The sequence below is a fragment of the Enterobacter cloacae complex sp. IR5401 genome, from assembly GCF_049238425.1.
In the GTDB taxonomy this organism is placed as follows: domain Bacteria; phylum Pseudomonadota; class Gammaproteobacteria; order Enterobacterales; family Enterobacteriaceae; genus Enterobacter; species Enterobacter hormaechei_C.
This window is the reverse complement of record NZ_JBMKHN010000014.1, coordinates 1-52,856: the sequence shown is the minus strand read 5'-3', so window position 1 is coordinate 52,856 and position 52,856 is coordinate 1. Positions and strand designations below refer to the sequence as shown.

At 52.9% G+C, this 52,856-nt stretch carries 73 protein-coding genes, 1 tRNA gene and 1 pseudogene; 17 read left to right on the top strand and 58 right to left on the bottom strand.

Going from position 1 to position 52,856, the window contains the following annotated elements; all coding sequences use genetic code 11:
* The first annotated feature begins 320 nt into the window (after positions 1 to 320).
* From iraM to tus, 3 genes are all read left to right on the top strand, one after another.
* On the top strand, positions 321 to 740 hold the full coding sequence (gene iraM, locus ACOTX1_RS18500; protein WP_058659747.1) for an anti-adapter protein IraM: 420 nt from the start codon (positions 321 to 323) through the stop codon (positions 738 to 740).
* Positions 741 to 1,064: 324 nt separating this feature from the next.
* Entirely contained in the window at positions 1,065 to 2,363 is a 1,299-nt protein-coding gene (gene rstB, locus ACOTX1_RS18495) for a two-component system sensor histidine kinase RstB (protein ID WP_003857557.1), read from the top strand.
* A gap of 74 nt (positions 2,364 to 2,437) precedes the next feature.
* Entirely contained in the window at positions 2,438 to 3,367 is a 930-nt protein-coding gene (tus, locus tag ACOTX1_RS18490; protein ID WP_023314048.1) for a DNA replication terminus site-binding protein, read from the top strand.
* Here the strand turns inward: tus and fumC are convergent, their stop codons facing one another.
* Together fumC and fumA are read right to left on the bottom strand one after the other, a co-directional pair.
* The gene (gene fumC, locus ACOTX1_RS18485) at positions 3,368 to 4,762 is read right to left on the bottom strand and encodes a class II fumarate hydratase (RefSeq protein WP_023314047.1); all 1,395 of its coding nucleotides are present in this window, start codon (positions 4,760 to 4,762) and stop codon (positions 3,368 to 3,370) included.
* 182 nt (positions 4,763 to 4,944) lie between these two features.
* Positions 4,945 to 6,591: a class I fumarate hydratase FumA gene (fumA, locus tag ACOTX1_RS18480; protein ID WP_023314046.1), complete on the bottom strand. Its 1,647-nt coding sequence runs from the start codon at positions 6,589 to 6,591 to the stop codon at positions 4,945 to 4,947.
* Positions 6,592 to 6,790: 199 nt separating this feature from the next.
* Here fumA and manA point away from each other — a divergent pair, with 199 nt between their 5' ends.
* Positions 6,791 to 7,966, top strand: coding sequence for a mannose-6-phosphate isomerase (gene manA, locus ACOTX1_RS18475; protein ID WP_032634157.1), 1,176 nt, complete (start codon positions 6,791 to 6,793; stop codon positions 7,964 to 7,966).
* A 99-nt stretch (positions 7,967 to 8,065) separates the two neighbouring features.
* Positions 8,066 to 9,592, top strand: a complete 1,527-nt coding sequence (locus ACOTX1_RS18470) for a YdgA family protein (protein WP_023314044.1) — start codon at positions 8,066 to 8,068, stop codon at positions 9,590 to 9,592.
* 101 nt (positions 9,593 to 9,693) lie between these two features.
* Here ACOTX1_RS18470 and ACOTX1_RS18465 read toward each other — a convergent pair whose 3' ends face one another.
* On the bottom strand, positions 9,694 to 10,722 hold the full coding sequence (locus ACOTX1_RS18465; protein WP_023314043.1) for a Mal regulon transcriptional regulator MalI: 1,029 nt from the start codon (positions 10,720 to 10,722) through the stop codon (positions 9,694 to 9,696).
* A 179-nt stretch (positions 10,723 to 10,901) separates the two neighbouring features.
* Between ACOTX1_RS18465 and ACOTX1_RS18460 the strand changes: the two are divergent.
* A pseudogene (locus ACOTX1_RS18460) lies at positions 10,902 to 11,096 on the top strand (PTS sugar transporter subunit IIBC); the annotation flags it as partial.
* A 139-nt stretch (positions 11,097 to 11,235) separates the two neighbouring features.
* On the opposite strand, the gene ACOTX1_RS18455 reads toward ACOTX1_RS18460, so the two are convergent.
* From ACOTX1_RS18455 to ACOTX1_RS18410, 10 genes are all read right to left on the bottom strand, one after another.
* Complete coding sequence (locus tag ACOTX1_RS18455; RefSeq protein WP_023306078.1) at positions 11,236 to 11,553, bottom strand: hypothetical protein; 318 nt, start codon at positions 11,551 to 11,553, stop codon at positions 11,236 to 11,238.
* A complete protein-coding gene (locus ACOTX1_RS18450; protein WP_421766860.1) occupies positions 11,553 to 11,786 on the bottom strand; it encodes a hypothetical protein in 234 nt (77 codons plus the stop codon). Before ACOTX1_RS18450 ends, ACOTX1_RS18455 begins: the two co-directional genes overlap by 1 nt.
* Positions 11,787 to 11,918: 132 nt before the next feature.
* Entirely contained in the window at positions 11,919 to 13,094 is a 1,176-nt protein-coding gene (locus tag ACOTX1_RS18445; RefSeq protein ID WP_421766859.1) for a tail fiber domain-containing protein, read from the bottom strand.
* A gap of 58 nt (positions 13,095 to 13,152) precedes the next feature.
* A complete protein-coding gene (gene cor, locus ACOTX1_RS18440; protein ID WP_017382566.1) occupies positions 13,153 to 13,386 on the bottom strand; it encodes a phage exclusion lipoprotein Cor in 234 nt (77 codons plus the stop codon).
* A 107-nt stretch (positions 13,387 to 13,493) separates the two neighbouring features.
* Positions 13,494 to 14,165, bottom strand: coding sequence for a hypothetical protein (locus tag ACOTX1_RS18435; protein WP_017382567.1), 672 nt, complete (start codon positions 14,163 to 14,165; stop codon positions 13,494 to 13,496).
* Entirely contained in the window at positions 14,166 to 14,480 is a 315-nt protein-coding gene (locus ACOTX1_RS18430) for a hypothetical protein (protein ID WP_017382568.1), read from the bottom strand.
* 42 nt (positions 14,481 to 14,522) lie between these two features.
* Entirely contained in the window at positions 14,523 to 18,314 is a 3,792-nt protein-coding gene (locus ACOTX1_RS18425) for a phage tail protein (RefSeq protein WP_421766858.1), read from the bottom strand.
* Between the two features lie 9 nt (positions 18,315 to 18,323).
* Entirely contained in the window at positions 18,324 to 18,857 is a 534-nt protein-coding gene (locus ACOTX1_RS18420) for a tail assembly protein (RefSeq protein WP_023296453.1), read from the bottom strand.
* Positions 18,800 to 19,519 carry a C40 family peptidase gene (locus tag ACOTX1_RS18415; protein ID WP_421766863.1) on the bottom strand — a complete coding sequence of 240 codons (720 nt, stop codon included), beginning with the start codon at positions 19,517 to 19,519 and terminating at the stop codon, positions 18,800 to 18,802. The genes ACOTX1_RS18420 and ACOTX1_RS18415 overlap by 58 nt, the downstream gene beginning before the upstream one ends.
* Positions 19,519 to 20,223, bottom strand: a complete 705-nt coding sequence (locus tag ACOTX1_RS18410; protein WP_421766857.1) for a phage minor tail protein L — start codon at positions 20,221 to 20,223, stop codon at positions 19,519 to 19,521. The genes ACOTX1_RS18415 and ACOTX1_RS18410 overlap by 1 nt, the downstream gene beginning before the upstream one ends.
* Positions 20,224 to 20,388: 165 nt before the next feature.
* On the opposite strand from ACOTX1_RS18410, the gene ACOTX1_RS18405 reads away from it, so the two are divergent.
* Positions 20,389 to 20,586: a hypothetical protein gene (locus ACOTX1_RS18405; RefSeq protein WP_421766856.1), complete on the top strand. Its 198-nt coding sequence runs from the start codon at positions 20,389 to 20,391 to the stop codon at positions 20,584 to 20,586.
* On the opposite strand, the gene ACOTX1_RS18400 is transcribed toward ACOTX1_RS18405, so the two are convergent.
* A complete protein-coding gene (locus tag ACOTX1_RS18400) occupies positions 20,565 to 20,720 on the bottom strand; it encodes a hypothetical protein (RefSeq protein ID WP_022651023.1) in 156 nt (51 codons plus the stop codon). The genes ACOTX1_RS18405 and ACOTX1_RS18400 overlap by 22 nt on opposite strands.
* A gap of 21 nt (positions 20,721 to 20,741) precedes the next feature.
* Positions 20,742 to 21,089 carry a phage tail protein gene (locus tag ACOTX1_RS18395; RefSeq protein WP_421766855.1) on the bottom strand — a complete coding sequence of 116 codons (348 nt, stop codon included), beginning with the start codon at positions 21,087 to 21,089 and terminating at the stop codon, positions 20,742 to 20,744.
* Between the two features lie 57 nt (positions 21,090 to 21,146).
* On the opposite strand from ACOTX1_RS18395, the gene ACOTX1_RS18390 reads away from it, so the two are divergent.
* Entirely contained in the window at positions 21,147 to 21,371 is a 225-nt protein-coding gene (locus tag ACOTX1_RS18390) for a hypothetical protein (RefSeq protein WP_045892289.1), read from the top strand.
* 22 nt (positions 21,372 to 21,393) lie between these two features.
* Here the strand turns inward: ACOTX1_RS18390 and ACOTX1_RS18385 are convergent, their stop codons facing one another.
* From ACOTX1_RS18385 to ACOTX1_RS18175, 43 genes are all read right to left on the bottom strand, one after another.
* Positions 21,394 to 24,609, bottom strand: a complete 3,216-nt coding sequence (locus tag ACOTX1_RS18385; RefSeq protein ID WP_421766862.1) for a tape measure protein — start codon at positions 24,607 to 24,609, stop codon at positions 21,394 to 21,396.
* A 59-nt stretch (positions 24,610 to 24,668) separates the two neighbouring features.
* Complete coding sequence (locus ACOTX1_RS18380; RefSeq protein ID WP_058679060.1) at positions 24,669 to 24,983, bottom strand: hypothetical protein; 315 nt, start codon at positions 24,981 to 24,983, stop codon at positions 24,669 to 24,671.
* A gap of 100 nt (positions 24,984 to 25,083) precedes the next feature.
* Positions 25,084 to 25,596, bottom strand: coding sequence for a KilA-N domain-containing protein (locus ACOTX1_RS18375; protein ID WP_421766854.1), 513 nt, complete (start codon positions 25,594 to 25,596; stop codon positions 25,084 to 25,086).
* Positions 25,597 to 25,779: 183 nt separating this feature from the next.
* Entirely contained in the window at positions 25,780 to 26,433 is a 654-nt protein-coding gene (locus ACOTX1_RS18370; RefSeq protein WP_421766853.1) for a DUF6246 family protein, read from the bottom strand.
* A gap of 36 nt (positions 26,434 to 26,469) precedes the next feature.
* Positions 26,470 to 27,204, bottom strand: coding sequence for a phage tail tube protein (locus tag ACOTX1_RS18365; protein WP_421766852.1), 735 nt, complete (start codon positions 27,202 to 27,204; stop codon positions 26,470 to 26,472).
* Between the two features lie 17 nt (positions 27,205 to 27,221).
* Positions 27,222 to 27,608, bottom strand: coding sequence for a phage tail termination protein (locus tag ACOTX1_RS18360; protein ID WP_023306061.1), 387 nt, complete (start codon positions 27,606 to 27,608; stop codon positions 27,222 to 27,224).
* A complete protein-coding gene (locus tag ACOTX1_RS18355) occupies positions 27,605 to 28,042 on the bottom strand; it encodes a hypothetical protein (protein WP_045265488.1) in 438 nt (145 codons plus the stop codon). The genes ACOTX1_RS18360 and ACOTX1_RS18355 overlap by 4 nt, the downstream gene beginning before the upstream one ends.
* 7 nt (positions 28,043 to 28,049) lie before the next feature.
* Positions 28,050 to 28,412: a hypothetical protein gene (locus tag ACOTX1_RS18350; protein ID WP_047653440.1), complete on the bottom strand. Its 363-nt coding sequence runs from the start codon at positions 28,410 to 28,412 to the stop codon at positions 28,050 to 28,052.
* On the bottom strand, positions 28,405 to 28,584 hold the full coding sequence (locus ACOTX1_RS18345; protein WP_421766851.1) for a DUF551 domain-containing protein: 180 nt from the start codon (positions 28,582 to 28,584) through the stop codon (positions 28,405 to 28,407). Before ACOTX1_RS18345 ends, ACOTX1_RS18350 begins: the two co-directional genes overlap by 8 nt.
* Positions 28,584 to 28,985: a DUF7370 family protein gene (locus ACOTX1_RS18340; RefSeq protein WP_112777871.1), complete on the bottom strand. Its 402-nt coding sequence runs from the start codon at positions 28,983 to 28,985 to the stop codon at positions 28,584 to 28,586. The genes ACOTX1_RS18345 and ACOTX1_RS18340 overlap by 1 nt, the downstream gene beginning before the upstream one ends.
* Before the next feature lie 62 nt (positions 28,986 to 29,047).
* Entirely contained in the window at positions 29,048 to 29,332 is a 285-nt protein-coding gene (locus ACOTX1_RS18335; protein WP_421766850.1) for a hypothetical protein, read from the bottom strand.
* A 10-nt stretch (positions 29,333 to 29,342) separates the two neighbouring features.
* On the bottom strand, positions 29,343 to 30,440 hold the full coding sequence (locus ACOTX1_RS18330) for a major capsid protein (protein ID WP_188512183.1): 1,098 nt from the start codon (positions 30,438 to 30,440) through the stop codon (positions 29,343 to 29,345).
* A 2-nt stretch (positions 30,441 to 30,442) separates the two neighbouring features.
* Positions 30,443 to 30,904 (bottom strand): phage cement protein, encoded by a 462-nt coding sequence (locus ACOTX1_RS18325; protein ID WP_129741529.1) that lies wholly within the window; start codon positions 30,902 to 30,904, stop codon positions 30,443 to 30,445.
* A gap of 12 nt (positions 30,905 to 30,916) precedes the next feature.
* The gene (locus tag ACOTX1_RS18320) at positions 30,917 to 32,179 is read right to left on the bottom strand and encodes a hypothetical protein (RefSeq protein WP_421766849.1); all 1,263 of its coding nucleotides are present in this window, start codon (positions 32,177 to 32,179) and stop codon (positions 30,917 to 30,919) included.
* 3 nt (positions 32,180 to 32,182) lie between these two features.
* Entirely contained in the window at positions 32,183 to 33,112 is a 930-nt protein-coding gene (locus tag ACOTX1_RS18315) for a phage minor head protein (protein WP_421766861.1), read from the bottom strand.
* Positions 33,066 to 34,418, bottom strand: coding sequence for an anti-CBASS protein Acb1 family protein (locus tag ACOTX1_RS18310; protein WP_421766848.1), 1,353 nt, complete (start codon positions 34,416 to 34,418; stop codon positions 33,066 to 33,068). Before ACOTX1_RS18310 ends, ACOTX1_RS18315 begins: the two co-directional genes overlap by 47 nt.
* A gap of 15 nt (positions 34,419 to 34,433) precedes the next feature.
* Complete coding sequence (locus ACOTX1_RS18305) at positions 34,434 to 35,912, bottom strand: DNA-packaging protein (protein WP_252055727.1); 1,479 nt, start codon at positions 35,910 to 35,912, stop codon at positions 34,434 to 34,436.
* Positions 35,899 to 36,378, bottom strand: a complete 480-nt coding sequence (locus ACOTX1_RS18300) for a DUF2280 domain-containing protein (protein WP_421766847.1) — start codon at positions 36,376 to 36,378, stop codon at positions 35,899 to 35,901. The genes ACOTX1_RS18305 and ACOTX1_RS18300 overlap by 14 nt, the downstream gene beginning before the upstream one ends.
* 31 nt (positions 36,379 to 36,409) lie before the next feature.
* Complete coding sequence (locus ACOTX1_RS18295) at positions 36,410 to 37,048, bottom strand: putative metallopeptidase (protein WP_317577819.1); 639 nt, start codon at positions 37,046 to 37,048, stop codon at positions 36,410 to 36,412.
* Positions 37,049 to 37,051: 3 nt separating this feature from the next.
* A complete protein-coding gene (locus ACOTX1_RS18290) occupies positions 37,052 to 37,258 on the bottom strand; it encodes a hypothetical protein (protein WP_421766846.1) in 207 nt (68 codons plus the stop codon).
* 306 nt (positions 37,259 to 37,564) lie between these two features.
* Positions 37,565 to 38,083 (bottom strand): Rha family transcriptional regulator, encoded by a 519-nt coding sequence (locus ACOTX1_RS18285; protein WP_057059036.1) that lies wholly within the window; start codon positions 38,081 to 38,083, stop codon positions 37,565 to 37,567.
* Positions 38,084 to 38,407: 324 nt separating this feature from the next.
* Positions 38,408 to 38,602: a hypothetical protein gene (locus tag ACOTX1_RS18280; RefSeq protein ID WP_044489031.1), complete on the bottom strand. Its 195-nt coding sequence runs from the start codon at positions 38,600 to 38,602 to the stop codon at positions 38,408 to 38,410.
* Positions 38,553 to 38,831 (bottom strand): hypothetical protein, encoded by a 279-nt coding sequence (locus ACOTX1_RS18275; protein ID WP_057059034.1) that lies wholly within the window; start codon positions 38,829 to 38,831, stop codon positions 38,553 to 38,555. The genes ACOTX1_RS18280 and ACOTX1_RS18275 overlap by 50 nt, the downstream gene beginning before the upstream one ends.
* Positions 38,828 to 39,370, bottom strand: coding sequence for a glycoside hydrolase family 108 protein (locus tag ACOTX1_RS18270; protein ID WP_421766845.1), 543 nt, complete (start codon positions 39,368 to 39,370; stop codon positions 38,828 to 38,830). The genes ACOTX1_RS18275 and ACOTX1_RS18270 overlap by 4 nt, the downstream gene beginning before the upstream one ends.
* A gap of 2 nt (positions 39,371 to 39,372) precedes the next feature.
* Positions 39,373 to 39,648, bottom strand: coding sequence for a phage holin family protein (locus ACOTX1_RS18265; protein ID WP_001514184.1), 276 nt, complete (start codon positions 39,646 to 39,648; stop codon positions 39,373 to 39,375).
* Positions 39,645 to 40,046, bottom strand: coding sequence for a putative holin (locus tag ACOTX1_RS18260; protein ID WP_001514183.1), 402 nt, complete (start codon positions 40,044 to 40,046; stop codon positions 39,645 to 39,647). The genes ACOTX1_RS18265 and ACOTX1_RS18260 overlap by 4 nt, the downstream gene beginning before the upstream one ends.
* A gap of 164 nt (positions 40,047 to 40,210) precedes the next feature.
* Positions 40,211 to 40,285: transfer RNA gene (locus tag ACOTX1_RS18255), tRNA-Thr, on the bottom strand.
* Between the two features lie 15 nt (positions 40,286 to 40,300).
* Positions 40,301 to 40,627: a hypothetical protein gene (locus tag ACOTX1_RS18250; RefSeq protein WP_032104831.1), complete on the bottom strand. Its 327-nt coding sequence runs from the start codon at positions 40,625 to 40,627 to the stop codon at positions 40,301 to 40,303.
* A 106-nt stretch (positions 40,628 to 40,733) separates the two neighbouring features.
* The gene (locus ACOTX1_RS18245; protein ID WP_032104832.1) at positions 40,734 to 41,423 is read right to left on the bottom strand and encodes a bacteriophage antitermination protein Q; all 690 of its coding nucleotides are present in this window, start codon (positions 41,421 to 41,423) and stop codon (positions 40,734 to 40,736) included.
* A complete protein-coding gene (locus tag ACOTX1_RS18240; RefSeq protein ID WP_123277428.1) occupies positions 41,420 to 41,536 on the bottom strand; it encodes a hypothetical protein in 117 nt (38 codons plus the stop codon). Before ACOTX1_RS18240 ends, ACOTX1_RS18245 begins: the two co-directional genes overlap by 4 nt.
* Positions 41,533 to 42,159, bottom strand: coding sequence for a recombination protein NinG (locus tag ACOTX1_RS18235; protein ID WP_032104833.1), 627 nt, complete (start codon positions 42,157 to 42,159; stop codon positions 41,533 to 41,535). The genes ACOTX1_RS18240 and ACOTX1_RS18235 overlap by 4 nt, the downstream gene beginning before the upstream one ends.
* On the bottom strand, positions 42,152 to 42,451 hold the full coding sequence (locus ACOTX1_RS18230; protein ID WP_032104834.1) for a hypothetical protein: 300 nt from the start codon (positions 42,449 to 42,451) through the stop codon (positions 42,152 to 42,154). The genes ACOTX1_RS18235 and ACOTX1_RS18230 overlap by 8 nt, the downstream gene beginning before the upstream one ends.
* Complete coding sequence (locus tag ACOTX1_RS18225; RefSeq protein WP_032104835.1) at positions 42,444 to 42,614, bottom strand: NinE family protein; 171 nt, start codon at positions 42,612 to 42,614, stop codon at positions 42,444 to 42,446. The genes ACOTX1_RS18230 and ACOTX1_RS18225 overlap by 8 nt, the downstream gene beginning before the upstream one ends.
* Entirely contained in the window at positions 42,614 to 43,069 is a 456-nt protein-coding gene (locus tag ACOTX1_RS18220; protein WP_032104836.1) for a YbcN family protein, read from the bottom strand. The genes ACOTX1_RS18225 and ACOTX1_RS18220 overlap by 1 nt, the downstream gene beginning before the upstream one ends.
* A gap of 186 nt (positions 43,070 to 43,255) precedes the next feature.
* Positions 43,256 to 43,909 carry a hypothetical protein gene (locus ACOTX1_RS18215; RefSeq protein ID WP_421766844.1) on the bottom strand — a complete coding sequence of 218 codons (654 nt, stop codon included), beginning with the start codon at positions 43,907 to 43,909 and terminating at the stop codon, positions 43,256 to 43,258.
* On the bottom strand, positions 43,906 to 44,250 hold the full coding sequence (locus ACOTX1_RS18210; protein ID WP_421766843.1) for a hypothetical protein: 345 nt from the start codon (positions 44,248 to 44,250) through the stop codon (positions 43,906 to 43,908). The genes ACOTX1_RS18215 and ACOTX1_RS18210 overlap by 4 nt, the downstream gene beginning before the upstream one ends.
* The gene (locus ACOTX1_RS18205; RefSeq protein WP_252091531.1) at positions 44,247 to 44,507 is read right to left on the bottom strand and encodes a DUF4752 family protein; all 261 of its coding nucleotides are present in this window, start codon (positions 44,505 to 44,507) and stop codon (positions 44,247 to 44,249) included. Before ACOTX1_RS18205 ends, ACOTX1_RS18210 begins: the two co-directional genes overlap by 4 nt.
* Positions 44,504 to 45,058 (bottom strand): hypothetical protein, encoded by a 555-nt coding sequence (locus ACOTX1_RS18200; protein WP_421766842.1) that lies wholly within the window; start codon positions 45,056 to 45,058, stop codon positions 44,504 to 44,506. Before ACOTX1_RS18200 ends, ACOTX1_RS18205 begins: the two co-directional genes overlap by 4 nt.
* Complete coding sequence (locus ACOTX1_RS18195; RefSeq protein WP_048702388.1) at positions 45,055 to 45,399, bottom strand: ArsR/SmtB family transcription factor; 345 nt, start codon at positions 45,397 to 45,399, stop codon at positions 45,055 to 45,057. The genes ACOTX1_RS18200 and ACOTX1_RS18195 overlap by 4 nt, the downstream gene beginning before the upstream one ends.
* Entirely contained in the window at positions 45,396 to 46,268 is an 873-nt protein-coding gene (locus ACOTX1_RS18190) for an ATP-binding protein (RefSeq protein ID WP_003859816.1), read from the bottom strand. The genes ACOTX1_RS18195 and ACOTX1_RS18190 overlap by 4 nt, the downstream gene beginning before the upstream one ends.
* Complete coding sequence (locus ACOTX1_RS18185) at positions 46,253 to 47,122, bottom strand: replication protein (protein ID WP_063851991.1); 870 nt, start codon at positions 47,120 to 47,122, stop codon at positions 46,253 to 46,255. The genes ACOTX1_RS18190 and ACOTX1_RS18185 overlap by 16 nt, the downstream gene beginning before the upstream one ends.
* A gap of 89 nt (positions 47,123 to 47,211) precedes the next feature.
* Entirely contained in the window at positions 47,212 to 47,778 is a 567-nt protein-coding gene (locus ACOTX1_RS18180) for a hypothetical protein (RefSeq protein WP_421766841.1), read from the bottom strand.
* A gap of 29 nt (positions 47,779 to 47,807) precedes the next feature.
* A complete protein-coding gene (locus ACOTX1_RS18175) occupies positions 47,808 to 48,029 on the bottom strand; it encodes a helix-turn-helix domain-containing protein (protein WP_017693164.1) in 222 nt (73 codons plus the stop codon).
* Between the two features lie 98 nt (positions 48,030 to 48,127).
* Here ACOTX1_RS18175 and ACOTX1_RS18170 point away from each other — a divergent pair, with 98 nt between their 5' ends.
* From ACOTX1_RS18170 to ACOTX1_RS18130, 9 genes are all read left to right on the top strand, one after another.
* A complete protein-coding gene (locus tag ACOTX1_RS18170; RefSeq protein WP_023296411.1) occupies positions 48,128 to 48,760 on the top strand; it encodes a LexA family protein in 633 nt (210 codons plus the stop codon).
* A 436-nt stretch (positions 48,761 to 49,196) separates the two neighbouring features.
* Positions 49,197 to 49,739, top strand: a complete 543-nt coding sequence (locus ACOTX1_RS18165) for an HNH endonuclease (protein WP_050499242.1) — start codon at positions 49,197 to 49,199, stop codon at positions 49,737 to 49,739.
* A gap of 41 nt (positions 49,740 to 49,780) precedes the next feature.
* Positions 49,781 to 50,386, top strand: coding sequence for a hypothetical protein (locus ACOTX1_RS18160; RefSeq protein WP_421766840.1), 606 nt, complete (start codon positions 49,781 to 49,783; stop codon positions 50,384 to 50,386).
* A 145-nt stretch (positions 50,387 to 50,531) separates the two neighbouring features.
* Positions 50,532 to 50,780 carry a DUF7446 family protein gene (locus ACOTX1_RS18155; RefSeq protein WP_022651079.1) on the top strand — a complete coding sequence of 83 codons (249 nt, stop codon included), beginning with the start codon at positions 50,532 to 50,534 and terminating at the stop codon, positions 50,778 to 50,780.
* On the top strand, positions 50,777 to 50,935 hold the full coding sequence (locus ACOTX1_RS18150; RefSeq protein ID WP_421766839.1) for a hypothetical protein: 159 nt from the start codon (positions 50,777 to 50,779) through the stop codon (positions 50,933 to 50,935). Before ACOTX1_RS18155 ends, ACOTX1_RS18150 begins: the two co-directional genes overlap by 4 nt.
* On the top strand, positions 50,932 to 51,138 hold the full coding sequence (locus ACOTX1_RS18145) for a cell division protein FtsZ (protein ID WP_421766838.1): 207 nt from the start codon (positions 50,932 to 50,934) through the stop codon (positions 51,136 to 51,138). Before ACOTX1_RS18150 ends, ACOTX1_RS18145 begins: the two co-directional genes overlap by 4 nt.
* Positions 51,139 to 51,190: 52 nt before the next feature.
* Positions 51,191 to 51,700: an HNH endonuclease gene (locus tag ACOTX1_RS18140; protein WP_058659112.1), complete on the top strand. Its 510-nt coding sequence runs from the start codon at positions 51,191 to 51,193 to the stop codon at positions 51,698 to 51,700.
* On the top strand, positions 51,697 to 51,981 hold the full coding sequence (gene gamL, locus ACOTX1_RS18135) for a host nuclease inhibitor GamL (RefSeq protein ID WP_045350985.1): 285 nt from the start codon (positions 51,697 to 51,699) through the stop codon (positions 51,979 to 51,981). The genes ACOTX1_RS18140 and gamL overlap by 4 nt, the downstream gene beginning before the upstream one ends.
* Before the next feature lie 9 nt (positions 51,982 to 51,990).
* Positions 51,991 to 52,856 (top strand): recombinase RecT (locus ACOTX1_RS18130; protein WP_421766837.1); only part of this gene is annotated, 866 nt, incomplete at its 3' end.

Below are 52,856 nucleotides of genomic sequence, written 5' to 3'. Positions count from 1 at the left end.
AGTTATCGATTATATGCATCGTCAGTTATAAAATATCCCTTGTTCTCATTCCTTCCTTGTATGCTATTTCGCTGGGCATTTTTCGCCTAAACAAAAGTATTCCTAATGTATTTCAGTGCTGTAGTACAATATATATTCAGCAGTGCAGGCGCCATCATCGATCAAAAATCCGTCACTTAAAAGCACATTGGTCTAAAAATAATCTTTACAATTGCTTTAATCATTATCTTATCCTTTTGAAAACAAAGGGGATAGTTGCAACCGTATAAATAATATCGATCTTTTTCAATAGCTTACGTGTTTGCAGATATCTAATTCTCATGCTAAACCTTATACTCTCTCAATTATTTAATGAAAGAGGTATAGCAATGTCATGGAGAGTCATTAGCTCGGTAATTTGTCCTAACACGGGAATCGTTTATTCAAGCATCTTGGGCCTCAAGTTCTTGAAACTCATTATTTGGTATGAAAGCGATGTCTATTTGTACCCCGGTGACAGAATATATCCGACAAAAAATGGCGTCTTCATTAATGGTGTGTTCAAGCCTATATCGATATATAACATATCACCTTATAACGAGATGTTGTGGAGTGAAATTAAAAACAAGATGGCATGCCCATACAACCGAAACCAGCAAGAAGAGATATGCACATACGCGGTGCATTGCAACGCGCGGAAATGCCCGCATGGGTTTACCACGAATCCACTGATTGTCAGCACAGCTAAATCCAGACATTAACGAAGATCGATAATGCTCAGGTTACAACGCTAATTATTTCTGTCGCACCGTTTGTGCCGGATCCCTCTCGCTGGTTAACGCCATTAAATAAAGCCACCCGCAGGTGGCCTTTGTCATTGTTATTACGGATCAATAATACGCAATCGTAAATAAACTCGTTTAACTGAAACGTAAACGGATTTTCCGGGCATTGATGGAATAAAGCGATGCCGCGCTGAAATACCTCTCGACAATTACCCTTTTCAACTCATCATGCCTGACTTGCGCCCATGGCGACCCTGCTGGTAAAAGACGTGTAGTGAAGCCCCTGTTTCGGTGAGATTAATGAAAAAGCTGTTTGTGCAGTTTTACCTTCTGCTGTTTGTCTGCTTTCTGGTGATGACCATGCTGGTCGGGCTGGTCTACAAATTCACCGCAGAGCGCGCGGGCAGACAATCCCTCGACGATCTGATGAAAAGCTCGCTCTACCTGATGCGTAGCGAGTTGCGAGAAATACCACCTCATGACTGGGCGCGCACGTTAAAAGAGCTGGATCTGAATCTGTCGTTTGATCTGCGTATCGAACCCATGAAGGATTTTGACTTAGCGCCGCCTGCGATGCAGCGTCTGCGCGATGGAGACATCGTCGCGCTGGACGAGAAATATACCTTCATTCAGCGTATTCCGCGCAGCCATTATGTCCTGGCCGTCGGGCCGGTGCCCTATCTCTATTACCTGCACCAGATGCGCCTGCTGGATCTCGCCCTGCTGGGCTTTATTGCCATCTCGCTCGCTTTCCCTGTATTCATCTGGATGCGACCGCACTGGCAGGACATGCTGAAACTGGAATCCGCCGCACAGCGTTTTGGGGAGGGTCATTTAACTGAACGCATACATTTCGACAGTGGTTCCAGTTTTGACCGGCTCGGTATTGCCTTTAACCAGATGGCCGATAACATCAACGCCCTGATTGCCAGCAAGAAGCAGCTGATCGATGGCATTGCGCATGAACTGCGCACTCCGCTGGTACGCCTGCGTTATCGCCTGGAGATGAGCGAGAACCTCACCGGGGCGGAATCGCAGGCGCTCAATCGGGATATTGGCCAGCTTGAAGCGCTAATTGAAGAGCTGCTGACCTATGCCCGCCTCGATCGGCCTCAGACGGAGTTGCACCTCAGTACACCGGATCTCCCCGTCTGGCTACAGACGCATATTAACGATGTGCAGAGCGTTAACCCTCAGCGAAAACTGCTGACAGCCATTACCCCCGGCGCGTACGGCGCACTGGACATGCGCCTGATGGAACGCGTGCTGGATAATCTGATGAACAACGCCATGCGCTACAGCGAAACGACGCTGCGCATAGGTTTAGATTTGCAGGGAAGCCAGGCGATTCTGTGTGTGGAAGACGATGGCCCCGGCATTGAGCCGGCGGAGCGTGAAAAAGTTTTTGAGCCGTTTGTGCGCCTCGATCCCAGCCGCGACAGGGCTACCGGCGGCTGTGGTCTGGGGCTGGCTATTGTCCGTTCTATTGCCCAGGCGATGGGCGGTTCGGTTCGCTGCGAAGCGAGCGAGCTGGGTGGGGCCCGGTTCGTCTTTAGCTGGCCGATCTATCACAACATTCCCCTTCCCGTACCTGCCTGACCTAAACCGCACGCTGGCCTGACCCGGCGTGTTGTGCTATATCAATAGTATGTTGTAACTAATTAAGGGCTGCCATGACAACTTACGATCTCATCGAAAGGCTTAACACCACGTTTCGGGAAATAGAGCAGGCGTTACTGACCCTCACGGGGCAACTTCAGGACTGCCGCCTGCTGGCCGCCCGCGTCTTTTCCCTGCCCGAGGTGGCAAAAGGCGCAGAGCACGACCCGCTGAACACCATTGAGGTGACGCAGCATGTTGGCAAGGCGGCGCTGGAAATGACGTTGCAGCACTATCGTCGCCTTTTCATCCAGCAGCAGTCCGAAAATCGCAGCAGTAAGGCCGCCGTTCGCCTGCCCGGCGTCATCTGCTTGCAAACGGATGCCGCAACGCGTGAAGGAATTGAGGCGCAGATTACGCATATCAATACGCTAAAAGCCGCCTTTGAGAAGATTGTAACCGTTGAGTCCGGGCTGGCACCGGCTGCCCGTTTTGAATGGGTGCATCGCCAGCTTCCGGGGCTGATCACCCTGAATGCCTACCGCACGCTGACGGTACTGCGCCATCCCGCCACGCTGCGCTTCGGCTGGGCCAACAAGCACATCATTAAAAATTTCGCGCGGGACGAGATCCTGGCGCAGCTGGAAAAAAGCCTGAAATCGCCGCGAACGGTCGCCCCGTGGTCGCGGGAACAGTGGATTGAACGACTGGAGCAGGAGTACCACAGCATTGCCTCCCTGCCAGCTGATACCCGTCTTAAAATAAAGCGTCCGGTGAAGGTGCAGCCTATCGCCCGTGTCTGGTATGCCGGTCAACAAAAGCAGGTGCAATACGCCTGCCCGACGCCGCTGATTGCGCTCTATGATGCCGATCAGGGTGCGGTGGTGCCGGATATCGGGGAACTGCTGAACTACGATGCTGAAAACGTTCAGCATCGCTATAAACCCCAGGCGCAGCCGCTACAGCTGATTATTCCGCGGCTGCACCTGTATGTGGCGCAGTGATTATCTGAGGCTGCCCACCATCGCTTCCGGTCGGACCCAGGCATCAAACTCGGCGTCCGTCAGGTAGCCCAGCGCCAGCGCAGAGGCTTTCAGGGTAAGCCCCTCTTTGTGCGCTTTTTTAGCGATTTCGGCCGCTTTGTCATAACCGATATGGGTGTTCAGCGCCGTTACCAGCATCAGAGACTCATTCAGCAGCTGGCTGATTCGCTCGCGATTAGGCTCAATGCCCACCGCGCAGTGCTCGTTAAAGCTCTCCATGCCATCGGCCAGCAGACGAATCGATTGCAGTACGTTGTGGATCACCATCGGACGATAGACGTTAAGCTCGAAGTTACCCGACGCGCCGCCCACGTTAACCGCCACGTCATTACCCATCACCTGACAGCACAGCATGGTCATGGCTTCGCACTGCGTCGGGTTCACTTTGCCCGGCATAATGGAGCTGCCCGGCTCGTTTTCCGGAATGCTGATTTCGCCGATGCCGCAGCGCGGGCCGGAGGCCAGCCAGCGCACGTCGTTGGCGATTTTCATCAGCGAGGCCGCCAGCCCTTTCAGCGCGCCATGGGTATGCACCAGGGCATCACAGGTCGCCAGCGCTTCGAATTTATTCGGAGCGGTAACAAACGGCTGCCCGGTAATCTTCGCGAGCTCTTCGGCCACGCGCACCGCGTACTCGGGATGGGTGTTTAAGCCAGTGCCCACCGCCGTCCCGCCGAGCGCCAGCTCCGCCAGATGCGGCAGGCTGTTGTCGATATGCTTAAGGTTGTGCTCCAGCATCGCCACCCAGCCGGAGATCTCCTGGCCGAGCGTCAGCGGCGTGGCGTCCTGAAGGTGCGTACGACCAATTTTAACGATGTCGCGGAAGGCCTGCGCTTTCTCGTTAAGCGTAGATTTAAGCACGTTGAGCTGCGGTATAAGCTGCTCGTGGATTGCGATGACGGCCGCCACGTGCATGGCCGTCGGGAACACGTCGTTGGAACTCTGGCTTTTGTTCACGTCATCGTTCGGGTGGATCTTGCGCTCCATGCCGCGCACGCCGCCAAGTAGCTCGCTTGCGCGGTTCGCCAGCACCTCGTTCATGTTCATGTTGCTCTGGGTGCCTGAGCCGGTCTGCCAGATGGCAAGGGGGAATTCGTCGGGATGTTTGCCCGCCAGCACTTCGTCGGCGGCATTGATGATGGCGGTGGCTTTATCGGCATCCAGCAGGCCCAGATCCTGATTGACTTTGGCGGCAGCGCGTTTGGTCAACGCCAGCGCCTGGATTAGCGAGACGGGCATTTTCTCTGTCGAAATGCGGAAATGCTCCAGCGAACGCTGGGTTTGTGCGCCCCATAGCTTGTCGGCCGGGACGTCGATGGCGCCCATGGAGTCTTTCTCGCGGCGATGCATTGTCATTACTTACTCCTTGATAACAAAGATGGGATTGCTCACATGCTTAAGAGATAAGTATTGATGACTTCTGAGAAACGTTATGGCGCTTTGTGCGCTCTTTTTGATGTCGGGTGGTGGCTGCGCCTTACCCGACCTACGAGTATGTAGGCCGGTTAAGCGTCAGCGCCACCCGGCAATTTACAGAATTACTTCACACACGCCGAACACTGGGAAGACTGGATCTGTTTGAAGAAGTCGTTACCTTTGTCATCCACGAGGATGAACGCCGGGAAGTCTTCCACTTCAATTTTCCAGATCGCTTCCATACCCAGTTCCGGGTACTCCACGCACTCAAGGCTCTTGATACTGCCCTGCGCCAGCACCGCCGCCGGGCCACCGATGCTACCGAGGTAGAAGCCGCCGTGCTTGTGGCACGCGTCCGTCACCTGCTGGCTGCGGTTGCCTTTCGCCAGCATGATCATGCTGCCGCCGTTGGCCTGTAACTGGTCGACGTAGGAGTCCATACGGCCCGCCGTGGTTGGGCCTAACGAGCCGGAAGCATATCCATCAGGCGTTTTTGCCGGACCTGCGTAGTAGATCGGGTGATCTTTAATGTACTGCGGCAGCCCTTCGCCGTTGTCCAGGCGCTCTTTCAGCTTCGCATGGGCGATGTCGCGGCCCACGATAATCGTCCCGTTCAGGGAAAGGCGCGTCGAGACCGGATACTGCGAAAGCTGCGCCAGAATCTCTTTCATCGGACGATTCAGGTCCACGCGAACCGCTTCCCCCTCGCCCGCTTTACGCAGTTCTTCAGGGATGTATTTGCCCGGGTTGTTCTCCAGCTTCTCGATCCAGATGCCGTCGCGGTTGATCTTCGCTTTGATGTTACGGTCCGCTGAACAGGAAACGCCCATCCCCACCGGACAGGAAGCACCGTGGCGCGGCAGGCGGATCACGCGAATGTCATGCGCGAAGTATTTGCCGCCAAACTGCGCGCCCAGCCCCAGGTTCTGCGCTTCGGCCAGCAGTTCCTGCTCAAGCTGCACGTCTCGGAACGCCTGACCATGTTCGTTACCTTCCGTTGGCAGGCCATCGTAGTATTTGGTTGAGGCCAGCTTAACGGTTTTCAGGGTGCTTTCGGCAGACGTACCGCCAATCACAAATGCGATATGGTACGGCGGGCAGGCCGCGGTGCCGAGGGTACGCATCTTCTCGACTAGGTAGTTTTTCAGCTTGCCCGGGGTAAGCAGCGCTTTGGTTTCCTGGTAAAGATAGGTTTTGTTGGCTGAACCGCCGCCTTTGGCGATGCAGAGGAATTTGTACTCGTCACCGTCGACGCTGTAGAGGTCAATCTGCGCAGGCAGGTTAGTGCCGGTGTTCACCTCTTTGTACATATCCAGCGCCGCGTTTTGCGAATAGCGCAGGTTGTCTTCGGTGTAGGTATTGTAAACGCCGCGCGCCAGCGCCGCTTCGTCACCGCCGCCGGTCCAGACTCGCTGGCCTTTTTTACCGGTGATAATCGCCGTACCGGTGTCCTGGCAGGTCGGCAGAATGCCTTTCGCCGCGATATCAGAGTTACGCAGGAATTGCAGGGCAACGTACTTATCGTTCTCGCTGGCTTCCGGGTCGCTCAGGATATCAGCAACCTGCTGCTGATGCGCCGGACGGAGCATAAAGGAAGCATCATGGAAGGCTTGCTGCGCCAGCAACGTCAGCGCCTGCGGGTCAACTTTGAGGATCTCCTGCCCTTCAAACTCAGAGACAGTAACGTAATCGCGGGTTAACAGATAATACTCGGTCTGATCCTGACTGAGGGGGAAAGGATCCTGATAATGGAAGGGTTTATTCGACATTGTTCTCTCACTTACTGCTTCGGTCTGTTTATTCAGGGCAGATGTTCCGCTGCCCGGCTTAAAAGCGAGTCAGCTTATCCTACACAATTTTTTAACAAAAACTGAGACTAGTACGACTTTTTACATCCGCAGGTTACTTCCATTCGGTTTATTGCTTTAATACGCGGAGTTAATTCCACATATGAATCAGGGCTTGATAATGCAAAAACTCATCAACTCAGTGCAAAACTACGCCTGGGGAAGTAAAACTGCGTTAACGGATCTCTACGGTATCGCCAACCCGGACAACCTGCCGATGGCAGAGCTGTGGATGGGCGCGCACCCGAAGAGCAGCTCAAAAATTGAAGATGCCAGCGGTCAGGTTCGCAGCCTGCGTGACGTCATCGACGCCGACAAAGCCGCACTGCTCGGCGATAAAGTGGCGAATCGTTTTGGTGAGCTGCCGTTTCTGTTCAAGGTATTGTGCGCCGACCAGCCGCTCTCCATTCAGGTTCACCCGAACAAAAAAGCCTCTGAGCTGGGCTTTGCCAAAGAAAATGCCGCCGGTATTCCGTTAGACGCCGCAGAGCGTAACTACAAAGATCCTAACCACAAGCCGGAACTGGTTTTCGCCCTCACCCCTTTTCTGGCGATGAATGCCTTCCGCGAGTTTTCCGAGATCATCTCCCTGCTGCAACCGGTCGCCGGGGCTCACAACGCGATCGCCCACTTCCTGGAAAACCCGAACGCAGAAGCCTTGAGCGAGCTGTTTGCCAGCCTGCTGAATATGCAGGGCGAGGAAAAATCACACGCGCTGGCGGTGCTGAAAGCCGCGCTGAACAGCCAGCAGGGTGAGCCATGGGACACCATTCGCGTAATTTCCGCGTTTTATCCGGACGACAGCGGTCTCTTCTCTCCGCTTCTGCTGAACGTGGTGAAGCTCAACCCGGGCGAAGCGATGTTCCTGTTCGCTGAAACCCCGCACGCCTACCTCAACGGCGTGGCACTGGAGGTGATGGCTAACTCCGATAACGTACTGCGCGCGGGCCTGACGCCAAAATACATCGACATCCCTGAGCTGGTTGCCAACGTGAAGTTTGTGGCGAAACCTGCTGCGGAGCTGCTTACTCAGCCGGTGAAAAACGGCGCAGAGCTGGACTTCCCGATTCCGGTTGACGATTTTGCCTTCTCCCTGCACGACCTCAGCGCAGACGAAACCGCCATTGCACAGGAGAGCGCCGCGCTCCTGTTCTGTGTGGAAGGCGAAGCGACGTTGCACAAAGATAGCGAGCGTCTGGTGCTCAAACCGGGTGAATCCGCCTTTGTCGCAGCAAACGAGTCGCCTGTCCGGGTGAGCGGCACCGGTCGCCTGGCGCGTGTTTTTAATAAGCTTTAGGGACTTACTGAATTTTTTAACAACTCTTGCTAAGCTAGTAACAGGCGTTGTAACACCAGGCGGTTTTAACCGCCTGGTTTCATTTTAGGGATAATCGCAATGAAAAAATCGGTCGTAGCGGTAGGAGTGATTGTTGCTTTAGGCGTGATCTGGACGGGTGCTTCCTGGTATACCGGGAAACAGCTGGAAAGCCGTCTGGCAGAGATGATGACGCAGGCAAACAGCGAGATTAAGCGCAGCGCGCCTGAAGCAGGTCTGGAGCTGAGCTATCAGAACTACCAGCGTGGCGTGTTTACCAGCCATATGCAGGTGGTGGTGAAGCCGGTTGCGGGTAATCAGAACGCCTGGCTGAAACCGGGCCAGAGCGTGGTGCTGGATGAAATGGTCAGCCACGGTCCGTTCCCGCTGGCGCAGTTGAAAAAGTTTAACCTGATCCCCTCTATGGCATCCGCCAGAACCGTACTGGTGAATAACGAGGTGACGAAGCCGATTTTCGATATGGCGAAAAATGAGTCGCCGTTTGAGATCAATACCCGCATCAGCTATGCCGGTGATACGCATTCCGACATCGACCTGAAAGCCCTGAATTACGAACAAGGCACTGATAAAGTCGCCTTCAGCGGCGGTAATTTCCAGCTTGATGCCGATCGCGACGGCAAGAATGTCTCCCTGACCGGCGATGCCGCCAGCGGCCTGGTGAATTCAGTCAATGAATATAACCAGAAGGTGCAGCTTACCTTCAACAACCTGAAAGCCAGCGGCAATAGCCGTATGACTGATTTTGATGAGCGTATCGGCGACCAGAAACTGAGCCTCGATAAGATCGCCATTGCGATCGAAGGCAAAGAGATGGCGGTGCTTGAAGGCATGGATCTGGACGGTAAGTCTGACGTGTCCAAAGACGGTAAAAGCATCAACACCCAGCTGGATTACAGCTTGAAAAGCCTGAAAGTACAGAATCAGGATCTGGGTACCGGTAAGTTGTCCCTGAAAATCGGCAACATTGACGGCCAGGCGTGGCACGAATTCAGTCAGAAATACAGTAAAGAGAGCCAGGCTCTGCTGACCGATGCCGCCCTGCAACAGAACCCACAGGCTTACCAGCAGCAGGCGATAACGGTGCTGTTTAATAACCTGCCGATCCTGCTGAAGGGCGAGCCGGTGATCACCGTTGCGCCGCTGAGCTGGAAAAACAGCAAAGGTGAAACCAGCTTCAACCTGTCGCTGTTCCTGAAGGATCCGGCAGCCACGACCAGCGAGCCGCAGACCCTCGCGCAGGAAGTTGACCGCAGCGTGAAATCGCTCGACAGCAAGCTGACCATCCCGATGGATATGGCAACCGAGTTCATGACGCAGATTGCGAAACTCGAAGGGTATGGTGAAGAAGATGCAGGTAAACTGGCAAACCAACAGGTGAAAGGCCTGGCGGCGATGGGCCAGATGTTCCGCATCACGAAGGTGGAAGACAACACCATTTCCACCAGCCTGCAATATGCTAATGGCCAGGTGACGCTCAACGGCGACAAAATGCCGCTGGAAGAGTTTGTCGGTATGTTTGGTATGCCGACGCTGGGCATGCCTGAACCGGCTGAACCGGCTGCGCCGCCGGCAGTACCGCAGCAGTAAACGAAAAACCCCTCACATGAGGGGTTTTTTATTGCCGGGTGGCGCTGACGCTTGCCCGGCCTCCGATCCTGAGCCGTTGTAGGCCCGTGCATGCAAAGCGGTTACTTCACCGTCACTAAGCGCGCAGCCACAATCTGATGCCCGGCCTGCACGTCCGTATTTTCAATGCGCTGCATAATTCGTTCTGCCAGGGTGTACCCCATTTCACGAGCCGGCGTCGTCGCCCAGACGATGGGGAGATCGTCTAACGCATTTTCACCGACATCTGCAAACGCCCCCAGCGCCACCTGATGGCCGAAGAACGTTTCTACCCCGCCCTCACCGCTCTGGCGTCCGGCGCGGATCAAACCGAACCACGCCCCCATCGCAATAACGTCGTTATAGCAAATCACCGCGCTGATCGTCGGGCTGTTGCGAAGCAGCGTGCCGATGGCTTCCGCGGCTTTTTTCTGGCTGGATTCACACTCCACCACCCATTCGCTGTGAAACGGCAGGCCATATTTGATGAGCGTGGAGCAGTAACCGCCCACCCGCTCGGCACGCGTCAGGGACGAGCTTTTACCGCCGAGCCAGGCGATGCGCTGATGGCCGCGATGAATAAGATGCTCGGTCAGCATTTGCGCGGCCTGCATGTTATCTGGCCGAAGGGTATCGGCTTCGTCGAGATAGCTGGCGCGCGACGCAAACACCAGCGGTACGCCTTTCTGCGCCGCGCGCTCACACAATGCACTGCCCACGCCGGACGCGCCGGCCACGATCACCCCATCCACCCCTTGCGTCAGCAGCAAATCCAGCCTGGAGAGCAGTTGCTCCGGTTCGCGCCCACCGTGGAGCAGGAAAACCATTCGCCCCTGCGCTTCAAGCGCCTCGGTCAGCCCGGCGGTCAGTTCTGCATAAAACGGCGACGCGAGATCGCGAACGATCAGCCCTATCACCCCGCTTTGCCCACCGCGCAGCGCCGACGCCTGGCGATTACGCACAAAGCCCAACTGCTCAACGGCCTCGTTGACGCGCTGACCCGTTGCAGGAGAGATGCGCCCCTTCCCGCTTAATACCAGCGAAACGGTGCTGACGGAAACCCCCGCCGCCAGCGCGACATCGTTGATGGTGATCTTTTTCGCTACAGCCATGTGGTGGCGTGACTCCTTGATAATGAGATCGCTAAAACGTTTTATCAATACGTTATCTTTATACTACCAGTAAAAGCCTGAGAATGTGATTTAGCGCGCACTAAAGTTTGATAAAACGTTTTATCTTCTCGCCCCATCGAGGTCGTTAAATCTCTTTCTACCATTTAAGGAGTCGTTTTATGACGACGAAAGCAGCGCAAAAAATATCGCTGTGGGAGTTTTTCCAGCAACTGGGTAAAACCTTTATGCTGCCCGTGGCGCTTCTCTCTTTTTGCGGGATTATGCTGGGGATCGGCAGCTCGTTAAGCAGTCATGACGTCATTACTCTGATCCCTTTCCTGGGAAATCCGGTACTTCAGGCGATCTTCATCTGGAGACTATTAAGTCTTTTAACGAAGTGGCTTGATGTTGGATTGATGTGCGGTAACTTCTGCTATGTTGCCGCGATACGATTTGTCATGTGCAATGAACTAACGTCGTTTCGCGGTAACTTTATGCCCCACCCATGCCCCATCACACCACCCTGTCATCCTGCATCACGCTGTTGATGAAGAATGTCACCCGCCCCATCACCTCAACCTCTTCCGCAGCCTCCCCCTCTATCGCTTCACCATCATCACAAATCAGCGCCCTGCCCATGACTCTGGCAAACTGAGTCCGTCCGCCGCTGAGGATTAGCAGAACCTGATTCTGTACCAGTCTGGTGCACGGCTCGATAACCGCAAAGCCAGACGAGGTTTCGAGGATGCGGCTGTCCATGCCGATCCCGCAGATAATTTCCGGAGATAAACGCGGTGCTACGAAATCAGCCGCCGGTGAAGGAAATCCCATCAGTGCACCCTCCCCATGTTACGCAGGACCCAGTACCTGTTGTCGCTACCGTCTGTCGTCTTGTCAGCGAAGCCTGGCTGATTGCGCTCTATCCATGCATTGGCGTCGGCTCGGGTGAAGTGCCAGTTAAAACTACGCAACTTTTCTATAAAGCTGTCTGTTCTCAGGTAGCGGTAGCCCTTTGGGTTAAGCTCTATGGCCGCAACAAAGGAGGATCTTCCCTGACGCGCCAAATCACTCCAGGAAATCGAATTGACTCCCCCAACGCCAAGTCCCCATGCCCCATTGATTAAAACAGACCCGCCAGTGGCATCAGTAGTAGATGACTGAGCATCCTTTATTGCCGATGTTCCCAAACCGACATTTTAGATGTTCTTCAGTTGGTGATATCCCACAAAATCCTGGAGCGATTTTAAGATCTCACGGATGCTTGATATTTCTTCTTTTCTTTCAGCATCCCTGTCAATAAGGGTCTTGATTACAACCAAAGCATCCATGAGCAGAGGATTTGTGTCCAGAGTCAAAATCTCTCTCAGGGTGCCGTCCTCATTAACAGCCCCGTTGACACGTTTAATATATTGCGGGTCTATTTTCTCAAGCTCCTGCGCAATAAACCCCCTGCGTAAATGACCTGTTTCGTCCCGTACAAACCGAAAAGTTACGGGCTTCATCGATTCGATGTTCGCCCAGGACGAGGAACCGTCATCGTAAACAACGTCAGTTTTGAGCGTTATATCCGATACGGCGGTCGTAGTTATCTCTCGCCATCCCTGCACTGCACCGCCTGCATGGCTCTGAGCAAAAAAACGAGAGTTTCGGCCACCAATGCTTGTTTGCGTTGCACCATCGAGTCGAGATTTGAATCCAACAACATTAGTACCCGACAGGGGCGAATTTGAGGCGCTCTGAAAAAAGCCTGATGCTGTGACATCTCCCCAGTCATCAAAACTCGCAGAAGTGCCAATACCAAAATCGCCTACGGAAAGCATATCACCCGAATTACTGTATGCATTTCTTGTTGCGCTACTTCCTAAACCGAGGTTTGTGCGAGCATCAGCCGCTGTCTTGCCCCCTGTTCCCCCCTGGCTGATACTAAGCGCCGTAGTGAGGCCGCTGAGACTGGAAATGTCATTGTTATCACCTTTCTTCGCCAGGGATTTTTGACCGGGAACTTTTACGGCAGCGCCGTTAATTGTAATAGTGACATCTCCGGAACTGTTCATCACGTCAGCGAACCCGCTCATGTTGCGCTGGTACATCGTGAAGGTTTCAGCGATATCCTGCGCCAGCCCATCCACGCTCAGACTGTCACTCAGAAGAATGGCAAACCGGGTTCCAGCGGGAACAGTTGGGTTAGCTGCTGGCGTTACGGTGAGACTTGTTGCGCTTCCAATCGCGGTAATCTGAAATACCTGCACAGGGCTGGTCATAGCAATAACGGTACAGCCGTTACGAATAAGAGAACCAGCAGCAGTGAAGTTTGTGCCGGTACCTGTAAGGGTGTTTCCGCTGATGGCGATAGTGCCAGTGGTATAAATCATGTTTTCTCCAGGCAATAAAAAACCCCGCCGGAGCGGGGTTTGTTCAAAACTGAATGGGTTAGTGACAGGTGGTGCTGGTGAACGTGTTGGCGCTCACCCATGACCAGTTAAAGGGATAACCGGCACGGTACTGCGTCTGATTATTTTGCTTGCGGACTCCGTAGATCTGGACGCTGCTTTCCTGTCCGCCAACCAGGGCTGTTCCGGTGCATACTGGTTGCTGCTTCTCAATAACGCCAGCGCAACCCGAGAGCAATACCGCTACCGCCAGGCAAAGAATCATATTTTTCATAGTGGTTATATCCCAGGGCATTCATGAAGCTACACAATAACAATATGAATCAAATGGATATAATTGATTTGGTAGATCAATTATTCGAAATTGATCGTTCAAAACGATCAATCATAATTGGCGCAGTTAATGGCCATAATCACGTTCCTCAGATTCGAATACGTAACGTTCTGAAGGTTGCCGCCGGGGGTTGTCTGCGGCCTGGCGAATATCCGCGTATTGCTTCCCTCAAGTTTTGCCATGCTCTTGTATATGGCCGAGTATGGCTGCGGCTGACCGCCAGCCGATATAACCCCGGTAATTAGCCCCAGCATGGCAGGCATACAGGCCCACTTCCCCGCCAGAGTTGTATTGATGTTGTATCCTGAGCTGCCATCCACCCCGGCGTTACCGAGGGTGACAACATCGCTCAGCGTGCGCGTTTCGTTTGTTAAAATCAGCGTCCCTGATGCATCCCACACAGCCAGCCCGTAGTCTGGCTTTGTCTGCGGGAAAATAGAGAAAAAATAAACGTACGCTGTGCCGGTTGCATTCGGTCTGAGAAAATCAATCGTGATGGTGTTCCCGCTTATCGTCTGAGTGATTTCGACCTCAACCGTGCAATGAACGAAGGCGACAACAGGCTGGCCTGCGGGGAATGTGTGCGTCACTTTGGTATTGAACCCCGATGTTCCCTGAAGTGCCGCTGTCTTTCGCGCCTGAAGAGCGATTGGCGAGCTGTTCGCGGTCACCCATACTTCCCCGCTCGTGGTCGTCAGTAAAACGCCATACTCCGCCATTTATGCCCTCTCGATCTGGAAAATGAGATAAGCCGCTGCCGCAGGCTCAGTCCCTGCTGAGTAGTCGGTATCGCCTGCTGCTGACACTGTTGCTGTTCCCCCCGAAATGGTGATCTTCCTCCGACTCGTACCAAACTGATCGCCGTTCATGCTCTGAAAATAGGTCAGCCTGCAACCCGGTGGAAGCGCTACGGTGTAAGAGCCTGTTTTCTGGTTCTGGGCCAGCTGGAGATAGCCACAAACGCTGACAGGCTTAACGCCATAGTTGTTTACCTTGCCTGATGCGTCCCATGTCTGAACACCATATTCCGCCATCCAGTTCTCCTGAAAAAAAGAGGCCCCGTAAGAGGCCTCCCGTTACCATGTGCCCGTGATTCTCCCGATCTGCACCCTCAACACATTGTTGGAATCCCGCACGCTGATTGTCTGGTTTGTCTGTTTCATTGCCCCCTCACCAGCTGTCGAACCGTAGTTCTCAAACGTACCGCCCTTATCCAGCCTCCATCCGACTGAGCCAGCGACATAGTTATTGGACTGGATGTAGTTGCCAATCTTGGCGTTGCCGATGGTGCCGTCCTGAATGAAGGTTTCCCGGATAAACACCTGCCCGTTCTGGATAACGAACGGCAGTGTAACCGCTCCCCCCGCCTGCGCCATGACGGCGAAGCGATCCGCCAGGAATAGCACCTGCGACTGCATGCCCGATGGAGTGTTTTCTACACCGATCCCCATTCCGGCGGCATACTGCTTTCCATTCGCGTCCACGGCAACCTTGATGCTGTACATCGCCTTCAGGTCACCACTAACGTTTGCTATCGCCTGAGCGTTAGTGCTGATCGCTGAAGTGTGCCCGTTGATGGTCGCCGTGATGCCGTTTATCTGCGTGGCCGTGGCCTGCTGATAATTCGAGAACGTCTGGTTCAGGCTGTTGATGGATGCTTTGTTGCCGTTGACATCCGTCTCCAACCTCAGCAGTGAACTCGACGTGGCCTCCCTGTCGCTTGCCATGGCGCTGTCAATGCGATCGATGCTGGCCTTACTGTCACCGTACTGCGCGCTGAGTGTCATCCGCTGATTAACCTGCGCCAGCGTACTCGTTATTAGCGCGATAGCGTTATTCTGAATGCCGCCGCTGGCAGTATCGGTTCTTGCTCCCAGCTCCTCCAGGCGGGATGCCATTGATGAAGTCGTGTCGGTGACAACCTGTCGCAACGTGGTGATATCAGCGGTATTTTGCGAGCTGGCTTGTTCAGCCGCATCTGCCTTACCTGATGCAGCGTCAGCTTTACTCGAAGCCGAATCAGCTTTATCAGAAATGACCTGAGTACTCGCAGTAAGCTGGTCGACAGCTGTCGCCCTCGCCTGCGTTTCATCTGACAGAGCCTGCCTTACCTCGGTAATTCCCGCCTCGTTCTGCTCAGTTTTTGCCTCAAGACGGGTAACATCCGTGACGCGAGCCTCTGTCTCAGTGGCGATCACCTCCCGGAGCTGTTCGAAGGTCGCAGAGTTAGCGCCCTGTTGGGCTGTCTGGCGCACGACAACATCGGCAATAGCCAGCGCGTTTCCGATGATTGCTTCAGCGGTCTGCTTGTTCGAGCCAACCGCAGCAGCAAGGCCGTCTGCGTTCTCTTTGATTGCATCAGCCAGTTCTGCCAGTTTTCCGCTGCTGTCTACCGCGTTCTCGATCATGTCTTTGAACGTATCAGTCTCTTTAATCTCCTCCAGGATTGCATCGGTGATATCACTGAAGTCGTCCGTTGGTTTTCCAGAAGCCTCTACAAATCCTGAAACGCCAAATGCATTACGAGTTCGAACATAAACGTAATAAACATGGTCAAACTTAAGTTTTTGGATGGTCCACTGATTGCCACGGCCAAGGAATTGAGCTTTATTCTCAATGTCGTCGGACAATGGAATCGGAGTCTCACCTGCGTACCAAAATTCAAAAGAAGTATCAGATGTGGCAGTAACAGACATGACCGGAACTAAAGTGGCCTGAAGTGGGCCAGGTATCCACTGAACGGAGTTAGGAGCCTTTGGCGCGCCTATAATAAGACTCACCTGAGTTTCGGCGCCTTTCATCCCGTTTTCATTGCGCCCACGAACGCCGAGCGTGTAGCTACCGGCAGCAAGGCCGTAAAACTCATACCGGAACTGGTCAGTTTCGTACTGAGATACCAGCTTCCCATCAGCACTGTAGATGTACAGCTCAAACACCAGCTTTTTAGTAGTGGTTGCCGTCTCCCACGTTGCTGTAACCTGGACGGTCTCGGTGTTTGTGTTCAGGATTCGCAGGTTTTCCACGTTAGGCACGCGGTAGCCGTTCAGCGTATCGCTGGGAACTTCAAACACTGCACCCTCGTCAACGATGGCCTGTTTGTTGGGGTCGTGCAATGAGGCCGTTATGCTGTATACGGAGTTGTTTTCCGTTTCGGCAACGCTCAGTATCCGGAAAAGGCGAATCGCAACGCTTGCGGTTGAAATGGCAAATACAGTTCCCGCCCTCACCCATTCAGGTTCGTTTTTGAGTGTGACGTTGTTTCCGTTAACGCCATCAATCTCATAGCGAGAGAACTTTCCGTCCCTCCCCATAATCGACATAGTGGAGCCGTCCGTTACTACCGAGGAATCAACCGCGTCAACCGTTATCACCCTCCCGGAATGAGAAACAATTCTCCCCCCGAGGCGAGTTCCTGCGTAGTCATTATCCATGACCTCAACGATATCACCCGGCGTGAAGTGGATAGCATCGCGTGCCATCTGGAAAGACAGTCTGCTGCTTTCACGCTTTGCTGTTTCCAGCAGCCATTTACCTGCCCGCCATGCCTGTCCGCGAGAGGTGCAGCCAAACGCCTCCAGAGTGGTTTCGTTGTAGTTCCCTTTGGCTATCATCTCATCGTCGGAAACGTACTCTTTCACCTGCTCCCATCCGTTGTCGGGGTCAGTCCAGGACACTACAACCGCATTGTATTTCTCTGAACGCTTTACAGAGCTTCGTTTGAACTCGCCATTCACAACGTTGGCGTTCGTGATTGTCGCAATCGGATCCTGTGGAGCGTCCAGCATTACGGACAGGCGCAGGCCGTCCCACAGCGCAATGCCACGGAACATGCTCGCTATCTTGTCGAGAATGTCTCGCGCACTCGCCTGCTCTGTGATGTAGGCGTTGAGCGTCATGCGTGGCTCTTTGCCGCCATACCCATCATCTACAAGCTGATCGCAATATTGCGACAGAATGTAGAGTGCACCATCGTCAACATCGATGTATCCGGCGCGTTTCGCCAGGCCAAATCTGGTGTTTTTCGCCAGCTCACGGAACAGCCACGCCGGGTTGTTAGTCCATGCCTTTTTGAAGCCCCCCGTCCACAGCCCGGAGTAAGTTCTGGCAATTGGCTCGTAGTTATCCGGTACGTCAACGATCAGCCCGCGAAGATGATATGTGCGGCTCGGCGTGTCGGTGTACTGGTCACGGTCGATGACTGAGCCGGCAACAGCAGAGAACGGATAGCTAAGGTTGTCGTCGGTGATCTCGCTGTAGCTGTTCCAAACAGTCTCGTTTGACAGCAAATCGCTGCTGCTGTCAGGCGTAATGCGGCGAACGCGGATATCAAACGGTTTGGTGTCGGGGGCATCAATGACGTGCGCCTCAAGGTACTCGCCAGAGATTTTCCCTGTAATCGTCACCGTCTTCTCCATGACCCAGCCCGACGAGCCAGTTCTGGTCTCGATAACCATCGTTACAGAGGTGTTTTTCTGGTTACCCTTGGAGTCCTGCTCCATGAGCCCGGTGACGCCGATGTTAAAACGAACGCGGGTCACGTTCTGATCTGTCACGGTTCTAACCAGCGGGGTATCGTAAGTGACCTCAGTGTTAACAATGGTCGTCGCTTCGATTGCAGAGAAGCCGTTGATTGGCTCCTGAGTTTCCGATCCAGGTCGCCAGGCAACACTAATGCCGTTCACGTTGACATTACCGTTCGAGTCAGTGATAGGCGTCTTATTCAGCTTGAATGAAGACAGGTGCTCCTGATCCACCGGGCCCGCGATTGGCCCCTCAGATATCAGATCCAGTACCCGATAGAATTGTTTTGATTTGAGGTTATCGTCGAGTAGTTTTGGGGTTGATGCTTTACCGCCACCTGAAGACATAGCGCCACCTTAGCTGATTGATTCTTCCCAGTCGGAATTATTAGATGTGTCGATCCCGAGACTTATTACGTTGCTGCCGACCTCCATCTCGCCGAGGAGTATGGGGACAGGATGCCCCTGTCCGACCCTGTTTTCTGCACTGGTAAACGAGTTATTCGTGAGGGTGTTTGTTTCGGCCGCTTCCGCTGAAGTTTTGCTTTTCATGTTCCGGGACATGTAGATGGAGTAAGCAACCGAGGCGGCAGACAGCACCAGTGAGGCAATGAGAACTATCGTACTGGTCTCAAGTCCCGCCCCCTCAATCACCGGGACAAACAGCACTACAGAGCCATCCTTCAGGCGCCGATCCATGTGCCACTGCACCGAAGACGTTTCAACATCCTCACCCGCCACTCGCATTCTTACTCTGGCGTTCAGGAATGCTTTTTTGAACTCATGATTCTGAGCAAGCAAAAGACGAATGCCCTGGGCAGGGGTATCAACGCTCAGCTCGACTTTGCGGAAATGTCGGCGTAAATGCCCTGCAAATTTAAAGATGAGCACTGTTCATGTCTCCATATGGAATGCATCTGCTTAACGTATGCCGGGCGCATTTGCTCTCTCCGGCTTAAATGCCCTGAGCAATCGTGGTGAAGAACCATATTGTCATCGAGCAGAATCATTGCGTGGCAAGGGTCAGCTCCGGGGAATGGTTGCCTGATTATTACGTCACCTGGCAGCGCTTCTCCCGGCGATACCTGATTGAAGCCATTGCGCGACATGTTGTTCAGATAAAGGTTCTCCCCTCTCAGCCACCAGCCATTCGTCCTTTCGAAGTCAGGGAGGTCAATGCCACACAGGTGATACGCATCACGGAATAGCGTGTAACAATCAGTCACTCCGTGCTCGAACCGCCTCCCCAAAAGGTAATCCAACGGCCTGAACGTTCTGATTTTCCCGTTACAGGCCAGCACCCATGGAAGGCCCGATGCAACCTGGCATTTACGGTCGGATCCGGACAGTACCGGGCTGTTCATTGGGTGAGAGTGGAATACCGCAGTCACCTCTCCAGCCTCCTCGGCCGCCAGCCACTCATCATCACTGATTCGGAAGTGCTTTCCAGGCTCCGGGTGAACATTCCGACAGCGGAACAACTGCCCGCCATCCAGGATTAAGCCGCACACCTCATCCTGCGACGATGCCGCATAATCGAGTAATTCCTGCATCATGAAACCTTCTGAGAGCCGGGGAAGCTGCTGATTGGCATTGGTTCCGGTCGTGGATAACGGAAGCGGCAGCCGCTACGGCGGTGAGAGCATTTGTCCTTCGCCGGGTCAGTGGTTGGGTTGTCGCGCTCGTCTGCAACAGGGGGGCCGTCATAGCCGCACCCAACACCCCGATACTGCCACTGACATACGTCTGCAAGGATAGTTCGCGCCGGGATGATGGCGTTATCGCAGTCAATCGGCGTCGCCAGCGTGTAAGTGACCTGCTCTAACGTCTCTTCCGTCATCTCCTCAACAACGTAGCGGGAAACCGCTTCCTGCGTCGGATCTGCGTCAGGGTTGCCATTGGGGAAGTTCACCGCGTCCAGGTATTTCACCGGAACCTGACGGCGGGTGATCACCACCCCAAGCATGTCGTCGAAGTCATGGTTTATGCCCGTCAGTAAACCCGTGACGTTCGCCACCACCATTGTTGGCCGGGCATATGTGCCTTCGTTCTTTGACTCGAACCCTTCGACTGCTATCGGGTATGCCTGATACTGATTCCCCTTCCAGATCACATTTCCGTAATATCCATTGGTGCCGGAATGGAACCGGATAAGGTCTCCGCCAAAGGGTTGCAGGTCGGCTTCGAACAGGTCGATAAACGCGCCTACTCCGGCGTCGACGCTATCAATAATCATACTGGCTGGTATGTCGCGCACGGCAAACTCCCATAAAAAAAGCCACCAAGTGGTGGCTACTGTTTGAATATCAGGATGTTGCTTACTGATAACCCTGGTTAACGTGTAAGCTCAGCCCGTCAGTGGTGGGACACTGACGTAACCATCGAAGGGGGATGGCTGATTACCTCTGATAAAGGAAAAATAATGTCAGAATTGAAATTAAACGCTATTGACTTTATTTCTTTTGCGGTCGCCGGAAATACATTTATATTAAAAGCTAATTTGATTGGCCCTAATGACCAATTTCATTCGGTAAACCTAGATATAGCGCCAGATGAGATAAAGAATAAAACCATCGGTGAGATTGAAAAACTTGCTATTCAAGCCTTGCGTTCAGCTTGAATTACGGCAATTTGATCTAATTTCGCAGTGATTTGATTATAAGCACAGGTGTGAGCGCTAATAACTTCTTCCATCTGTGCTTTCATTGAATCAACCATAGCCTCTAACTCTTCAACACGTTGTTCTAAAGTCATAACTGTCTCCCGCCTTTCGGCTTATCGTGGTACTTGTTCAAAAGTGGCCGTCAGTTCAAACAGCGGCCCGGTCTTTGTCATATTCCAGGATCGGCAGACAAACAGCGCCTGCACTCCGGTATCTGATGGCGTCCAGTAGAAGGATTCAACCGCGCCCCGTGCTTTTAGGAACGCCTCAGCATCCTTGGCAGAATTACTCCGGCAGACACCGCCTACCCCCCTGAAGGTCAGGGAGTATTTATCCATCAGTGGATTGATACCCTTCACCTGTCGCTGCTCGTAGCCGTCACCGAGCTTAACAACGGCTACGTTTGGGGTACGTTCAACCTGATAGGCTCGCTGTGGTGTCCACGTAAAAACTTCTGGCACTTTAGCCTCCGTTGTATAATCAAATCTCGACAATCACTATCAACCAAGGACTTAAAAATGGACAATGTTAGCCAAGCTCAGAAAGACATCATGGCGATCAAAATCGTGGTTCAAAATATGATTGCCTTAATGAATGCTGAAAAGCAGCAGGTCTTAAAAGACATTACGGAAAACATGACTAATGAAATGATTGCAACTAGTGGAGATCTAGCGCATCACCTTGAGGATATTAAAAAATCAGCAATGGAAATGATCGACATTGCGACATTGAAGCCGGAGTGATTAACAAGCGGCTAAATGCCGCTTATTTCCTCCTTCCCTGCAGTAAACCGTTCGGACGAGTACTCTGGTCTACCATCATCTTCAGCATGTCGTTGTTCCACACTTTACGAAGCCTTGCGATCTCCTCATCACCAATTCCTCCCGTAGTATTTATCGTGAGGTTCATTACAGGATTAAACGACCCACCACCTCCGGCCTTATCAGCAGGAATAATCTTCCCTGACTGGTTCGGGATGAATGCCTGCTGCCCCCCGGCGGTCTGGAAGATTTCAGAACGGCCATCCTCGTTGACACGATAGGCGTTACCAGCAGAAACCGTACCGCCGTAGCGACGACCGCCACTCATGCTGACACTTGCAATATTCGAAAGCAGGGAAGCACCGGCCGAGGCGATGGCTGCGTAGTTCGCCATTTTTTGTGCTGGCGTAAGAGCAGTCGGATCGGCCATGGCTTGCATAATCGCCGTGTTGAGGCTAAGGGTCGATTGTGCTATGGCAAACGCTTTTGCCGCGGCAAACATTGCAATATACGCGCCGCTACTTTTCCCAGAAGTGTTTTGAATCATTGTCGCAAGGCTATCAAAACCTTGTGAGGCTGAACCAAGGATTGCGCCTATAGCAGTGGCTTGAGCGTTGGCTTCGTCAATCGCTATCTTTCTTCTTGCGTTCGACGCCTGAATTTGAATAGCTGTCTTTGCATCTTCATATAGCTGAGTATTCTGCTTATCTATCTGTTGATACTTGGCTAGAGCAGCCAGTTTCTGCTGCTCCTGCAAATCGATTTGCGCTAAAGGATCTACCACAGCGCCGGTGACTGCATCAGGCATAATCTTTGCCGCTACAATTTCCTGCTCTGCGTATTTTTTCCCCTGCTCTGCCTGCTGGCGCTGCTTAACAGCATTAGCTGCGTCCCATTCTGCGGCAGCATATTTTCTTATTTCATCAATTTGCCCAGCCGTAGCGCTTTTATTAAGAGACTGCTCAGCCCTTAGCATGGCCTGTTCGCGTGACAAATCCTGTGTTGCCCCGGCAGCAGTTTCTGCGCGCTGCTTATAATCAGCAATTTTCTGGGCGTTGGCCTCCATCTGAGTGGCTGCGCTTTTGCCCTGCTGTTCATTCTGCTGCTGCGCTTTGCGTCGTGCCTCCTCAGCTTCCTGTAGATCGTAATTCTCTGCAGCCAGACGCTCAGCAGACGCGATCTGATTAGGGTTGTCAGTAACCTTAGATGCCGCCATTCTGGCTTTTGCCACTGCCCGCTGGCGTTCATCCTGTATTTTCAGAAGCTCGTTCTGCTCTTCAAGGTTCAGGATTACTTTATCGCCATCGGCAGTTGGAGGGGCGATCTGTAATGATTTGGGATTGAAGTTCTGCCCGGCCTGATTGGCCCGGTTGATTTCATCGGCAGTTTTGCCAAAGGCTCTGGCCACAGCCCCTTGCACCTGCTCAAGGGTAGAGCCTTTCTCTATTAGGCGATCATGCACCCCCATCGAGGTGAGCATATTGTTATTAAGAGTGTTCTCCATGCTATCGCGGGCCTGGGCTGTACGAGTCAGCCTGTCCTGATTTTCCGCACGATCGCGCTCTTTCTGATTTATCAGATTGGTCAGCTCTGCTGCTTTCTGGAGTAACCCATTACCTTGCTCTGCTGTTGTATTGAACTGGCTCCCTTTCTTTATGTAGTCATCACGTTTAGCAGTGAGATCTTCAATCTCATCGGTTGAATCCGCTATGGTTGCCTTTAGCCCTTTCAGGGCGATATTGGCGTCTGCTATAGCCCCTCTAAGCTGGGTGTTGCTCATCGTCTTCATAGAGCTGTTGAGCTTGTCCAGACCATCAGCAAAAGCAACCGCCTCTTCCTTCGCCTGCTTGGCAGTTTGCCACCAGTAAAGCAGCGCGGATGCAGCAATCATTGCAACACCCGCCGGGCCGCCAATCAGCGAGAGAGCGCCACGAGCAAGTCCAAACCCCACCGACGCAGCGCGTGCCGCAGCCGCAGCCCTTGCAGTAGCTGCAGCCTGGGCGGTTTCGGCTTCCACCAACGCCAGCGAAGCAGCGCGGGCACGTGATTTTGCTGCGTTGAGATTTTCCAGCGCCGTCATTTCAGCACTACTGCCGCGAGCAACATTCAGTTCAGCCTGAGCCAGCGCAACGGCTGAGAAAGCCGCTTCTTTGTCAGCAAGAGTTTTTCTCTGCGCTGCGTTAGCAGCAATGAGTAATGACTGCGCAGACTGGTTTTCTGCAGCGGTCTGCTGGCGCGTGGCGGCGACAGACTGAAGCTTGCCACTTACTGCGTCTTTCAACGATCCGGCATAGCGCCCGGCCATTACCAGGGCGAATGCTTTGGCGGCCAGTGTTGCGCTGTCGATGTATCCCTTCATGGCTTCAGAGTTTTCAGAGAAGCTCAGGATCGTATCGGCTGCGGCGATGATGCTGTTTGTGAAGTTCTGAATTACTCCGGTCTGCCCTTCAACTGCCACCAGCATAGAGGTAACGGCGGTCCGCATCCTGACGCTGGCATCAACCAGATTATTAGACATACCCGCAGCTGCAGCTGTGTTTGCCTCGAGTGACTGCTTCAGGCCTTCGGTAAGATCCGAAGCTGTAAGCTTACCTGATGCGCCAAGAGCGCGGACTGCTGCAGCTGATTTTCCGCTAGCTGTAGCAATATCGTTAATGACTGTCGGAATGGCTGTGGTGATAGACTCCCACTGGTCGGCAGATACAGTGCCGGTGTTTATCGCTTTGGTGAAGGCACTAATAGCAGAATCAGCACGCTCGGCAGATGCGGCGTTCTTCACGAACGCGTAAGACATGGAGTCCTGAACGTCGATTGCCTGTTCGGTGGAGTACCCCATGCTGCGCAGTCCGTCAGCACTACGGATATAAAGCTCCTGGGCCTCTGCCAGCGAACGATAAGTGCCGTTAGCAGTATTAAGTAGACGCTTCTGTACCCGCTCGAACTCATCCTGGCTGGAGGTCGCCATCTGTACGCGTTCGGCCATCTCCTGGTAGCTTTGTACCATGCGAGCCATTTCACGGAGAGTGCCAGCAGCAATAACCAGCTTGAGTGTCGATGCAAGTTTTGTTAATCCCGTATTAAGGGCATCAGCAGATTTATCGGCCTTTTTGAATCCTGACTCCATGCTGTTGGTGACATTAACCACCTGCTTATCAGCTCGCAGCAACTGAGCGGTATCGGCCTTAATCACATATTCAATATCACCGACGTTTTGGGTCATCATCTTTTCTCCGGGCAATAAAAAACCCCGCCGGAGCGAGGTTCATTTTGATTCGTTATTTAGTAGCCTTGAATTGCGTTTATCGTCATCGACTGATTGGATTGCTGGATGATGCTGTCGCTTGTTTTCATTTTTACCTTGGCATCTTGAATACCTGTATTGATATAGGTTTCACAGTCGTCCTTGGTGATACTTAGATTTCCTCGGCGTGAAAACTCAGCTTGTATTTTTGGGATGATTTCGGTGTTCCCGTAACCCATAGCCTGCCCTTTTAAAATGCAAAGACCTGCATCATCATATGACGTCAAAGGTCTCTCTTGAGCGCAACCGGCTAATAATAGCGAAACCCCAACCACAAAAAGCACCTTCTTCATATCCCTATCCCCATCAGTAAAAGATGGTCAAATCCTACCACCTGTTGACGACGAGGTCAGCAGGAACGACAAAACCCGTAGTTGAGCGTGTCATCGCTGCCTACATAATGCCAGGCAAATACATTTGAACTTCATCAGCAACACGATCCCGTGCTGCGTTCAGTAGTTGCTTGCGGCCGCCGGAACCCCATCTGGCCATCTGGCTGGCGCATTGGCTGATCTGCTTGGTTTCAGTATTGATGATGTGGTCAATTTTGTTCAGGCGGGACATGGCATCGAACCCGCGACGCATCAGCATTTGAAATGTCTCATAGACTTTGATTTCAAAAAGTGGATTGAGCCAGGCTGCATAGCGTATAGCGATAAGCTCAAGCCCCCAGGAACCCTGAAGTGGGCCACCCTTAATGGTCATAACCGATGCGATTTTCTTCGCATCGCTCAGGGCTTGCACGAACCGCCTTACTTGCTTGGTTTTGAGAAACTCACCTGGTCGCTGTGATTCAGTGGCTTTACCTTCAGCCACAGCCGCTGCATGGAGGTCATTGAGGTTGTAGCGCCCTTCATTGTCGACACGAACGGATACGCCGTTTACAGATACGGTAGGATAGTGCATGAGGTTTACCTATAGAAAGTGAGCCTGTCACACAGAGATAGCCGCCCCAGAGTACAACTAACTCTCAGGCTCGCTTTCTGTAGGCTCTAGGATTATAACGTGCGCGTGTGAAGCGCGTTGGGTTTATTGCTGGTATAAAAAAGCCCCGCAGGTGCGAGGCTGTTTGTGTTGTTCCGAAGGTGATTAATGCGGCCCATTCCGTTGCGCGTCGATCGCCAGCATTTGTTCGGCCCAGTCCATGACTTCGTCGTATTTCTCCTGAGTCGGCACTCTGGCTTTCTCTTTCTGCGGAAATTTAGCGTTCATGGCGGCGCGGAAGCTGGTCATTGTCATGTTCCATGCGTCTGACTCGCTCATGCCGAGGTGAGCAACAGCGGTGTAGACGAATGACCGTACATCGAATTTGTCGCTGTATTCGCCTTTCTTACCTTCGAATTCTTCCGGTGGCTGGTCGCCCATTACGCCATGAAGCATCAGGTGGCGGGCAAGCAGGATAACATCCTCGATCGGAATGGCTCCCGGCTTAAACAGCAGCCGTCCTGCCGTGTTCACCGAGTACGAACCAATCACCTCTGCAATGTTACCCTCTGAGCAATGGCGAACTATGCTGGCAGCCGACGCTGCCATTTCAGCAAAGCAGCGAGCGTTGACAGCCTTCATGGTCTGGATATCAGTGATGCGGTGTTTCGGATAATGCCCGGCATGAACCTTAACGAAAGCATCAACAATCTGTTCCGGTGAGCCAATACGCGACATAGCGAGGAATGAAGGGTTGAGGAATACCTCTTTGCCACTGGCGCGGACAACGGCCTGGCCGATATCGGTTATTGCCTTCATGAAACCTCTCAAAAAAAGGGGCCGAAGCCCCTGATATCACGCTGCGTTGACAACAACCGTAGCAGACCCGGACGTCACGCTGCCCGCTGTGGAGGAAGACACCTGACAACTGTATGATCCGGCATCACCGGCAGTCACGTTTGCTTTGGTGAATGTTGCTGATTTTGCGCCAGAGATGTCACTACCACCCTTCTTCCACTGGTAAGTCAGTGCTGAATTGTCAGACACAGTCGCAGCCACCGACAGGTTCAGCGTATCGCCAACGGTCAGCGTGCGATTCTGTGGCTGGGTAGTGATGGTGATAGTTGCACCAACGTCGCGCACGTCAACCTGACCGGCACTGGACGCTTCGACAGACCAGGTGGCAACGTCGTCGTGCGGCGCCTCATCGCCCCATGATGTCACCATGAACGGCCCTTCGGTGATATCGTTCGGAGAGATGATCTTGAACCATACATACGGCTGGTTGCTGGTCTCTGCTGGCGGGTTGTAGACGTGACGCTTAAGCGCGTTCTGCGCATAAACATCCTCTTTGCGGGTCACACCGTCACCAGAGAACGAAATGTTCTTGTAAGTAACGAGGTTCTCTTGCGTAAATGCAGCGCTCATGTCGCCGGTCGCATCTGCGGTTTCCCACTCTGCATTTACTGTTTTGCCGCGCATCATGCCGAGTCGGCGGTAAGCGCTGGCGGTGGGTTGTACTTCAGGGCATCCAATCGCGTAATAAACGACGACGTCGCGCCCGGTAAAAGCGCCCGATTCACACGCCATAGTGATTTATCTCCGTGTTATCTGGAAATGATGGTTTGAAAGGAAATATCGAAGAGGTAACGCCCTTCTTCGGTCTGGATGGCGGTGATGCCGCCTATTGGCTGCATCGAAATGATGCATTCGGTTTTGTAGTCGTCGATCATCGCCTGGCGGATGGCGTCGGCGCGGTCTTCAACTTCGTTGATGTCACTGTCGTTCTGTCCTGACAAAACAAGGATGCGGAAAAAGTCGCGCGTGATGGCTTCCTCAGGCTTGCCACCGCCGTTTTGCTGGATGACAAGGTATCTTTCCCCTTCAGTACCTTCCAGCTCGTTCCAGAAGCGTTTCTGGACGCGGTAGCCGACATCAAACCCGTGAGACTGTAACCACGCTCTCAGCGCGTCATACACTTCGCTGCGCGTCATACTTTGTACCCTTGTTTGATGATGGCCTTAATCTCGTTGAGACCGTCACGCTCAAAGCCTTTGGTCAGGAACCCCGGCTCGGCATCGGGATCCCAGTAATTCCCCTTCCCGGTGCCGCCGCCGAATTCTTTTCCAGCGCGAGTTCTTCCGAAGTGTTCACGCGGCTGACCTTTTAGCTTACCGGACATACCGTGAACGGCGGCAGCGTATGCAGCCGTGTACCCGACCTTTCCCTGCATCCCGCCGGGCATTGGGTCAAGCTTTCTGTACTGGCTGTTGATAAGCGTGGATGTGTCAATGGGAGTAAGTAGCGCAGCGTGAGACGATCCGACAATCATGACCTCAGTCAGCACTCTTTCTGTGCGTGGCCCGGCAATTTCTGCCAGCACCTTGCGGGTGTTCATTTGAACACGCTTGATACCTTTTACGGGCATGATCGCCTCACGTCAGAATTTTGTAGTCCGGCTCCTCGCCGAATGGTGACATATCCCATTCCGTCACCGCCTTGATGACGTTTGCACCAGCTTTCAGCGGATCGGCCTGTGCCGTTGTGTCACCTCTGGCGATATACCAGTCACGCTTCGGCATGGTCGCATCGATGCCATTGCGCTTCAGCTCAGTGAAGAAAATCAGGTTCGTGGTGAACTCTTTCCCGCTGGCATCTACCGCAACTTCATTGTTTGCCGTCCAGGTGCAGTCAATCAGGTAGGGGGTTTCGATTGTCCAGGTACTGTTCCAGTCGTCGTAGACGCGCGGGTAAACAGTGGCAACATTGGTATAGCTCCATGCAGCTGTTTCAGACACCGTTGTCCTCCCACCGGATCACCTCCGGTTTCTCCGCTGCAACTTTCCGGCACAACAGATACCAGTCACCGTTGCTTTTGACATAGCCGGTAACGCGCTTACCACTGTCGGTCATCACCCAGACTTTGACAAAAGGCTCCGGCAGCCGCTTCTTAACCGATATCCACCCCATCACCGACCCCCGCCACACATGCATCCACCCCTGGCAATCCATATGCCAGCAAAAGCTGTATTGGTCGGGTCTGGAGGGATGAGGTCATTAGCGCAGCCGTGTTTATCGGTGACGCGCAACAGTGCCAGCGCCCCTTTCCATCGATCGGGAAACAACTGATACCGGAATGAGCGTGACGCACCATTAGGGCCAGTCTGCGAGCTGATATACTTGTCGCCTTGCGCCAGCCCCATAAGCGCCAGCAGATAGAGCTGAATCAGCAGCGCGACTGATGCCGGATAATGCGCATCGAGACACTCCTGTATGCTGTTAGCCTGGTCGACGAGAGCCTGAAGAACAAAATCGGGAATGGAAACGCCCTGACTTTGCAAATACCCCTTCGCCTGTTCGAGAGTTACCATTATCGACTCCGTGAAATACCCCGCCGGAGCGGGGCATAAAAAAACCGCCTTAGCGGCGGCTGTTATTCAGCAGGGAAAAGCTTTTCGAGTTCGCCATCTGGCAACAGCTCACTGAGCTTTTCAGCGCCAAGATTGCCTTTAAACTCGATTCCCAGCTCAGTCAGACGATCCTTGATAACTTCTTTGCGAGATTTCTCACCGGTACCGGCGTCAGGTGTTGCAGGGGTTAAAGCCGCATCAGAGAGCTTAATCACATGAGGCTTCAGCGACGGATGCAGTTTCTCAATTTCAACCACATCACCGACGCTCACGCCATGCCATGCTTTGATTACCTGGTATTTAGCCATGTCGATCTCCTTATGCCAGGTTGGCGGCGTAGACCACGCCGGACAGGCCTTCGCCGTCTTTCTTAATCTGCAAGCCCTCAGCGCTCATAATCTGGAAATTATAATTCGACTGAGGCATCGGGCGTGGCAGAGGGACAACGCCGACGGCCATACCGACCAGCGGTGAGATCACGTCCTGACGACGCTCATAGGCGAGGAACTCATTGCCAGACAGCGCGTAGGACATCTGGATGGACTTCGCAGGAATGAACTTGCTGATCGCATCCAGAACGGTTCCGCTCAACAGGGCATTGGTGCCGGTGTTGATGTCTACCAGATACGGCTTCGCCATGTTTGCCCACACTTCCGGGCTGACCCACAACTTGTCGTAAGCGGTAACTTTGTTGCGGCGAGCCGTCAGGCCGAACGGTCCGGTCGGGCCGAAGAAGGCCAGCAACTGAGCCGGGGTTGCGGTGGTGAGGTCGATATTGGCGCCGCCCGCTCCGCTGCCCAGGTTGATCTTCTGCGTGTTACGGTGGTTTTTCATCCCCTGAGCTGGCAGACCATCAACAACAATGCTGGAGTCGCCGTTCAGATAGAAGTTGACGCGCTTCTTGTGGAACTTACGCAGCTTAGCCGACTGAGATTCCAGCACCAGATCGACGCCGACAGTGCTCAGACCTGCCGCGTGTCGCCAGTTGACACCGTAACCGGCAGTGAATACCGGGATCGGGTCACCATCAGAACCGAATTCAGTATGGTCGAAGGAATACGGCGCCTGACCATCGATGCTGATTGACACGTCATCAGCGATGTCACCAGACACGTTATACAGCTTCGCGGTTTTGCCGATAGGCAATACAGTCTGCACGCCCATCAGGTCATTGACGATTTCCATGCCAATTTCCTGATCGCGCATCTGGATAATCTGGCGATCAATCTCAGCCCAGAATTCACGAGCAAAGCCACCAACAGCGTTAGCCGCCAGCATTTCGGGGGTCATGCTCTGGCGATATTCGTTAACCATCATGTCGTGATGATGGTTGAAAATGTTGCGGTTGGCCCACAGCTCATTCCAGTGCCCGCGCAGTCGGCTGTTAGCAGCCAGTGTTTCGGGGGTAAAATACATTCTTATTCTCCTGAATTTTCTGCCGGGGCAGCTACAGTGCCAACGCGCATACGCACGCGGATGAAATCGGTAGCGCCGGTAGCGATAGTTGCATCGTCCTGGCTGTAGCCGAGAACGGTGTCGGTGTCAGAGTCGGCAATCGCCCCCTGACCATTTGCGCCCAACTTGATCGGGGTGTCTTTGGCGTAAGTTCCCGCAGGACACAGGATTGCCAGTTCTCGGCCTTCTTCCACGTAGTTACCAGATGTGGAGTGACCAGCAGGGATAGAGTCAGTAATACCCAGCCCTTCGCTGAAAGCAGGGTCGAGCACATACAGTCGACCAACCGTTGTTGCGGCTACTGCAAACTCATTGTCACCGTTGATGGTAACGAAAGTTCCCGGCAATGACGCGGCGGCCACTTTACGGGTTTCGGTCTTGTACAGAGACTGACCGTCGATATTAACGCGACGATAACGTGCCATTAGTCTGGCTCCTTATTTGAAGTATTCGTCAGGGTTCGGCGCACCGGTTTCTTTCTGCTGTTGTGCAGAGTTGGTGCCAAGCGGCGCGGATTCACCGATTGTTTTAAACATCGCGTCCAGCGCTTCACCTGACAGCGCATTAGCGACAATCTCGCCGTGAACTTTTGCCACCGCTTCACGCTTCGTTTTCTCTTCGGCACGAGAGTTTGCAGTCAGGGTTTCGGTCAGCTTGTCCTGGTTGGCCTGTAGCGCATCAACCTTCTCCGCCAGAGGCTTAATAGCCTTTTCGGTATTGGTGGCGACGGCCTCGCTAACCATGCTGCCGATTTGTTCCAGTTCTTCTTTGGTTAAAGGCATGTCGCCCTCCGTTTTGTGGTTTGGTGCAGGCTGTTCCTGCGGTGTGAAAAAAGATTTGAGTTTGTTGACGACAGCAACCCATGAACTCTGGCGCTGAACCTCTGTCCCGGTATCATCAAAGACAATCTTTCCGCCTTCAGACTTGTATCCGTAAACCTTCGGCTCGCCATTGTTGAGGATGATTACCGCTTGCGAGTCAGTGAAGTCAGCCACCCAGGCGTATTCTTTCTCGCCAGGAGCGAATTTATCTTTCGCTGCCTTCTCCAGCCTCCGCTCACGCTCGCGATAGGTTTCCCCCACCAGAGCGCCGGAATTAGCTTTCAGTGGAGTGGCAAGATCAGCATTTACCATCATACCTACCCCCTGTTCTGGCGTAGCTGCGCCAACCTCATCCAGAAGGATGGCGTCATGGTCCATCGCGTGAATTTTCGCAACCCATGAAGCCCCCTGAGCTTTCTGCTCATCGTTCGCTTCAAGCTCCTCCAGGAATACGGCAACGCTGGTATGGATTGGTGGAACATCCTCGCCTTTCTCCAGCGCTTCAAGACGCTCAAGGAGGCGCTTTCCGTCATCCGTGCGCTTTGCCACTTCTGTATCGATCCACTTCTCGACGTAGACGCGGTTGCCGGACTTCTTGACGTTTTTGTTCCATGCCCCTACATAACCCACATTCAGCCCCTCAGGACTAAAAGCAGAAACAAACTGACCGTTGACCTGTGGATGTCCAAGCGGTGCCAGTGTCCCCTCCAGGCCACTGTAGTGCTGGTCAATCTCACTGGCCGGATACAGACCGCCGTTCATGACCACGTTCGCCGGAAGGGTGTAGGAAGGAACAACCCAGTGCTCGCGTCCGTTGTGCTGTTCGCGCCGGATGGCCTTACTGTTCACCTTCGAGGTGACATTAACTTGCATTGGCATGAGTTAACCCTTAGCCCATTGGTAGCCACGGGCTTTCATTGTGTTAAATGTTTTCTGAGCTTTATCGATGATGGTGTCACTTAACGGCTTGCCGCTTTCATCGACCATAACCGCGATCGTGGAGCATTTGCAGTTCACGCTGTTTGCATCCTTAGCCCACCACTCCCGTTGTTCTTCTGCGGTGTACAGGTGAGCGTGGCGCGCGGCATGCGTGCTACGGGTCGTCGGGCTTAGCGCTGATATATGCATCTGCTTTGTACGGATGCCATATTGCTCCCTGGCTTCGTCGTCCTCGTCCAGGCGCCCACGGCGCAGCGCGGTGGTAATCTCCGTCCGGGCAATACGATTAGCCAGACGAGACTCAATTCCCGTCTGCTCAGTGATGCGTTTCGCTATTTCCAGCGGGTTCTGTCCGCGCCCAAGCCCATCGGTCAGTATCCTCGCCATGTCGGCTTTCACAGTGGCGCTGAGGTTCTTAATTTCCTCGAAGGTACGCGCCCGAACCAGAATCAGCCTGCGCCGGTACGGCTCACTCAGGAGGATTGTCGATATGCTTTCCTGTCCTGCCGCGTACACGGCAGACTGCTGTGACAGATTGGCGAACTCCTGCGCCGTGCCGCGTTGATACGCCGGGTTGACGTAATCAGCCCAGAACCAGAACCCTGTCTCGTTATCTGCACCCAAAATCTCATCAACCAGCAATGAGGCATTGCTGAGGAGCATTGATAGCTGGGTGGAATCGAGGTCGAAGGTGTAACGCTGGTTTACTGATGGCGATGCAGGAATGCGGTCGAGAATGCCCTTGTACGCCTTGCCAATTCGCTTCATTCGCCTGGCGAACTCGCTCATTGCCCCGCGCTCAAGTCGGTCGGCACCCGTCGGGTCTTTAAGGTTTCCCGGAAGTATCGGTGACTTCGCTTTCCTCTTCGTCATCATCTACCTCTGGAAGTGGTTCGGGCGAACCCTCATACCCTGCGGCCACGCGAATTTCTTCACCAGTAAACACCTGCTCACCCGTGCCGATGGAAGCGCTGTTGATTTGCGACATCTTCTGCGCGGCATCCAGTTTTTCACTGTCGCTTTGCGCGTTGAGGTCGCCCCATATGACTGTTTTCTGCCCAACCGGGTCGATGATTCCTAGGTCAATCAACTTGTCACAGAAGTCCTCAATCTCGAATGACAGGTCGCCACGGCGAGACTGGCAGCGAGTATTGAAGTATTTCTGGTCCTCAGTGCTTGAGCGCTCGGCCTGCTGATTACCAACCAGAATGCGCGTCGGGATATCAACTCCGGCGGCCGCGGTTTGCAGGTTGACGTTATATGTTGGTGCAGGATCGGACACGGCGGCCACAATCGGAGCAACTGAAGCCCCCTGCGTTATGAGTACCGTGTCATTCCCGATATTCATCTCTCGGGCCACCTTGTCATATATTTCGCTAAGTTCGCTGTAGTCGACGCCGTGAGCCCTGGCTATTTCATCCAGCCTTGCTTCTTTATCGAAATTGATGTTCAACTGGCGCGCGGCATTCTTAAGGAATGACTCGCCTGAACCGCCCTCCACCTTCTCCAGACTGACAAATGCGTTATAAGCTGGCTCCAGGAAGCCAATGGCATCTTCCGAGTAATCGCCAAGGATGAATACCCGATCCGGGTGGATATTGACGCGTCGGCTTGAACCATTCGGCAACCGTTCGGCGTACTGCCACATTTTCGGCTGACCGTAAGTCTTCGAGTTCAGGCCGGTGTCCCAATCACCAACTGTCAGAGAGCCTGCCCATGCGACAGTAACCTTCTGGAGCATCTTGCCTTTCGTTACAGGCTGATCCCAGGCGAGGGAGTCATTGACGTGCAGAAGGATGCCTGCATAACGACCGACAAGACGGCGGCGATCAGCGTCTGCGAACGAGCGCCAGAATCGGCTGGTGAATACCTGTTTGGACTTTTTCTCCCAGGCGGTTTCGTTTTCACTCTCGTCGGCATCGTCACCCTCAATGATTTCCGGGTTAGTCTGCCAGCACTTGCCCACCAGTTTCTCTACTGCGCCGTGAGCGATACCACCGCGACGGTACAGTGCGTAGAGGTTTTCGTAGGTTACCTGCTCAGGGAAGCCATATTCGCACCATGCGGAATGGCGCTTATTATCCAGCCCCATTGTTGGCGCCATAAGCCCCATACGGGCCCGCGCCATCCGCGCATCGTTCAACGCATGGTTGACGGCGAGAGTTAATTTGTCAGTCATGGTTTGTCCGTTTGGTTAGCGAAGGCGTTTTGGAATCATCATCCCCACAGGTTGCGATCCATTCAGTTCAGTCAGTGCGTAAACCATCGCATCGAGGCGGTCAGGTGATTTCTTCGCGGTGGCGGGGATGTATTCCATCAGCTGGTTCTCCAATACGTAGAGATTGCCGTGATTTGCCACTCGCCCCTGTTCGTAGAGCGCCGATATCGGCTCCGCGCGGGCATACTTACCTTTGCTGGCATGGACACGAATGATGCGACCCTTGAACCCGGCGTTGCGTAGTGTCTCCTCCGCCATATCTCCGCCCTGGTTCGTCTCAATAACTATCGCGTCAGCTTCGTGTTGCTCATAAGCCGATATGGCTTTCTTGGCCCATCCAGCAGGTGAAAATTTACCGCTGTAATCGCCATCCACAGAGAACTGCTTTTTATCACCAGCACCATATGAGCTGGCAGCGACAATACCTGTTTCATCGCTTTCGTCGCTGTTTGTTGCCTGCGGGTCAATGGCTACGACAGTGCGAACCTTATCGTGATGAATTTGCAGTTCGCGTGCCGCGCTGATCATCGCCTCTGTCCACAGAGCGCCTTCTGCATTAAACCTGCGAGGCTTTTGCATATACTGCGCTTCGGCAGTGCGTCTGTGAGAGAACAGCGATACGCGGTGCGATTCATTGTGCTTGAACGGCCACAGCCAGCCATCAGGCAGTCCGTGGTCAATCGGTATGGCGTGGGTGTTTTCAGGGTACTGCGCAGCGTATGGCTGGCTATTGTCGATAATCACCGGCAGGTTCAGGTGATGCCATCTCTCACCACTCCCGCCACGCAGCAGGTAGCCGCTCAGGTCGTGGTAGTGAATGCGCTGCATGATGACAATCATCGGCGTCGCCTCGATCGCCAGTCGTGATTTGATTGTCTCGTTAAAGCGGTTATTGACCCCGTCGCGGACGATCTCAGAGTAAGCATCATCCGGCTTAACCGGGTCATCGATAATCAGCGCGCCCTGCCAGCCCGGCTCCATGTGTCCGGCACGAAAGCCGGTAACCTGCCCGGCAGCTGACGACGCATAAACGCCGCCGCCGTGCTCAGTCCACCACATGGCCTTGCTGTCAGCGTCATCGCGCAGCGTCATCGGCCACATGGATTGGTAGGCCTGCGACTTAATCATGCCGCGCGCGGTTGAGGAGTTAAGCAGCGCCAGGTTATGCGAATAGGACAGGTGCATGAAACGGGCCCGGCAGTTCAGCGCCAGCCCTCGGCCCATCATGTTGATGGTAGCCAGCTCCGTTTTCGTGTACCCAGGTGGGACGTTGATGATCAGGCGCTGAATCTCACCATCAATAACGCGATCCAGTGTTTGCTGAATCACCTTGTGGTGGGGCGCGACAATCATCTTCCCGCCGGTTCGCTGCTTGAAGAAGTAGCGAGCGTAGTAAAGCCCGTCCTCTTCGCATTCAACCTTACGGGCAAATGCCCTTTGCTCAGCAGTCGTCATCCTCCATCATCTCCTGCCGTGCGGATTTGTATTCCTCTTTGCTCATGGTGATCGTCTGGATGGCGCCACCATTCGGGCCGGAATGTTCAAACTTGTGCTTATTGGTGTAGGCATCGCCCATTTCTTTGGCGGCCTGCTCGATAAGCTGCGAGGTCATGCCGTAGTTCTTCATCTTTTCAGCATTGGTCGCCATTCGGTCGAGAACGCGTAACCGGTACGCTTTGTTCGCGATCGGGATGTCGGCGATCTCATTCTGGAATCGTTTACGGGTGGAGTCGAACAGGTCAATCCACTTCTGGCTCAACTTGGCCGCCATTGCGTTGCCGGGCGTATATTGCGACACCTGCTGGCGTGAGACATCGATGCCATATTCAGCCTTTACAAGCTCTATGACTTTTACCGGGCTCTCGTAGCAGGCGAGCGATTGAACGATGAAGGCTTTAACCTCTGTCGATAATGCTGCCACAGGCTACCTCCATGACAATCTGAATAAAGCGTTACGCCAGCTTCAACATGCACGTCCCGCATGACCTGGCTATATCGATGTGAGCTACTTCTGCTGGCGCATTGGCCGCATCAACGAGCTCCTGTACTTCTTTGCTGGCACCGTATCGACGTACGACACCTGTGAATTCTTCGACGTCGTGGCCGCGCAGTGTGAGCACTGGCATCCCGGTCTCTTTGTTGAACTTCGGCGCGCCTAAATCATCGGTGGCCTGTGCGATGTGGTAAAGCTCATGCTCTACCAGTGCGCAGAACTCAAGGTCGCTGCATTGTGAGCAGTAATCGGCTGCCAGGGTGATGATGAACTTCGGGATGCGCCCGAACCATTCATGCATCTGCTGTTCCATTCTGGCTTTCTGCCATCCACCGGCGCGTAGCATTACCTGTTCAGCCTGACCGAGAACGTAGCGCCCTTTCTTCGCAAACGAGTCAGAGGCCCACATGAAGCAGAGATCAGCCTCTAACAGGTGCTCGTGGTCAGGGTTATGGATGCTTCCGGTATCGCTGAGGATTTGCCGTTTTATCCACTCATGCACTTCGTTAGCGGGAATGAGCCTGGTGTATGGCTGCCAGTTGTCGGAGGCGATGAAGTTAACTGGCGGATAAGGCCTGCGCTCGTCATCGTTAGCCATGGATTACTCCGTTGCTTGTTCGGTCTGCCCTTCCGGTACTGGCGTGAACTGAACGCGCTTCACATCGGCCGGTGCGAAATACAGCCACTCTCCCGTCTCCGTCGCCAGCGGCACAAAGCCGTTTACCAGCTCAGGCTGACGTCGTGACATCTTGCCCGTGAAGGTTTCGCCTGTTTGGGTGGTTAGCGTGATTTGGTAGATGTCGGACATTGAGAGCCTCTTTATCCGCTTGTGAAGTTCAACATGTTGGACAAAGTGATTTCTGCATTAAAGACCACTCCTGATGGAAGGGATCCGCAGCAAAATAATTAGAGACCACTATAGAAGCAGAACTCGTCTGCCTCGTTTTCCTATAGGAGGTTACATGTCCACAAGCTTATTAATTTCATTTGTAATTTCCATCTCGCCATCAATCAACGAGATCGTCAAAACAGTTTGCCTATCGAAAAGGCTTCAACTTTTAGAGCGCTACGGCATTATCAAGCCCACCCGCAGATAGGCTTTGTAATGGCCTGCTTAGTTAATCAACAACTCAGGCTGCGTTACCTGCATGATGTGCTCATGTTCGAGCCTCAGCACGCGTTTTTCCTTCTTCCGTTCGTTCATCAACCGGCTGCCGATCGTGCCTTTCAGCTTTGAGCGCGTTTCTTTAATGGCGTAGCGGTGCTGCATTTCTTCACCCATCGCCATGCGTCGGTTTAGCTGCTCGGCCATCCAGTTAAAGGCATTGATATAACACTCCTTTACTGAGGCAGCTGTTTTGCCAGTGAATCCCATCACGAGCATCATGCATCCGTCGCGGGTGATGTTATACATAGGCTGAACATCGCCATTTTTATCAATGAAATCAATGGGCGCAAAATTGCGCTGGGTGAAGTCATCGGAGCATTTCAGGTTACGTATGGCACGCAAAACGTCTTTGTGTCGCTTGCCAAAGTAATCCGCCACCTTGAGTGATGTGGTGATTATCTTGTTGTCGAGGGTCGTGACCATTTCACGAAAATCGAAAGCCGGAATAACTGACGGATTATTCATAGCGTTTACCTTTCTTTGAGATGAACCTTTGCCGCATAGGAAATCAGCCCGTCGAGGCTCGCCAGCACTAACTGACTTCCTCAAAGGCTCATTTCAAAGGGTTTGGTTCGACGTGGTTTGAATGCGCTGCGGTGCGCGGTGAAATGCGGATACAAAAAAGCCCCGCTAATACGAGGCTCTGTGATTCTGCTACGGTTAAAGTCCAGAGGAGAGACTGTGTCAGAACCTCAGGGATGAGGCTCTATTTCCCCTGGGTCTGCTTATCCCATTCCTCGCGGAACTTGGATGGGTTGTCGAAACCTTCACTGCACTGGTTGGTTTTCATCACTTTGCCCCCGATTCTTTTGTTTTCTGGCAGTTCGCCTGCCACGCTTTGTTATGCGCCAAGATGTCGCGTTTCGTCTGGCGGTCAAGAACATCAATGTCGTGATCAGTAAGGTAGATTGGCTTTACCCAGTCACAGGCTGTATCAACCACCACCGGGACGCTTCCACGTGTCACGCAGCTCGCGATCAACATCGTCATCAGGCATGCGGTTAACATTCTGCTGTACATTGCTGGCCTCTTTCGTTGCTTCTACACGGCGTTCGGCTACTGACTCAATGGCTGCGGCCTTTTCTTCTGTGCGCTGCCGTTCTGCTTTTTCTTCAGCCTGTTCACGCCCGCGAAAACGGCCCACACCAAACGCACCAAGCACCATCAGGATCGCAACCCCGATTGCCGCCAGTACAGATTTAAGTGTCGTCATAGTCTCACCCGCTCGCGCATCCAGCCATAAACGAATGATTCGTTAGCCGACCGCTGTTCTGCCAGCTCAAGATAACGCTGGCCCTGGCTACAGTTCAGTGCGCGAAGCAATACGATTTCTCCTTCGCCGCCTCGTTTCGCCAGGAAGGACTTCAGCGCGCTGATGCTACGTGGGCCGATCTGCCCGTCGGCGATCAGATCCGGATAGAGCTGCTGCTGGTTATTGAAAACGTTCAGCCAGCGCTGGAACCATTTAACCTGCACCGATGGCCCCATGTTCACACCGGTATCGCAAAGTTCGGCGGCAATAGAAGGGGATACTTCTGCCACCTGGTCAAAGCGCGGGCCATACCAGTAATCAGACTCAAGGATCGCCAGAGCCTGCTCACGTGTAAGGTTTCGCATATCACCGGTATAACCATGCGCGCGGGCAGTTGCCTGAGTAATTCCCCAGTTCGTTGGTCCGCCCTTATCATTCGGGTGATCAACATAACCGCCCTCTTTGCCGAGGATGGTGTTAAAGATATCGTCTTTGGTCATGGCTATTCCGTAATGACGACCTTCGCCAGGTTCCCGCGCGCCAGCCACACCGCCATGCAGATGACGGAGTTAAGCAGCAGATCGCCGAGGTTAACCTGTACGTAGTGGCCGAGCAGAATGTTGAAGGCGTTGAATCCGGCGGCAAGTATGACCAGGTAGGCCAGCACCGCGACACTCAGGCGATGACGCTTTCCCTCTTTCCGGAAAAACATCAGCCTGACCATGATTAACAGGCAAACTATGGCGTTTGCATCCATCAGAAGAAGCTGCCATGTCATTTATCTTCCTCCCCCAGCCCCGGCATCTTCCCGCTTTTGGATTTGCGGAGAATACGCAGCAGGACTGCCACGGAAATGGAAGCAGTGACAATTGCACCGACAGCTGGCGATACCTCAATGCTGGCCGGTGGCTTCATCAGACTTAACGGCGTGTTGATGATTCCGGCCATGATTTTCGCCATGGGGACGGAGAAGAACACGCCACTGATAAACGATATCAGCGCAAAGATAGCCTGCTTCCAGAGTTGATGGGGATCTGAGGTCAGAACGTATAGCGCCGTTCCGGCGAGGGATCCGAGCATCACTGCTGGAGTCGCCTCCGGAAACAGCGTGGCAAAGGTTACACCGACTGATGACGATGTAAGACCAACGCCTACGATAGTGAAGGTCTCAGACATATTTATTCCGTGTGTAGTTGGTTCAGGCCCTCGGGACGATTTAACAAGTAGGCGTGTCGATGATGGTTCCCGGAGCCTGAAAATAAAAAAGCCAGCGACAGGCTGGCAATGTGAGGGTAAGGCAATGTCGGCTCTCTGGCCGAAGGGTCCCAGGTAGTGGGTTCTGGTGCCGGGCAAAGGAATCGAACCTCTGACGCGCAGCTTACAAGGCTGCCGTTCTGCCACTGAACTAGACCGGCGAATATGGTTTGAAATCACTTACTGATGCTGGCTGTCCATTCACGCCAGCGAGCGTCTCTAATCTCTTGACTCATCTTCTGATCTTCAAAGCGATCAGACAGTTTTATTGAGTCTGGAAGCAAAGCCCAGGCAACATAAAATTCGTGCGGCTCGAACTCGCCGCCTGCAAATTGATATGCGCCGACATGGTAGACCTCGCCATCCTCTTCCAGAGCCACCACATGGGCAATATGCCAACCATCGCATGGGTTGAGCAGAATCACCCACTCACCATCCAGATCCTTTGTCAGTTTTTCACTGGCAGGGCGGAAGACCAATTGCTCTGTGATTTTCTCGGACATGCAGGCTCCAGAAACGACAAAACCCCGCACGGTGGCGAGGTTTTTATGTTCAGTCGACAATCAAAGCTATGGCGACGATATCAGATTTACATGAAATATATGCCAATTAATTCATTTCTGCAATACCTTGATGATAATTTGTCGCCTTTTGTTGCGATCGTGCTTTTTTAACACTAAGTAACGCCTCTCTGTCCAGCTCTAAGAATATCTCCCTGATTGCACGCCAGCGCTGCGCGTAGTTGGTGCTCCAGTTCTGTGGAGTTGTGCTTGTAAGTGCAGCCAATTCCTGCTGCTGATAAACACGCTTGCCAGCCAACTCAGCTTTTACGTCCTGAGCTGCAAGCCACACCAGAGCCTTTAGTCGGCCCATGGTTTTAGAGGCGATTTTCTCCCCATCTAGCTGCTCTCTGAATTCTTCCCAAGATATCTGGCAGATCGTTGTCTGGTGCGGGAATTTTGTCTCTTCACTGTAGTTCCACAATAGCCACGCCTTATGGCGCTCTTCCAGCGACATGAGAGCCCGGCGCCAGGATGCGGTGCAGTACTCAACTGGATTAACCAGAGGAATATGTGACCCTTTAGCTCGCGACTGCTTACCGGGTATCGGTGGGTTATCCAGAGTAATCACCTTCCCGGTCACCTCATCCATCACGCGTGGTTTCTTGCGTCTGAATGTCTTTGTATCGTACTGGGCATTTTCAAGCCAGGCCATTAACTGCCCTTTCGTCGCCCCGCTCAGATCTGCGGTCGCCACCATGAGCTGCTGACGTACGTATTCCAGTTGCTGACTGTTCATGCGGCTTCCTTATGTGGCTGAGTGGTTTTCGTCTGGCTGTGCTTTGCTACTGGCGGCAGGTTGGCGCGCTTAACGCTTTCTGCCTGGTACCGGAGGAAGTCGGTATGGTTCATGCGGCCTCCTGTCGGCGGGCCCGGCGTTTTTCCAGCGCGCGGGCTTTGCGTGTGAAAATGGATTTGATGCGTTGCAGGTATTGGATGTCGAACCGGCGGACGGAATTGTCGTTGTTTATCGCCTCAACTTTTTCGGCACCAATGCGCTCAATAAGGCCCTGTTCAAATGCCTTTTGCGCGCCGTCCCGATCACGGTTGCAATAGACGCACTGGGATGCGGTATTGTGAAGGTTGAAAGCCAGATGCGCGGCAGCTCCACGGGTGCGGTAGTGGCCGCAGTCCATGGTTCCGCCAAACTTCTGCTCTGGTAGACGACCGCAACTGATGCATGGCTTACCGGCATCCCTCAGACGGACATACCGGTTGAAAGCCGCCTGTGCTTCAGCTCTCCACTGAGGTTTCGTTTTTAGTGCCACCTTTCTTGCTTTCAGATCCCGGCGTTCCGCGCGCTCCTTCTCTTTGCGCTCCTTGATGCGCTTAGCGGCCTCTTTTATCTTCTGCTTTGCCCGCAACTCCAGCGCGAAGATGGCGCCATGCTCAGGACAGCACCACCAGACGTTGTCGAAGGTGGCGGTGAACTTCTGTTTGCAGACCTTGCAGGTGCGACGGGTTGGTTTACGCATGTGACATCTCCTTGTCAGATGCCAGTTCATTTGAAAAATCGCCACCATCTATAGGCATCAGCCATTTTGCCGGGCAATTAACAGTTGGCCAGGCAACGATCAGCCCTCCAGGCAAGTAACCGCTCAAATTGCCACCGCTAGCGGATTCGACTTTCCACGCTTCAAATCTTTCTTCAGAAATAGCGCCTTTAATCACCCCGAGATACTCAACCAGACGCACTGTTGCGCCGACATTCTCAGGAATTCTGCTTTTGATGATTAAGGCGAGACCATCAACTTTTAATTCACGCATGATTCCTCCGTGCCGCTAGACGCAGCCATTTCTGATCTACCAGGCGGGCGGTGTAGCCCTTCAGTGTCGGGATGTCGGACGGCTTAACCGCGGGCTTAGGCTGGCGGCGCGCCGGAACGAGAAATATTTCGTTGGTGATGACGCGGGATAGTGGAGTAGACATCACGCCTCCTGCTTATCGCGCAGCTGCTGGTACTCGCAGCTCTGCGGAATGGTCAGGTGGCAGCCGATGTTCATCGCCCAGGCTTCGACTTTGCACAGGAAAATGTACATCTCGCCCGTTTCCAGCTCTGACGTATGACGTAGAGATTGGACGGTGGTGACCTCGCCAGACACGACGTCTACACGGTCCTTGCTTTCGTAGCCGAGATAGGTGTGCTTCATCGCGTCTTTGACCCACTCAGGCGTAGCGAAGGTCTTGCCGCGCGCGATCAGGTACTCGCTAATTTCCGTGTACCACATGTGGCTGAGCGCGTTCTGCGACAGGCTGCGCTTCTCGCGCCACGGCTTGACCTGAAGGCGGAAGCACTGGCCTGCATCCAGCAATGGCTGAATTTGCTGTCCTATGGCCGCGAAGTTGCCGCGATGGAGTTTGATGCCGTCTACTGGCAGAGTCATACGGCCTCCCTAACGGAAACCGCAGAATGCAGAGAATCGCAGGTGCCGTTAAGCATCTGTGACAAGGTGAGGAGTTCAGATTGTGGTCGCATTTAAGTCCCCTTAAATGCGCAGAAGTCACAACCGGCTGTTCAGACCGACTGCGACTTAATTATAACATCACTTTTGAAAAATGATTACCAAAAATCAGTCACCACTATCTGCGAGTTTTTGCATGGCATCGCCATAACGTTCCATGCCTTTGGCAAGCGCCTGAGTAACCTCCTGCTGCGGTGCTGCCGGTGCGGCGGCGAGCATTTTCGAGTAGCAATGCACTGTATTCAGCCAGAACCCAACCACCGATTGTCCAGCACGCAACATATCTTTTGTTGGGTCAATCGGAACAAGTTTCCATCCATCCGGAATCACCGGAGAGTTGAGTTGTTCGGAATTACCGAACGACTGAAGCATGGCTGCGCGATAGGCGTTCCAGCCGACAGCTTTTCCGTGTTCAAACGCGCTGTCAAAGTCATCATCCATTTCCATCGCATCGGGCACAGATACCGGCGCTGGAGGGACGGTGTAGAGCGGCATTACCTCAATATTGAAGATATCCCCCTCGCTTGGACACGCCTCTGCGCTACCGTAAACCCAAGGGTGAACGACTCCGTTACGCTTGTTGATTAATCTGTGCGCCCACGCCACAGGCTCCGCTTCGAGCGATGCCAGCGCGATACGCGCATTATTAATCAGGAGGCTATCAGCAGGAGATAAAACAACATGAGCGTTTCCCTCCGCATCAATTTCAGAATTCGTAATTTTTCTGAACAGCTTTGCCAGTTCTTTGGTAATAGTGCTCATGATGTCGCTCCTTTACCGGCTGCGGCGGCGCGTTCCGCGTCCCACTTCTGCATGTATTCTTCGATATCACTCCATTCCTCACCAGAACCAGCCAGCGCATCAATTACTGACTGGCGGTCACTGTGCTGTTCTTTACGCTCCAGCTCAGCAATCCGCTTCTCTGCGGCTTCCAGCTCATCCAGCAGCGCCACTGAGCGCAAAGCCAATTTCGCAAGCATGTTTGTGTCCTTCAAGCTCATCAGCCAATGCCCAGGATTGCTTTTGCAATACTCCATATCAGCTAATTTATTGAGCCATTCAATTTTTTCTTGATTTAACGCCTGTTTGTCGATGTTGCTCATTGGGAGGCTCCTTCTGTGCGATACATCATGATTGTCAGATCGCCTTTAGTCGCCAGGCGCACCGTTGTTCCTGGTTCGATGCTGGACAGGTCAAACGCATCGTAAAATTCGTTTACTGCCTTCTGTCTACGAGATAGCTTTCTACGCTTATCCCACTGCTTTAGCGCAATGGAGATAAACCACTGGCCAGTTTTGAACATGATGAATAACCACCCCATCAGGGCTAGACCAGTGTTAAGAATGTCCAGAATGCTCATGAGTGCACTCCCTTGCGAATTTGCTCCCTGAACAAGCGGGCTGAGACGATGATGTCTCTGATGCGTACTGATTTTTCGTCGAACTGCTCACCACCGTTTTTAATATGCGCATCCAGTTCTGCACTGTGGTGCCGAATGAAAGCGTTGAGGTCATGCGTCCGCACTTCAGCCAGGAAAGCGTCGGCGGCCGGTGTTTCAGGAATAGTGTCTGGAATAACTTCTGAGTAGACGCGTTCCATAGCTTCGCGCCAGCCATATTCACAGGCGCCATAACCATCAGTCTGTAGACTGTTATCCTCAACACCACAACCCATTCCCAAGCTCTGGTAGGCAGGCTCATTGCTGGGGTCAATTACAGACATCAGTACAGCGCTCAGCCCTGCATTCTCAGCAGCCAGCGCCGCGCATCTGGCTTCACCTTCTGCCACGCCAGCCTGGTACGCTTCGAACATATGCTGTGTCTTCTCGCGCACAAAGCTTCTGTCGTCTTCCATCGCTGGCGAGCAGCCGTTGTTGTTATTGGTAAACCACTCGATAAATTTCTGTTTCATACCCCTACCCTCCCCCAAACCATCAATACTCTCTTCATAGCCGCGCTGTTGCGGCACTCCTGGCAGATCACGTTTGTCTCTGTGCGCTGCACCAGCTTCGAATTACCCTTCGGCATGGCCGGTATGGTTTCCGGTGCGTATTTCATGCCGTAGCTGGTCAGTCGATACAGCCGCTGGCCATGCTTACCTTCGAACTCGATCAGGCCGTCTGCAAACAACGTGCTTAACGGGCCGGAAATCTTTTTGGTGGTCATGCCGATCATGCTGGCAATACGAGCACTGTTCAGGCCAGGGTTATTACGCAGGGCTGCAAGAATCTGCCCACGAATTGTTATGGTCATGCTGCCCCCTTAGAACGGTAAGAATCCCACGTGAATGACAGAGTGCACCCGCCTCCATCGCTCATGCGATCAAGAACGCGTTCGCCGATGAATGCAGCCAGTTCTTCCCGGGTCTGGTTGCTGATCAGGATGGTTGGCTTCATCCGCTCATAACGGGTGTTGATGATTTCGAACATGATCAACTTCTCGGCGTCGCTTCCGAACTGCACGCCGACCTCGTCGATAATCAGCAGGTCGGGCTTCGTGAAGTAACGGATCACTTCGTCTTCAGTACGGCTTGACCCCTTCGACCAGGTTGACTTGTACTCCCTGGCAATTTTCAGCGCGGTGGTGAACACAGCTGAGCTTTGGTGCTCGGTGATTGCATGCCGGGCGATAGCCAATGCGAGGTGGTTCTTGCCGGTTCCAGGCTTGCCACACATCACCAGGCCGCCCCCCTTCTGCAAACGCTCAGGCCAGCGGCTGGCGTATGCCTGACAGACCTTCAGGGCGCGTTTCGCTTCTTCGTTCACCGGTTCATAATTCTCCAGTGAACAGGATTCAAACCTGGCCGGGATGCTCAGTCCATCCAGCAGGCGCTCGATGTTTCTTTTTCGGGCTGCTTCGTTGATGCTAATTCTTTCCGCCTGCAAGCGGCCTAACTCCTCTTTGAGGCATTCAGGGCAGCAGCTTGGGCGCGGGGGAATTTTCACAACAGAGTTTAAGAAATGCCTGGTCCTGCATTCAAAGGGGCCATGCGTTTCGCAGTTCTCGGTGCTGATAGTTAGCTCGATATCTTCATGCTGAACTGGCGGCTGGCTCAGCTCAGTAATGCGTTTCTCAAGTTGATTGATTTTTTCATCCAGCGTCATGATCAGTCCCTCGCCCATGCAGGAATTTCAGTCTGGCCATAGTCTTTGCCAGCAAAGTTCTCAGATACCCGAGACTGCGCGCGAGGCGTCTGCTTGGCTATCTTTGGCTCAAACAAACCCTGCCAGCCATTCGCGATGCTCTGGTTGATGATTTCTTCAGGCTGGTATCCGCTGCACTTGCAACGTTCGAGCAGGTTGATGGCCTGAGTTACCGTCTGCTGAGACTTGATCGGTTTCTTCAGGTCACGACGATAATCGACCCATGACTTCCAGACTGAAACTGAAAGCCATTCAGGAAGGTCAACACCAGCCGGATCGAACGAAGCCGGTTTGGGGGATTTAGGGGGTTTATTAATATTGTCTTTATTGTCTTTTGTAATAGTGTCTTTTGTGTGTCCCCATTTTGGTGACAGGGTTGTCACTGTTTTGGTGACACTTTTTGTCACTACCATAGGGACATTGTCACTATTATGGTGACAGTCACTACCGTGGTGACATTTTGGCGCAGGTTTAGTACCTGGAATCACCCACTCGCTCAGGTTTTTGTTGGGCCCGATCAGCATGCCGTCGGACACCAAAACATTCATCGCAAGGAGTTCGTTTTTGGCGGTATTAACCTTCTGGCGAGGCAGCCTGGTCAGCTCAGAAAGTTGTGAGTCTGCTATGCGGTCCATCTTCTTGTTGAACCCATAGGTTTTGCGGCAAACAGCATGAGCTACCTTGGCCTGATTTTTGGTCAGGTTCGCGCCGATAAGCTCCTCATACAACTCGTTTGCCAGACGGGTGTAACCATCGTCTGTATCGGCCACGCGTTGCTCCTGTATTCCCGAAACTACTGCGGGAAAGTTGAGAATTTCTGCGGTATTTGACATACTTACTCCCGTTACTTGGCGTAACACAGTGTCTTGAAAGCCGTTGCTGCTACCAACAGCGCGGCTTTCGCCTTTATTGATACTTCCCATCACATGACTCCCGGCGCCATAGCGGCCAGACTTGTCACCACCGCAGCGATTGAGTCAGTTGGCAGGAAGCGCAGCAGTGCTTCAGCAGCTTCTCTCACCTCTTTCTCAAGGCGTTGTATCGGCTGACCAAGTAACTTCGCCTGATGCGCTTCAGTGCACTCTTTCATGGCCTCGGCTATCAGTTCGGCCTCAGTCTTTGCGACCAGACCGAACTCTCTCGCCACTTTCTCGTTATCCCGCGCCATCACGTCGATAATGACGGGGATCAATAGCATCAACCCCTTGTCGTTCTTCGGGCCCGGATCGTTAATCATCCGGAAGAAGTTCTGCTTGGTGTTGTGCTCAGAACCGGCCAGCAGCAATCCACGACCGCCGCGCGCCAGCCACTCCTTTGCTACCAGTTGCGAAATGTGAACCTGAGCCTGTCCGGGCGTTGCCTTCTGCCAGGCGCGAACAGCTTCGCGGATCCTGGTCAGCTTACTGTTATTGCGCGGAACGCTTTGATTTATCGAAATCATCGGATTCGCAGTGAATCCGTTATTCTCGTGATACGTAAGTGAATGCATTGCTTTCCCTTTCGTGGTTAGGGCCGCCGTTAAGCGGCTGTTGTTTTATTCGGCTCATCGCCAAAAAGAAGCCATTCAGGTTCACATTTGAGAGCCCGAGCCAGCTCAACCAAATAACGTGGACGCTTAGTAGTCCCGGCCTCGATGGCCTGAAGTGATTGCTGTTTCATGCCAGCCAGTTTTGCTAACTGGTCCTGAGACAGATTCATCTCTTCACGTTTTTGCTTGAGGCGTTGAGAAATTGTTTCCATATCACCTCCACAGTTTTATCTGTATTCTGTGACAGTTATTTCTGTTTGTCAATTACAGTTTTAACTGTGACTATCAAGGCATACAGAGAGAGGGATTTATGAGCCTTGCGAATCGCGTTAAACAAAAAAGAATTGAGTTGGGGTTAACCCAGACGGAAGCTGCTGAGCAGGCCGGCATTCGGCAGCAGTCATGGCAGAGCATTGAAGATGGGAAAACTCTCAAGCCACGTAATATAATTGGAATAGCCAAGGCGCTTAAATGCGATGCTGATTGGCTAATGAACGGCGGCGCGTTTATGCCGATGGCAGAGGTCAACAGCAGGAGAGTTCCGTTGATAAGCTATGTACAGGCAGGAGCACTGGCTGAGAAAAACCCTATCGAGGCTTTCGATGGCAGCCTTGAATACATACTCACTGATCTGGATGTGTCCGAGCACACCTTTGCGTTGCGCATCGAAGGAGACTCAATGGAGCCTGACTTCAAGGCTGGTGACGTTATTATTGTCGATCCGGAAGTTGAGCCAACGCCAGGAGAGTTTGTTGTTGCAAAGAACGGAGGAACACAGGCGACCTTTAAGAAATACCGCCCGACATGGATAGACCCTCTCGGCTGCCAGCACTTTGAACTGGTCCCACTCAATGACGACTACCCTGTCATTAACAGTGATCAACAGCATTTAACCATTATCGGTGTAATGATTGAGCACAGAATTTACCGCCGCAAACGCTAAATCCCCCTCCCGCATATCGAACTAAACCGGCTAATGCCGGTTTTTTTTCGCCCTTACAAAATAAATTCCTCACAAATACAGAAACATATGTTTCGCACGCCATTAAATACAGTTTTGTCTGTTGACGATAATACAGTTTTATCTGTATCTTTAATCCATCGAAACGAAACATCGACAGCTGAGCGAAGTTAGCCAGCGGCGGACAGCAAGTCGCCTGCTCATTAAGAATTCAGTCAAGCAGCAAATCACCCGGAGCGCTCCTGGCAAATTGAAATGGCGCCCAATGGGATTGAGGCAGGTGTGTAACGCGTGGCGGGTATAGCACACGAAGAGGACTCCGCACCGGAATGGTTTGCTGCTCAGTTCCCGAACATCGGGGAATCTTTACCAGCAGCTCTCTGCGAGGGGCTGACGGTAAACAAACAGAGAGGTAATTATGCGGCCTGAGTTAAACCAAGAGTATCTCCGCAAAATCCTAACTTACGATCCTGAAAGTGGTCATTTCAAATGGAACTTTAACAAAGGCGCTCGCAATAAATCTCCTTATGCGGGGACGCTAACCAGTTACGGGTACATCAAGATCCTGATCGACCAAAAGCAATACTTTGCTCACAGGCTCGCATGGCTTTATGTGCATGGACACTGGCCTGAAGGTTTTATCGACCACATCAACGGCGATAAAGCTGACAACCGCCTAGTTAACCTCAGAGAGGCTAAGCGTGAGGAAAACTGCCGTAATGTATCCATTAAATCAACAAACACCAGCGGTTACATCGGGATCAGCATTGATAAGCGTCATGGGTGCTGGAGAGCGCAGATCAAGGTTAACAGGAAGCAAATAGCCCTCGGTACTTTCCAAACAAAAATTGATGCGGTGCGTGCTTTTAACGAGGCGGCCGTTTTCCATCATGGCGAATACGCCATTCGAAAGATTAAACATAACGAAGAGATGCTCATGAAAGAGTTTGGGCATCTTTAGCATTTCTCCCGCATCAGCGGGTAACGACAGAGGGTAGAGGTATGGGTACACGACATCTAACATGCGTTTTTAAAGACGGTGACTATAAGGTCGCTCAGTACGGTCAATGGGATGGTTATCCATCAGGGCAAGGGATCGACATTCTCACTTTTTTGCGTGAAGAACTTAACCGAGATGTGTTTCTTCCCAAACTTTCGCAGACATTTCAGCCTACCGAAGAACAGATTAAAGCGTGGTGGCTTGAGGTTGGGCATGACATAGAAAGCAGTGGTGGATATGTGGATCACACGATTGCTAAGCAATTCAGCAAAAACCACCCTTCACTATCTCGCGATACTGGCGGTGAAATTCTTTCACTTATTCAGGATGCCAGCGAGCCTCTGCCGGTTCGTGTATATACGGAGTTTGCAGCTGACTCACTATTTTGCGAGTGGGCATACGTAGTGGATTTCGACAAAAACACCTTTGAGATATTCGAAGGCTTTAACCATGCCCCTTTAGCTGAAAATGAGCGCTTCTACGGCTTGAAGTGTGATGACGCGAACAAGGACTACAACCCTGTCCGTCATCGGAAAACCTATTCACTCGATTCTCTGCCAACGAATGAAGAGTTTTTGGCTGAGTTAGAGACGCAGGAAGAAGAATAACCCGCTACGGCGGGTTTTTTATCGGCCATACATAGGCAGATTTTCGAGTCTGCCCATTTATGACAACCGGCGGCCATCCACCGCCCATTAGCGCAGAAGTCTTGTATTAACCGTTCCGTTAGCCGCGATAAGGCCAAGAGGATTTATGAGCAACCCAATCACAGTAGGTTTTTCAGGCCTGACTAAGCGGATTTTTGCGGGTCGGTCAAAACCAAGCAAATTGGCGCCCGGCGTTCGCGAGTTCACCGGTGAGAAATTTGATGTCACAGACGAGGCGCTATTTGCAGTGGCCCATCTTCTCGCGGTTCGTGATGACATCCTGATATTCCCGACAGCTGATGGGAAAGAGATTCACCTCCGCGCCGACATCAAAGAAAAGCGGGAGGCATCATGAAAGTCACCCACAACGGAAAGCAGTACACCGCCAAAAAGCTCAACGATAACGAGTGGCAACTGACATCGGTATCGGCACCGCGCGACAAGCTGACACTGAACCGCTGGCAGATGCATGTTGCTGGCCTCCTGAAACAGGTTGAGGTGAATGTATGATTGGAATGCACTACGGCACCGCATCAGTGCCACGTGGCGAGGTTTTACCGGGCACAATGCTGCAACACCACGGCAGAACCTATCGCGCCTCTGCGAACGTTGAGAAAGGCCTGTACGCCTTCAACATCTTCGAAAAAACCATCATCAAAAGTGACTCCGTTGTTGTGCTGCTGAATGAACGCGGCGAGCCGATGGTTCACTGATACCAACCACCCTATTCAACCGATCGGCCTGGACTAACCGGGAGGCATTGCCATGCTTTCAATTCAGAGGTTAAAGGAGTTATTTCACTACGACGCAGAGACTGGGATATTCACCAGGCTAAAAACTGCCGGCGGCATGGTTACCGGTTCTATCGCTGGGTCGTTAAACCCTATGGGTTATCTTCGAGTATCTATCGACCACGAAAGATATTTATGCCATCGACTGGCATGGCTTTATTCGTATGGTTCGTGGCCTGAGCATGAAATAGACCACATAAACGGCATAAGAACTGACAACAGGTTATGCAACCTCAGGGACGTTCCTCACTGCATTAATCAGCTAAATAAGCTCTCTCCAAAAAACAACACAAGCGGCGTCAAAGGCGTTTATTGGAATAAGAAAGATAAACGCTGGCACGCGCGCTGCTCTATCGACGGCAAAAAATACCACCTTGGCAATTTCACCGACCTTAATGAGGCCAGGGCCGTTGTCGTTGCAGCAAGAGAGCGCATGCACGGCAAGCATGCCGTTCATGAAGAAAGAAAACCGGAGAATTTATGAACGCATACCTCACTTACGACCGAATCGAAGATCGGCGCTGGGTGGAGCAGCAGCTCACCGACGAGAAAGAGAAGTGGATCGACGACCGGGCGCAGAAAATCATCGACATGATGCCAAAAGAGCCGTCCGGCCTCTTCCACTTCACGGTTCCGATTGACTCCAGCCCATACGAAGGACTTCGCAGCGATAGAGCCGGCGAGGCCTACAACGATTTCATTTCGGCAGTTGCTTACGCCCAGGCGGAATACGACTGGGAACACCGTACCGGCTGCCCGTTCTAAGGAGTGATTATGAGCTTCGATCTGATTCAGTTCGTTAAGGAACAGGAGCCGCTGTTTGTCGGCGCCTTAACTGACCAGTCTCTGACATGGGCAAAGGAATGTCAGTTCGCTATCCAGTTATTCCAGCGTAATCAAAAACTGGCAGAAACGGCGATTGCCAACCCCACCAGCGCCCAGAACGCGATTATCAACGTTGCAGCTGTCGGCATTAGCCTGAACCCTGCCAGCAAACTGGCTTATCTGGTTCCGCGCGACGGTATGGTCTGCCTCGATATCAGCTATATGGGCCTTCTGCACATCGCCCAGTCGGCTGGCGTCATCAAGTGGGGTCAGTGCAAGCTAGTCCATGCTAGCGACGACTATGAGACACTGGGTCTCGATAAGGCGCCAGCTCATAAATACAACCCATTTGCTACACCTGATGCTCGCGGCGCCGTTATCGGTGGCTACTGCACAGTTAAAACCGCTGATGGCGACTACCTGACTGAAGAGATGAGTCTCGCTGAGATAGAAGAAATCAGGAAAGTGAGCAAAGCGGGAACATCACCAAAAGGCCCATGGGTCAACTTCTGGTCTGAGATGGCCAGGAAGACGATCGTCAAAAGAGCATATAAATACTGGCCGCGTGCTGACCGTCTGGATAATGCCGTCGATGTGCTCAACGAGAGCGAAGGCATATACACCGAGCCAGTTATGCCCTACACCCCTGAAAGCGAAATCATCCAGTCGGAAGAAAACGCAAAACAGGAGCTTATCAACACCATCCAGTCACTATGTGAGGACATGAAGCAGGCGAAAAATATGCATGCTCTCAAAACTCACTTCCAGGCAGCTTACAAAATGACGGTCGGAATGCAGCTTCAACAAGAGGTTCA

Bases quoted from the DNA above. Each gene is read 5' to 3' on its own strand.
- iraM (WP_058659747.1), top strand. From the start codon at position 321: ATGCTAAACCTTATACTCTCTCAATTATTTAATGAAAGAGGTATAGCA.
- rstB (WP_003857557.1), top strand. From the start codon at position 1,065: ATGAAAAAGCTGTTTGTGCAGTTTTACCTTCTGCTGTTTGTCTGCTTT.
- tus (WP_023314048.1), top strand. From the start codon at position 2,438: ATGACAACTTACGATCTCATCGAAAGGCTTAACACCACGTTTCGGGAA.
- fumC (WP_023314047.1), bottom strand. From the start codon at position 4,762: ATGACAATGCATCGCCGCGAGAAAGACTCCATGGGCGCCATCGACGTC.
- fumA (WP_023314046.1), bottom strand. From the start codon at position 6,591: ATGTCGAATAAACCCTTCCATTATCAGGATCCTTTCCCCCTCAGTCAG.
- manA (WP_032634157.1), top strand. From the start codon at position 6,791: ATGCAAAAACTCATCAACTCAGTGCAAAACTACGCCTGGGGAAGTAAA.
- ACOTX1_RS18470 (WP_023314044.1), top strand. From the start codon at position 8,066: ATGAAAAAATCGGTCGTAGCGGTAGGAGTGATTGTTGCTTTAGGCGTG.
- ACOTX1_RS18465 (WP_023314043.1), bottom strand. From the start codon at position 10,722: ATGGCTGTAGCGAAAAAGATCACCATCAACGATGTCGCGCTGGCGGCG.
- ACOTX1_RS18455 (WP_023306078.1), bottom strand. From the start codon at position 11,553: ATGGGATTTCCTTCACCGGCGGCTGATTTCGTAGCACCGCGTTTATCT.
- ACOTX1_RS18445 (WP_421766859.1), bottom strand. From the start codon at position 13,094: ATGATTTATACCACTGGCACTATCGCCATCAGCGGAAACACCCTTACA.
- cor (WP_017382566.1), bottom strand. From the start codon at position 13,386: ATGAAAAATATGATTCTTTGCCTGGCGGTAGCGGTATTGCTCTCGGGT.
- ACOTX1_RS18435 (WP_017382567.1), bottom strand. From the start codon at position 14,165: ATGGCGGAGTATGGCGTTTTACTGACGACCACGAGCGGGGAAGTATGG.
- ACOTX1_RS18430 (WP_017382568.1), bottom strand. From the start codon at position 14,480: ATGGCGGAATATGGTGTTCAGACATGGGACGCATCAGGCAAGGTAAAC.
- ACOTX1_RS18425 (WP_421766858.1), bottom strand. From the start codon at position 18,314: ATGTCTTCAGGTGGCGGTAAAGCATCAACCCCAAAACTACTCGACGAT.
- ACOTX1_RS18415 (WP_421766863.1), bottom strand. From the start codon at position 19,519: ATGCAGGAATTACTCGATTATGCGGCATCGTCGCAGGATGAGGTGTGC.
- ACOTX1_RS18405 (WP_421766856.1), top strand. From the start codon at position 20,389: ATGTCAGAATTGAAATTAAACGCTATTGACTTTATTTCTTTTGCGGTC.
- ACOTX1_RS18400 (WP_022651023.1), bottom strand. From the start codon at position 20,720: ATGACTTTAGAACAACGTGTTGAAGAGTTAGAGGCTATGGTTGATTCA.
- ACOTX1_RS18390 (WP_045892289.1), top strand. From the start codon at position 21,147: ATGGACAATGTTAGCCAAGCTCAGAAAGACATCATGGCGATCAAAATC.
- ACOTX1_RS18385 (WP_421766862.1), bottom strand. From the start codon at position 24,609: ATGACCCAAAACGTCGGTGATATTGAATATGTGATTAAGGCCGATACC.
- ACOTX1_RS18380 (WP_058679060.1), bottom strand. From the start codon at position 24,983: ATGAAGAAGGTGCTTTTTGTGGTTGGGGTTTCGCTATTATTAGCCGGT.
- ACOTX1_RS18375 (WP_421766854.1), bottom strand. From the start codon at position 25,596: ATGCACTATCCTACCGTATCTGTAAACGGCGTATCCGTTCGTGTCGAC.
- ACOTX1_RS18370 (WP_421766853.1), bottom strand. From the start codon at position 26,433: ATGAAGGCAATAACCGATATCGGCCAGGCCGTTGTCCGCGCCAGTGGC.
- ACOTX1_RS18365 (WP_421766852.1), bottom strand. From the start codon at position 27,204: ATGGCGTGTGAATCGGGCGCTTTTACCGGGCGCGACGTCGTCGTTTAT.
- ACOTX1_RS18360 (WP_023306061.1), bottom strand. From the start codon at position 27,608: ATGACGCGCAGCGAAGTGTATGACGCGCTGAGAGCGTGGTTACAGTCT.
- ACOTX1_RS18355 (WP_045265488.1), bottom strand. From the start codon at position 28,042: ATGCCCGTAAAAGGTATCAAGCGTGTTCAAATGAACACCCGCAAGGTG.
- ACOTX1_RS18345 (WP_421766851.1), bottom strand. From the start codon at position 28,584: ATGGGGTGGATATCGGTTAAGAAGCGGCTGCCGGAGCCTTTTGTCAAA.
- ACOTX1_RS18340 (WP_112777871.1), bottom strand. From the start codon at position 28,985: ATGGTAACTCTCGAACAGGCGAAGGGGTATTTGCAAAGTCAGGGCGTT.
- ACOTX1_RS18335 (WP_421766850.1), bottom strand. From the start codon at position 29,332: ATGGCTAAATACCAGGTAATCAAAGCATGGCATGGCGTGAGCGTCGGT.
- ACOTX1_RS18330 (WP_188512183.1), bottom strand. From the start codon at position 30,440: ATGTATTTTACCCCCGAAACACTGGCTGCTAACAGCCGACTGCGCGGG.
- ACOTX1_RS18325 (WP_129741529.1), bottom strand. From the start codon at position 30,904: ATGGCACGTTATCGTCGCGTTAATATCGACGGTCAGTCTCTGTACAAG.
- ACOTX1_RS18320 (WP_421766849.1), bottom strand. From the start codon at position 32,179: ATGCCAATGCAAGTTAATGTCACCTCGAAGGTGAACAGTAAGGCCATC.
- ACOTX1_RS18315 (WP_421766861.1), bottom strand. From the start codon at position 33,112: ATGACGAAGAGGAAAGCGAAGTCACCGATACTTCCGGGAAACCTTAAA.
- ACOTX1_RS18310 (WP_421766848.1), bottom strand. From the start codon at position 34,418: ATGACTGACAAATTAACTCTCGCCGTCAACCATGCGTTGAACGATGCG.
- ACOTX1_RS18305 (WP_252055727.1), bottom strand. From the start codon at position 35,912: ATGACGACTGCTGAGCAAAGGGCATTTGCCCGTAAGGTTGAATGCGAA.
- ACOTX1_RS18295 (WP_317577819.1), bottom strand. From the start codon at position 37,048: ATGGCTAACGATGACGAGCGCAGGCCTTATCCGCCAGTTAACTTCATC.
- ACOTX1_RS18290 (WP_421766846.1), bottom strand. From the start codon at position 37,258: ATGTCCGACATCTACCAAATCACGCTAACCACCCAAACAGGCGAAACC.
- ACOTX1_RS18285 (WP_057059036.1), bottom strand. From the start codon at position 38,083: ATGAATAATCCGTCAGTTATTCCGGCTTTCGATTTTCGTGAAATGGTC.
- ACOTX1_RS18280 (WP_044489031.1), bottom strand. From the start codon at position 38,602: ATGTTGATCGCGAGCTGCGTGACACGTGGAAGCGTCCCGGTGGTGGTT.
- ACOTX1_RS18275 (WP_057059034.1), bottom strand. From the start codon at position 38,831: ATGACGACACTTAAATCTGTACTGGCGGCAATCGGGGTTGCGATCCTG.
- ACOTX1_RS18270 (WP_421766845.1), bottom strand. From the start codon at position 39,370: ATGACCAAAGACGATATCTTTAACACCATCCTCGGCAAAGAGGGCGGT.
- ACOTX1_RS18265 (WP_001514184.1), bottom strand. From the start codon at position 39,648: ATGACATGGCAGCTTCTTCTGATGGATGCAAACGCCATAGTTTGCCTG.
- ACOTX1_RS18260 (WP_001514183.1), bottom strand. From the start codon at position 40,046: ATGTCTGAGACCTTCACTATCGTAGGCGTTGGTCTTACATCGTCATCA.
- ACOTX1_RS18250 (WP_032104831.1), bottom strand. From the start codon at position 40,627: ATGTCCGAGAAAATCACAGAGCAATTGGTCTTCCGCCCTGCCAGTGAA.
- ACOTX1_RS18245 (WP_032104832.1), bottom strand. From the start codon at position 41,423: ATGAACAGTCAGCAACTGGAATACGTACGTCAGCAGCTCATGGTGGCG.
- ACOTX1_RS18240 (WP_123277428.1), bottom strand. From the start codon at position 41,536: ATGAACCATACCGACTTCCTCCGGTACCAGGCAGAAAGCGTTAAGCGC.
- ACOTX1_RS18235 (WP_032104833.1), bottom strand. From the start codon at position 42,159: ATGCGTAAACCAACCCGTCGCACCTGCAAGGTCTGCAAACAGAAGTTC.
- ACOTX1_RS18230 (WP_032104834.1), bottom strand. From the start codon at position 42,451: ATGCGTGAATTAAAAGTTGATGGTCTCGCCTTAATCATCAAAAGCAGA.
- ACOTX1_RS18225 (WP_032104835.1), bottom strand. From the start codon at position 42,614: ATGTCTACTCCACTATCCCGCGTCATCACCAACGAAATATTTCTCGTT.
- ACOTX1_RS18220 (WP_032104836.1), bottom strand. From the start codon at position 43,069: ATGACTCTGCCAGTAGACGGCATCAAACTCCATCGCGGCAACTTCGCG.
- ACOTX1_RS18215 (WP_421766844.1), bottom strand. From the start codon at position 43,909: ATGAGCACTATTACCAAAGAACTGGCAAAGCTGTTCAGAAAAATTACG.
- ACOTX1_RS18210 (WP_421766843.1), bottom strand. From the start codon at position 44,250: ATGAGCAACATCGACAAACAGGCGTTAAATCAAGAAAAAATTGAATGG.
- ACOTX1_RS18205 (WP_252091531.1), bottom strand. From the start codon at position 44,507: ATGAGCATTCTGGACATTCTTAACACTGGTCTAGCCCTGATGGGGTGG.
- ACOTX1_RS18200 (WP_421766842.1), bottom strand. From the start codon at position 45,058: ATGAAACAGAAATTTATCGAGTGGTTTACCAATAACAACAACGGCTGC.
- ACOTX1_RS18195 (WP_048702388.1), bottom strand. From the start codon at position 45,399: ATGACCATAACAATTCGTGGGCAGATTCTTGCAGCCCTGCGTAATAAC.
- ACOTX1_RS18190 (WP_003859816.1), bottom strand. From the start codon at position 46,268: ATGGGCGAGGGACTGATCATGACGCTGGATGAAAAAATCAATCAACTT.
- ACOTX1_RS18185 (WP_063851991.1), bottom strand. From the start codon at position 47,122: ATGTCAAATACCGCAGAAATTCTCAACTTTCCCGCAGTAGTTTCGGGA.
- ACOTX1_RS18180 (WP_421766841.1), bottom strand. From the start codon at position 47,778: ATGCATTCACTTACGTATCACGAGAATAACGGATTCACTGCGAATCCG.
- ACOTX1_RS18175 (WP_017693164.1), bottom strand. From the start codon at position 48,029: ATGGAAACAATTTCTCAACGCCTCAAGCAAAAACGTGAAGAGATGAAT.
- ACOTX1_RS18170 (WP_023296411.1), top strand. From the start codon at position 48,128: ATGAGCCTTGCGAATCGCGTTAAACAAAAAAGAATTGAGTTGGGGTTA.
- ACOTX1_RS18165 (WP_050499242.1), top strand. From the start codon at position 49,197: ATGCGGCCTGAGTTAAACCAAGAGTATCTCCGCAAAATCCTAACTTAC.
- ACOTX1_RS18160 (WP_421766840.1), top strand. From the start codon at position 49,781: ATGGGTACACGACATCTAACATGCGTTTTTAAAGACGGTGACTATAAG.
- ACOTX1_RS18155 (WP_022651079.1), top strand. From the start codon at position 50,532: ATGAGCAACCCAATCACAGTAGGTTTTTCAGGCCTGACTAAGCGGATT.
- ACOTX1_RS18150 (WP_421766839.1), top strand. From the start codon at position 50,777: ATGAAAGTCACCCACAACGGAAAGCAGTACACCGCCAAAAAGCTCAAC.
- ACOTX1_RS18145 (WP_421766838.1), top strand. From the start codon at position 50,932: ATGATTGGAATGCACTACGGCACCGCATCAGTGCCACGTGGCGAGGTT.
- ACOTX1_RS18140 (WP_058659112.1), top strand. From the start codon at position 51,191: ATGCTTTCAATTCAGAGGTTAAAGGAGTTATTTCACTACGACGCAGAG.
- gamL (WP_045350985.1), top strand. From the start codon at position 51,697: ATGAACGCATACCTCACTTACGACCGAATCGAAGATCGGCGCTGGGTG.